This window comes from Nostoc sp. CCY 9925 (genome assembly GCF_963920935.1).
Lineage (GTDB): Bacteria > Cyanobacteriota > Cyanobacteriia > Cyanobacteriales > Nostocaceae > Nostoc.
The window spans coordinates 57,672-113,693 of sequence record NZ_CAWUDO010000013.1 but is presented as its reverse complement, the minus strand read 5'-3'; the positions used below and the strand labels follow the sequence as shown (position 1 = coordinate 113,693).

Here is a 56,022-nt window from a genome sequence, read left to right as displayed (position 1 = left end):
CTTGGGAAAAGTATAAAGCATCAGTTTGTAGCGGACTATGGCCCCAAATTCCTAAAGCGTGTCCGAGTTCGTGGCGAGCTGCTGCTTGGACATACTCACCTGTTTGACTGGGGCTTAGCAAGATGGTGAAGCGGTGGAATAAAACTTTGTTGCTACTGTATAACTCGTAAGTGGTTTGTGCCGATCGCGCACGAGGTATATTACTACCAGGGGAAATTTGTAGAGGTGGCGCTTTTCGCACAATCGTAATATCCGCAACCTCTGGCTGTTGGACTACTGTCAAAGGCAGATAAGCACTCCATTCCTGCACACCCTGTAAGACACTGTTGACCCATGTTTGAGCTTGTTTTTCGCTAACGGCTTTTGGTGTTTCTACGTAAACTTTAATAGGAAATTGTGACCAAACTAAATAACCAACTTGAGTTGTTGTGACCTGGGAAAAGTAGTCACCACTGTTGGTGTTATCTTGCCACTGTGCGAGTGTGAGCGGTAGAGTATGAGGTTTTGCGAGAACGGGAGATGAGGAGATACGGAGGTTGCCCCATACCTTATACCCCACAGTACTAAAAACAACTAGCAGTCCTGTGCCAATAATTAAGCAAAGAGCTGCTAATAATCGCTGTCTAATTAATTTTTTGGGGGTTTTAGGTATTGGGTATTGCGTTTTGTTTCTCATCTCCCCCTCACCGATCTTTATTTAGGCAACCAACCAGCACTTAAAACTACTGTTAAACCAAGAAAAATGACTGTCAACGCCCAAGTAACTCGGTTCAAGGTGTTTTCTGCACTTTTAGTGCTGCTAAATAGCTGAGCTTGTCCACCAATGGCTCCAATACCATCACCTTTGGGGCTATGCAACAAAACTAAGATAATTAGACCAACGGCGGAAAAGGCCCAAATGCCTTGCACGATATTAGTAACTGTCATGGTAGCAATCTCATTTATAACAAGTTTTAAAAAGAGAATTCAGAATTTAGAATTCGGAATTCAGAAGTTAGGAGTTTACTAAAAACTCCTAACTCTTGTAGAGAGGCGATTAATCGCGTCTGTACTCAGCACTCTTTTACAAGCCTGCCTGTACGGGGGTGCGAGTGCGTTGCAGGTCATACTCTGCTGTTTTCAGCAGCGATCGCCCTGTCATTTCTGGTGGTTGAGGCAGCTGTAGAATCTCTAGAATGGTGGGGGCGATGTCGGCTAACTTGCCATCGCTTCGCAGTTCAACATTTGTACCATATCCAGGGATTTTGACTTTTTCTCCTTCCACGAGAATGAAAGGGACTGGGTTAGTTGTGTGAGCTGTCCAGGGATTACCCTCTTCATCTAGCATATACTCAGCGTTGCCATGATCGGCAGTAATAATTGTTGTACCACCAGCTTTGCTAACGCTCTCTAATAAGCGTCCCAAACAGCGATCAACTGTTTCAATGGCTGTAATGGTCGCTTCGATCTGACCAGTATGCCCTACCATGTCTGGGTTGGCATAATTAATCACAACTAAAGAATATAAACCCTTTTTAATGGCAGCGATCGCTACGTCTGTAACTGCTGTTGCTGACATCGCTGGGGCGTGGTCGTAAGTCGCTACCATTGGGCTGCTGACTAATTCCCGATCTTCACCAGGAAAAGGTTCTTCCAGACCCCCATTAAAGAAATACGTGACGTGGGCGTATTTTTCGGTTTCGGCGGTGCGGAATTGCTTAAGATTGTGATTGGCTATTACTTGTCCGAGAATATTGTTGAGATTCTGCGGCTCAAAAGCCACAGCTACGGGTAAGTCCGAGTCGTATTGAGTAAACGTGACAAACTCGAGCGGTGTGATTTGCTGTCTTTCAAAACCGTTAAATTCAGGACTGACAAAAGCTTGAGTTAGTTGTCTGGAGCGATCGGGGCGGAAGTTGAAAAATATTACCCCATCCCCTGCTTCTACCGCACCAGGAGCAATTCTGATGGGGTTGACAAATTCATCTTTTATCCCTTCGGCGTAAGATGCTTGCAAGATTTCTACAGCCTTACGACTATCGCCCACCCCATCTTGTGTCATGACATCGTAGGCGCGTTTTACCCGATCCCAACGGCGATCGCGATCCATTGCGTAGTAGCGACCGCTGAGGGTGACTATACGCCCAATTCCTATGCGGTCTATGTAGTCTTGTAGCAGCGCGATCGCTTTTACAGCTTCGGCTGGGGCGGTGTCACGACCATCAGTAATTGCGTGGATACAAACTTCTGAAATTCGCTGCTCTTTAGCTAAGTCAAGTAGTCCAAATAGATGGGTGATGTGGGAATGTACCCCTCCCTCAGAACAAAGCCCTATTAGATGTAGCTTGCCATTCCGAGAGCGAACTTCCTGGCAAATTTTGACAAGTGCTGGGTTTGAGGTAATAGAACCATCTTCGACCGCATCGGAGATGCGTACCAGTTCTTGCGGTACCACTCGCCCAGCACCAATGTTCAAATGACCAACTTCTGAGTTGCCCATTTGACCATCTGGCAACCCTACGGCTTTTCCTGATGTGTGGATGAGGGTATGCGGGTAAGCTGCCCATAAACTGTCCACAATCGGAGTTTTAGCAGCAACAATAGCGTTTCCTCGCGTCTGCTCGCAGTAGCCCCATCCGTCTAAAATGACTAGCACCACAGGAGCAACAGGTGCTTTGGTCATAGTAAAATTGCCCTTTACTTTTTGTAATACCCGAATGATACCATTGCTAATCGCCGCCGCAAGTGAATTTCTGCTTATTAACTTCTTTTATGAACTACTTGCAGCTTTTTGAGACATTTATTAAATTTTAGTAATCTTTCTATGATGCTTTTGGCCTTGAATAATAAGTGATTATTTAGTAAACTGCCATGCATTTAAGTTGCATATCAACTCGTGAGGTTGTCCTTTGTTCTTTTCATTTGTTGGTGGTAACCCATGACTCAATGACTGATGACCAATGACAGTCTTGATGAAAAAATGCAATATCTAGGTTCGTTACCTGAGTAACATTTAAACGATCTTGCAGTTATTAACTGTATGGTACAGGCTCTAATTCAGTGAAAAGCAAACAGTTATCAGTAACACTAGTAATTAGTAACTGATAACTGGAGGGCAAAAATGCTATTAATCAAGGGAGAAAACTGACAAATGATAACTGTTGAACTTTACTAGACAATTGCCCAGTTTCTCATTTTCGCTTCGTAGTAGATTTAGCAGCTTTGGCAGCTTTTTTAGCAGCTTTTTCGGCTTCTATTGCAGCTAACCTTGCTTGTTCTTTTTCCTCAGCAATTTTTTGGAGATAGTAATGATAATCTCCTAAATAAACGCGGAATTCGCCATCTCGAATTTCGACAATTTTGTTAGCTACCTGAGAGATAAAGTAGCGATCGTGGGATACAACAATTGCCGTACCATCATAATTTTGGAGGGCTTCTTCCAGCATTTCTTTTGCTGGAATGTCTAGGTGATTTGTCGGCTCATCCAATATTAATAAGTTCGCGGGACGTAAAAGCATTTTTGCCAATGCTAAACGAGCTTTTTCTCCTCCACTTAATGCCCCAACTGCCTTAAATACTGTGTCACCAGTAAATAAAAAACGTCCTAAAAGTGTGCGAACTTCTTCATTTTTCCAATCAGGAACTTCATCATGGATTGTTTCCATGACAGTTCTTTTCAAGTCCAAAGCTTCAGCTTGATTTTGTTCAAAATAACCGGGAATAACATTATGATCGCCTAATTGGACAGTACCTTCTGTCGGTGGTTCCATACCCATAATTAGGCGCAGAAGTGTAGATTTTCCTGCACCGTTGGGACCGAGAAAAGCAATGCGATCGCCTCTTTCAATTAAGAGATTCGCTCCCAAAAATAAAATCTTATCATCATAAATATGAGTAAAATCTTTGATGTTCACGACTTCGCGTCCACTGCGGGGTGCAGGAGGAAAGCGGAAGTGCAGAGTTCTCACTCCAGCTACAGGCGCTTCGATACGCTCAATTTTGTCCAGTTGCTTTTCCCGGCTTTTTGCCTGGGTACTGCGGGTAGCACTGGCACGAAATCTATCAACAAAAACTTGTTGTTTTTCTAATTCTTTTTGCTGGCGTTCGTAAGCACTCAGTTGTGCTGATTGATTTTCGGCTTTCTGTTGTAAATATGCAGAATAATTGCCGAGGTAAGTACTAGAAACACCGCGTTCAGTTTCCACAACTTGGGTGCAGAGACGGTCAAGAAATTCCCGGTCATGGGAAACTATGACCATTGGAGTAATTAGTCCCTTGAGGTAATTTTCCAGCCACTCAATGGTTTCTAAATCCAGATGGTTAGTTGGTTCGTCCAGCAGTAATAAGTCGGGTTTTTGCAACAGGATTTTACCCAAACTCATCCGCATTTGCCAACCGCCGCTAAAAGCACTGACGAGGCGATCGCCATCTTCTACCCCAAACCCCATTTCTGGTAAGATTTTTCCAATGCGCGCGTCTAAGCCATAACCATCCAAGGCTTCAAATTGGCGTTGCAAACGATCCAATTTGTTGATTAGCCGATCCAGTTCCTCTGGATCGGCCGCTTCCATGTCACGTTGTACCTGCGCCAGAGATAACTGTACTTGGTTGGCTTCTTTAAAAACCGTCCAAAATTCTTCTCTAACGGTGCGAGTGGGATCTACTTCAAACTCTTGGTTGAGGTAAGCTATGTGTAAACTCGAAGGACGAATGATTTCACCAGCTGTGGGTTCAATTTCCCCAGTGATGATTTTGAGTTGGGTGGACTTTCCAGCACCGTTGACACCGACTAAGCCAATGCGATCGCCTGGTTTAACTTCCCAGTTGATATCTTTGAGAACTTCGCCTGTAGGATAAATTTTACTGATATGTTCGAGTCGCAGCATTAAGTTTCTCTCAGGTAGGGAGTGGGTGATTGAGGACGAAGTACTAATACCGCTTCCAATATTAACAAAAATTAACTATAAATTTCTTTTAGGAAAGTTCGGGAACTGCAAGTCAAATTTGGCTTGATTGGGGCATTAAGGGACTTCCAAAAAATAAATTATCCCAATTTCGCTCCTTCAACACGACTATTCCTCCCCCATGCTCCCTGCTCCTCTGCCTTAATGCAACGGAATATTTTTTTACTTGGAAGTCCGTAAAAGGATATTTGAAAAGTCCTCTTTTCAGTACTAACACGTTCTATATTCCCCTAAATCCCCCTTTTTAAGGAGGACTAGGGGGGAGCTAAAAGTGCCTAAAATGACAGCAAAAAACTTTTCAAACAACCTCTAACTAGCAACTTGGGTTATTACTTGCATCCTTGTTTCGATTACTTTGGGTCAAATTCAAACCATTCATCTGTAGGCTCAAATTCGTCGTTAACCTTGCCTATTTTTCTTTGATGTTTCATTTGATCCTCCTGTAGCTCAGTCCTTGGACCCTCCTCTATCGTTGGCGGCTCAAGCAAAACAAGCTTATGTATATGTGTGTCGATTTTCTCAAACAGTTTAGGTAGGTCAACATATATTGGGTATATACTCCTAGCGGTTTCCAAGAACAGGCGCTTGTTCTTCTGATCTGAGACAGTACGCCAGAGCGTAGAGGAAAGGAAGGGGTTAGTTAATGACTTAACATTTAATGGCGTTGACATATTACGAATTAAGGAAAAAGCTCTAGCGATCCCTTCTTCATCTGACCAAGGTTCGCAAAACCAAGGCAATGCCTGTGACAAATCTGTCTCTTCCTTCAAAATTGCTCTTGGGTTACTACTTATTGGTTCAAGATTATCGCTGAGAAATGAGGCGCGGATAAATCGAATATCAGCGCCATTCATTGGCGGAGTCATCTCCTTCACCTCTTTGACTTCTCCTTCTTCATTCTGAGTCTTTCTCTTTAAAGCATCCCAAGAAAATTCTTCTGTGCCCCAACCCTCTTTTCCTTGAAATTCTTTTAAAATTTCTAATTGACTGGCATACAGGGAATTAGTCAGAACTTTGTATTTTTTATCATGATAAATTTTTAGCTTGCTCTCACCATTGCCATTGTTAAGGTACTGTAAGATTGCTGAATCTCCGATCGCATCAGAAATGCTCAGATGTAACACTATATTTTTACCTTTAGGATCAAGTATCGGAGGATTACCCTGCATAAGAAAGGGTATTGTATCCGTAACAATAGTGAATTCCTCCTTTTCTAAGTCTTCTACAGCTTCTTTGACAGTTGCGTATTTGTCTAATATGTACTGCGCCCAACCTGAAACTGCTAAACGTGGTTTTTCATTTTTAGGGTCATCGTTGTCGCCGTAGTAAGCCTCTGGTAGAAAAAGCAAATTGGCAACTAAGCCTTCCTCGTTCATCCCATCAGTTGTAGCCTTGCCATAGTTACACACAACAACGCTGGCATACCGAGATTCCCATTCTAGTGGGTTGTCCTTACTGTTTTTGTTAGCACCTATCCGTTCCTTTCCTGAAGGTGATGCCCATAGACTTAAGGACATATTTGGATCAGACCAATCCATCGAACGCACGGTAATGAATGAATTCTCGTCAAAGGCATAGATTGCACGGGTACAACCGAGTAATAGTAGTGGTATTAATCCAACGTGCAAATCATTCATCAAATGACTCAATGCTTGATGAATATTAAAGGATTCTTGTGTGAAATCCCAGCCTAATAGCGCAGCGATGCCAACAAATAGAACTGGTGTAACCAATAATAAAGTTCTACAGTTAAATTTCATAGGTTTGTCTTTCTACTTTTGTGTCAATTATTTTCAGTGTGTTTGGTTTCAAAATCAGTCAATCCACTCCTATAATCAGGAGTAACCCCTCTTCAAATAAGGCACATAGAAGGGTTGACGCACAAAAACGACAAAAGAATACCTGCAAAGAAGGCATACCTTTTGTATTTTTATTTACTCAAAAATTAGTAATAACTACTAATTCAGTATTTATCATAAATTCCTGGGAGGGTCAACTTATTTACAATTTATTAACCTGCTAATATACGGTTTCCGTTTAAAGCCAATACACTGGTAGGGACACAACAAAACTACTCAGGCAGTTTTTTCAACTCTGATTCCACGCCTTTATTTTTAGTACTTACGCAAGCTACGAACTTCCTTTACCTTTGCGATCGCCAGACTGCTGCTGTTTTGGTGGTGAGTCGATCTCTGACTTGGTTCTGTTTATCAACACCCTTGCTTGTGCGATCGCTATGTCGTCGGTTGCAATTACTAATTTACCAGTTGCAATGCCAATTGGAAGCGATGCAGCCTCACCTAATTCATCAAGATAAATCCGTCTGACGCGCCCACTTGTGAAAAACTCATGGTAATGTTTGATATCTCCTGTATCTAGACTTTTGTTTGGGTATAAAATTACAGCACTCCAGTTATTTTCTGGTTTATTCTGACGCAGGTATAAACATATTTCTGCAAATAGATGTGAATAAATTTCTCCATCGGCTTGAAATTGCACTTAAACAAAATAAATTTGGTTATCCCTTCCTTGGGTAGGCAGAAATACACCATCGATTCTGAAGGCTGTTTGTTTGATTTCAACTAATGAAAATTGATAAAGGCTAGCTTCTTCTGGAGGATTACCAATAAGCTCAAAGAAGATATCAGGGAATTGTTGAAACAGGCGATAAAAGATGATGTCTGTTTTCACAATTTTATATCAATTGAAGATTTTGATTTGCTGTTTATGTGTTACTTTCTTTTTCAGAACCATAACGCACTTCCAGTAATCGCTCTTTTGCCATCCCTAATATTCGTGAAAGTGGTGCTAATAAACTATCATCAAATGCTTCTCCAGCATAAATATTATTCAGTTCAGTGGGGGATAGTTTAAAAGTATCGCAGAATTTAGTAAACTCTTGGTTACTTAGGTCAAGTTCCTTTTGGCGATCGCGCAATAAAAGAGCGATCGCTCTAGTTCCGTATTTGGGACGTTCACTACTTTTGATATATCTTTGAATTAAATAATTAACTTTATTCGTGTCGCCACCTGTTTTTTTGATTAAATCAGTACAAGCTTGTTTAAGTGCTTTTTTAAAAACTTCTTCATCGTTCAAAAAACTAATTATTTCACTGGCATATTCTTGTTTAAAAAATCCAACTAAATTGCCTTGATGGTAAATTGGTATATAAGCATTGTTCATTTCAACTTGCCAGTCTAAAGGCTCATTGCGTAGCGACATAGATACCCCTTGAAATCACTTAAGATTTCACCATTTTAAAACCATTTTTTACTACCTGCCAGTGGTTATATGTTGGTAAAATAAATATAGTAATCTGGTTTTATTTCTGTCTCTTGATGTTCTATTTACAAAAATTAACAAACTTATCTAGACTTTCAGGTATCGCTCCTACCATTTTCGATTGGCGATCGCCTGAAGTTTTTTTGACAATTTTTATGTTATGAATTAATCAAGAAAAATGGTAGTAACTATCCTTGCCAGTCTGACGAGTATCGCACAGAAAATTGTCTGCGATCGCAGCATCAAATAAATAAGGGCAAGACTCTGGAAAAGTTCGTAATGGTAAGTTAGTTTCTCGTAGCGCCAAATCGACTCCTGCTTCAAAGCCATCTAACAAGGCTTCTTCTATTCGAGACTTCAAGCTAGGGTTCTGTAGCAAATGCCTGTGGATGGCACAACGCTGTTCTCGAATTGTTAAAAACCAACTGCGAGAGCGTTCTTCGGCTTGATATTCCCACTTCAAGAGGTAACCGAGTAATACACTCAGACGGCTCCCGAGTTCCCGATACTCCTGTCTGCCCAAAGCTTGAATTTCCTCTTGCAGGTGTGGCCAGTCTAGTTCCGTAACTAGCTTCTGATCTAACGCTTTAGCCTGCTGCTGTGTCCAGCCATAGAAATCTTCGTCATACAAACAAGGTTTGTCCATATCCATATATGTGAATCTTGACAGCAAGAAACCACAAGCTAGTTTGATCGGATTTTGCCTTAAATCGTCGTTAAAAAACTCAATTACGAATTACGAATTACGAATTACGAATTACGAATTATTTTAATATTCAACTGGCCTTTGCTTCATCCCCAGACGCTTCCGCCACAGCAGCAAACCTATCCGCCGCAGCCTGAACAATTTGAGCCACTTGACTCAGAGGCATGTGCTGTATCTGTCTGAGAATCAAACTTAAATCTGAGGTTTCTTGTATTGGCTTGCCATCCAAGCAACTAAGTAACTCTTGGAGTGTGTAACCCGCTCTCGCTGCGATTTTTGCCAAATATTCTGTGTCTGGCACATTTACACCCTTTTCCCACAACTGAACAGCTGTAGCAGAAACTCCCAAAAGCTTGCCAAAAGCCCGCTGGCTCATGGAACCGCGAGCTAGTTTGATGATTTCAATCAGTTTTTCTCTGCTTTCGATGTTCACTGCTTGTGTAGCTAGTCAACTGCACTTATTAGTTTAGTGAGAAACTTTAAAACTTTAGTTTATTATTGACAACTTTAATTGTTAATGGTAATTTAAATAAACATTGTAATTAAGCAACGTTCATTTAAATCCTAGAGTATAGACGCTCCTAGGTTATTTGGCATTGTTGCCAATCACACAAAAGGTGCATCATGTTTTCCAAGCCACGCCAAATAAAAAAATATCGCCGCAAAGGTCGAAATTTCATATCCTCTAATAAAATTAGACCAGAACAGTGGCAAATTTCAAACCGTGAAGCAACAGAAGCTCTCAACACCAAAGGCTATAACATCAAGCAAATCAAGAAAATTCAATGTCTGAAGCATCAGGTGTGTATTTCTTACTGGGATGGGGCAGGTAACATCTGTAGTAGCTTTTTCAGCTACCGCATTTTTGGACGTTGGCAACAAGAAGTAGAAAATTTAATTTATACCAGCCAAACCTTGAAGGAGTGGGCAAGAGTAAATTACGTTATGAAACACGAACTTGCCTATTATAAATATCCCAGTCAAATGGAAGATGTACTCTGCGCTGCATTAGAAAACCGCTTGTATGTATTAAAACTAACGTTACAACAAGCGGTTTATCAAAATTTTTACTAATAAAAATTAATTAGCGCTAGCAGTTGCCAATTCAGCTAGACGTTCCTGTTGGTCTTGGGAGATACAAGATTGGATAATAGTCTCTAAATCGCCTTCCAAGACAGGATTAAGAGAATAGTTTTGACTTAATCGATGGTCGGTAACGCGGTTGTCTTTATAATTGTAGGTGCGAATTTTTTCCGATCGCGATCCCGTTCCAACTTGCGATCGCCGCATGGAAGTTACAGCTTCTTGTTGTTCGCGTAACTTCATTTCATACAACTTCGCCCGCAGAATTTGCATCGCCCGTTCTTTGTTTTGCAACTGGCTGCGTTCTTCTGTACAGAAAATCCGAATTCCCGTTGGTTTGTGCATCAAGTCAACGGCTGTTTCCACCTTGTTGACGTTTTGCCCACCAGCACCGCCAGAACGAGCCGTGGTCATTTCAATATCCTTCGGGTCAATGTGGATTTCCACATCATCCACCTCTGGCATAATCGCCACCGTAGCAGTGGAAGTATGAACCCGTCCGCCTGCTTCTGTCAGGGGCACCCGCTGTACGCGATGCACTCCAGCTTCAAACTTTAGCTGACTGTAAACGTCGTCACCTTTAATTTCCAGAATCACCTCTTTCCAGCCACCCATTTCTCCCAGAGATTCGCTCACTAGGGAAACTTTCCAACCTTGAGTCTGGGCGTAGCGAGTGTACATCCGCATCAAATCGCCAGCCCAAATACTGGCTTCATCGCCACCAGTGCCAGCGCGAATTTCCAACATGATATTCTTTTCATCATTAGGGTCGCGTGGTAACAGTAAGACTTTCAAGCGAGTCTCTAAGTATTCTATTTTTTCCTCAAGTTCATTTACTTCCAGTGCTGCCATTTCTTGCAACTCTGGGTCACTGGCAGATTCTTTGTAAACCTGACGCGCTCCTATCAAGTCTTCTTGGGCTATTTTCCAAGTTTCATAGGTATTAACTACCTCTTCCAAAGAAGAACGAGACTTAGCAATTTGTTGATATTCATCAGGATTGCTAGCGGTATCCGGGTCGCCAAGACGACGTGTTAATTCATTAAAGGTTTGTTCAACGGATTTTAGTTTGTCCAGTAAGTATGATTCAGCCATGACGAGTGCGATCGCTCCTTAAAAAAATAACAAATTGGCTCGAGCATATAAATGACAATCGACCCCGAAAAATGCAGGGTCGTCGTTAACAGCAGAGCCAACCCGCTACTTTTTCTTTTTGGTGCCAGAGCTTTGTTCGCTGGACATGCCGTATTTGCGGAGGAAACGTTCAACTCGACCCTCGGTGTCAATAATCTTCTGAGTGCCTGTGTAAAATGGGTGATTTCCAGACCAAACATCTACGTGCAATTCTGGCTTGGTAGAGCCAACGGTCATGACAACTTGGCCGTTACAGTAGACTTTAGCGTCTGGATACCACTTGGGGTGAATATCAGATTTAGCCATTGTTCCTTTTGTGGTGAATCTATAAGAATTATAACTTTTAGGATGGAATCGGAGCTAGGGGTTAGGGACTAAGGGCTGGGGACTAGGAAATAAATATTTAGGAATACTTTCTCACTACCCAATTCTCAGTACCCAATCCCCAGTACCCAGTACCCAATCGCTAACGCTTAGAGTACTGAGGCGCTTTCCGGGCTTTGTGTAAACCATATTTTTTCCGCTCTTTTGCCCGAGGATCGCGAGTGAGATAACCTTCGGTTTTTAAAGGTGGGCGGTTGTCTGGGTCTAATTGACATAAAGCACGAGCAACTCCCAAACGAACAGAATCAGCCTGTCCAGTCAAGCCGCCGCCTTCTGCTTTTACCAAAATGTCGTATTCATTTTCTAGTCCCAAAGTTTCCAAGGGTGCTTTGATGACTCCCAAGTAATTGGCATTGAATTGGAAATACAAGTTTCCATCTTTACCGTTGACAGTCAGTTGACCAGTACCTGGAACTAGACGTACTCTTGCTACTGCGGACTTCCGGCGACCAGTACCCCAGTACACAGCGCGGCCGCTATTGGTGTCTACTGCTACCATTAATTTTCTTCTCCAGGAATTGTATTAATTTTTAGTTCTTTGGGTTTTTGAGCTTCGTGGGGATGAGTTGGCCCAGCGTAAACTTTCAGCTTGGTGAATAACTGCTTACCCAGGCTATTTTTGGGTAGCATACCTTTGACAGCGTGTTCTAAAATGCGCTCAGGTAGGCGCTGCTGCAACTTAGCAAAGGTTTCCGTTTTCATCCCGCCGGGACGACCAGAATGGCGACGGTAGACTTTTTGAGTGCGCTTTTTGCCTGTGACTGCTACTTTCTCGGCATTGACAACGATCACGAAGTCACCTGTATCTAGGTGGGGTGTAAATTCGGGTTTGTTTTTGCCTCTGAGGATTTGAGCAATTTCACTGGCGAGGCGTCCGAGGCGTTTATCGGTAGCGTCTACTATGTACCACTCACGCTCAAGGGATGCCTGAGGAGGAAGGTATGTTTTAACTATTGTCATTTGTTATTTGTCCTTTGTCCTTTGTAATTTGCCATTTGTCCTTCGTCCTTTATCCCTTGTCTTTTGTTATTCACTAATGAGCAATACTTCTCTACGAGAGGCTGCGCCAACAGCTTCTCTACGAGACGCTACGCGTAGCTTGCTTCTCCGTAGGAGTACAGTCAGTACAAGTGACTAATGACTCTTGAGCAATGACCAACTTTGGCAGGGTATCGTACCAAATCTCTTTGGGAAAGGGAAAATCTGGATAACCAACTCGCAACAAACATAAACCTTGAGCTGGTGCGGCGTGTTTGACTTCTTGGCGGCGTTGATCTTTCCAGATTTCGGTGAAGTTGGAAAGTGTACGTTCTCCAGAACCTACTTGTACAAGCATTCCTACCAACAGACGTACCATGCCATACAAAAATCCATCTGCCTGTATTTCAATATGGATAAACGGCCCACTGCGACGACATTCTGCTGCTTGTACCTCTACCCAGGAATGCGATCGCTTTGAGCCTGCACGGTGAAAAGCAGCTAAGTGATGCTTTCCCAAGAGAGGTTTGAGGGCAGCTTGGATTAATGATTCATCCAGGGGTGCATAATAATAATGCCAACTGAAGGGTTTCACGAACAAGTTAAGTCGATCTTCAGTGTATATTGTGTAGCGATACCGCCGATAGGCTGCGCTAAAGCGGGCGTGCCAACGGCAGTCTACACCAGCTGAAGCCCTGATTAATATATCTGGTGGCAGATAGCTGTTGAGGATTGTTGCCCACTTGTGAGCCGGAATTAAACCTGTTGCTTCAAAATGGGCGACTTGAGCAGCAGCGTGGACTCCGGCATCAGTTCGTCCTGCGCCGTGTAATGTCACATGATGTCCAAGAATAGTAGCGATCGCTTTTTCTATCTCTTCTTGGACTGTACGCTGGTTCTTTTGCCGTTGCCAGCCATGAAAATGAGTGCCCAGGTATTGGATTACCAAGGCTACTCGATGAGTTTGTGTAGGCTGGTGGCTTTCTAACATACAGATTTTGTCCTTTGTCTTTTGCCTTTTGTCATTTGTCCCTTGTTTTTTGCTAATGACTAATGACTAATGACTAATGACCAATGACTTAAACCAACTCAAGTATTGCCATCTCAGCTTTATCCCCCCGACGCGGTATTGTATGCAGGATACGGGTATAACCGCCCTGACGATTACCATACCGAGTGGGAGCTTGTTCAAACAAAGCGTGAACTAGGGCTTTGTCGAAGATGTAGCCAAGGGCTTCCCGACGTGCTGTCAAGGAGCCGTTTTTGGCTAGGGTAATCATTTTATCTACTTCACTTCGCACAACTTTAGCGCGAACTAAAGTGGTGGTGATTTTACCATGACGGATCACTTCGGTGGTGAGTGATCGCAGTAAAGCACGGCGCTGGTCTGCTGGTTTACTAAGTTGTTTGACGCGACAACGGTGACGCATAATTAAGCACTTATGAAATACAAACGGTTTTCATATCATGTCCAACTAATCACTTATCAAAAAACTCTCCGCGTTTTTGCGTCTCCGCATCCGGGTGTGTATTAAATGATAAGTAATCAACCAGACTCGATATCTAGGGGTGTTTAGAGCCTCTTTCTTGGGGCAAGGTGATGCCCAAGCGACGCTGCAAAGCTTCTACGACCTCTTCTGCTGACTTTTGACCAAAGTTTTTAATTTCTAGGAGGTCTTCTTGGGTATAATCCAACAAGTCGGCTACAGAATTCACTTGTGCCCGTTTGAGACAGTTATATGCCCGTACAGAAAGTTGCAACTCTTCGATTGGAATCTGAGCAGTTGGGTCTTCTGAAATTTCCGAACCTGTATCTGTTGGTTCTAGGGAAATGTCTTTCAACGGGTTGAATAAATCTACCAAGATTCCAGCAGCAGAGGATAGTGCTTCTTGGGGAGAGATGCTGCCATTTGTCCAAACTTCCAACAAAAGTCGGTCTTTGGTAATTGAGCCATCCCCACGAGCTTCTTCGACACTATAGTTTACTTTTCGCACTGGCATGAACACCGAGTCGATTTGGAGAAAGTCCAACGATGTAGCTTCCTCACGTCCTCGCTCTACGGTGCGATAACCTTTACCTTTCTCAATCCGAAATTCCATTTCCAGCTTTCCACCCTCGGCAATGGTGGCTACATACTGGGTCGGATCGATGACTTCTACTTCACTAGGTAAATCAAAATGTGCCGCAGTAATTGTTGCTGGCCCGTTAATGAGTAATCTACCAATTTGAGGTTGCGAGGAATAGTTTTTCAGGATAACTTCCTTCATTCTCATGAGGATTTCCAGCACGTCTTCCCGCACGCCAGGGACTGTAGCAAACTCATGTGAAACGCCTGCAATCCGGACTGCTGTAACTGCCGTACCCTCTAAATTGGACAGTAAAACCCGCCGCAGTGCGTTGCCAACCGTTGTTCCTTGACCGCGCTCTAGAGGTTCCAAAACAAATTTACTGTAATGGTTGCGGCTTTCTTCAGTATTAGACTCTACACATTCAATTTGAAACTGCGCCACGGATTAGCCTCCCTTTTTTAAGGTGCTGCTAGCAGACAAATCTATTGCCTCCCGAATTGAGTGTCAATTTTCGATTTTTGATTTTTGATTTTTGATTGTGCTTTTTCGGTTCATTTCACCCCACTTATGGGCGGAATAAATCTCAAAGATCCTTGATGGGCTTAGCTACGCTATCATCAACTTAAAATCTACTAAGCCCATACCCTTATTCGGGATTAATCTCAAATCGCAAATTTCAAATCCAAAATTGATTGATGATATTTTGGGTTGACCGAAGTTTAACAGCTTTCCCTGTGGTGGAAAACCTGAGGGCTTCTGGTCGCCCAAGCTGTCCAAAGTTTCAGCCTTGATTTAATGCAGTTTCGACACTAGACGCCCAAGCGGTCATTGCAAGTGACTTGACTTGACTTTGGCTGCAACTTCTCGTCCTCACCGCCCAAGTCTTGATGATTAAACTCGACGGCGCTTGGGTGGACGGCAACCATTGTGAGGAATGGGGGTAATATCCCGAATCAGTGTAATTTCCAGCCCTGCGCCTTGAAGTGCGCGGATAGCTGTTTCTCTACCTGCTCCTGGACCACTGACCATTACTTCAATTTGGCGCATTCCTTGATCGATGGCTCGACGGGCTGCACTTTCGGCTGCGGTTTGCGCTGCAAAGGGAGTTCCCTTTTTTGCTCCCTTAAAGCCGCTAGAACCAGCACTAGCCCAGGAGATAACATCTCCATTTTGATCGGTAATGGTGACAATGCTATTGTTGAAAGTAGACTGGATGTAAGCCATCCCATTGGGGACGTTCCGCTTCTGCTTTTTGCTCCCAGATTTTTTAGTTGGTTGTCTCGCCATACTTGTTGTGTTGATTTAAGGTAAAACTTGCTCTGTTTGGCAAGCATTGTCAAATTATTTATTTCCCTGGTGCTTTCTTCTTACCAGCCACCGTCTGCCTTCTGCCTCGACGGGTTCTAGCGTTGGTGCGGGTTCTCTGGCCTCTGACTGGCAAGCCCATACGGTGACGACGCCCTCTATAAGTGCCAATGTCAACTAAGCGCTTGATGTTCATTGACTCCCAGCGCCGTAAGTCACCTTCAACTTCATAGTTGGTTTCTATTTCTGCTCGCAGTTTGGCTACATCGCCGTCACTCAACTCTTTAACGCGGGTGTCTGGGTTCACACCTGTTGTCGCTAGAATTTCTTGCGATCGCGATAAACCTATTCCGTAAATGTAAGTCAGACCAATCTCGACGCGCTTATCGCGTGGAAGGTCTACTCCGGCAATACGTGCCACAATGAACTCTCCCTATTGTTCTCGCAATTACTAGTAGTTAGAAAAACGTGATAAATCGCGTCTTTTCGTTTTAATACAGATTATGCGTCTTACAACACCACTGTCTTGATTCAGAGCCTTATCCTTGACGTTGCTTGTGTTTGGGGTTGACGCAAATCACCATAACGCGACCACGACGTTTGATCACATTACACTTTTCACAGATTTTCTTGACTGAGGCTCTAACTTTCATGCCTTTTTTACTTTTGACTCCAAATATTAAATTATAACATTTCTTGGGAAATTATTCAGCTAATTTGACTAGGAAACAGTCAAAAAGATGATTTTATGGTAAAATTCTCTACATAGATTTACTTCTTTCTCAGTCGGTAGGTAATTCTGCCTTTAGTCAAGTCGTAGGGAGTTAGCTCTACCTTGACGCGATCGCCAGGCAAAATCTTGATATAATTACGGCGAATCTTGCCAGAAATGTGTGCTAGCACGTTAAACCCATTGTCCAAGTCAACGCGAAACATCGCATTGGGCAAAGACTCTGTAACCGTGCCTTCCATTTCAATCAAATCTTGCTTAGACAATTTGTTTTTTCCTCAACTCAACAATCTCCTATTCGTTTGCAGCACTTCATCTGCAAGAGAACACACTTTGAGAAATATATCAACACTTTCTTAATATATTTTAGCTAAAATTGTTCAATTTCTTGATTCTATGGAGAGTGGGGAGTGGGGAGTGCTGAATTGTCGTACTCTCTACTCCCTCTGTTTTTCAAGCGATTATCTTTTGGAGTTCATCAGTGACTTCTTCTTGGGACTGATTGCCATTGACCGTTAGGAGTTTTTGGCGATCGCGGTAATAATCTATTAAAGGTGCAGTTTCAGCACGGTAAACTTCTAAACGACGACGAATCACTTCTTCGTTATCATCTTTTCGTCCTCGTGCAAGTAAACGCACTACTACTACCTCATCTGGGACTTCTAGGCTGACAACTCTTTCTCCAGACTGGTCTAGTTGTTCGAGTAATTCCTCAAGAAAAACTGCTTGCTTGACAGTCCGAGGAAAACCATCGAGAATCCAACCATGCTTGGCATCTAACTGACTCAGCCGTTCCTGTACCATTTCCTGTACTAGAATGTCTGGGACTAGTTCCCCTTTATCCATATAACTTTGAGCTTTAATGCCCAAACGGGTTTGCTTTTCCAATGCTTGGCGCAATATATCACCCGTAGAAACATGGGGAACATGCTGATGGTCAGCTAATGTCTTAGCTTGTGTTCCTTTACCAGCTCCAGGCGGTCCCAAGAAGATTAGTCGCGTCACTATTGTTTCACCATTCCTTCATAGCGCTGAGAGATAACGTAAGTTTGGATTTGTCTTGCCGTATCTATCGCCACACCAACTAAAATTAACAAAGAGGTAGCACCCAATCCCTTAAATGTGGGTACTCCTAAAGCACTTTCCACGCCGGTTGGGATAATAGCAACTAAGCCCAAAAAGATAGCACCCAAAAAAGTGAGTCGGTTCGACACCCGTTCGATATACTCGCTAGTTGCCTTGCCAGGGCGAATACCAGGAATACTAGAACCCATTTTCTTCAAGTTTTGCGCCACATCTACTGGGTTGAGAATCAACGAAGAATAGAAGTAGCTGAAGAAAACGATGGAAATCATGTAGACTAGGGCATAAAGCCAAGAACCAGAACCGCTGGGACTCAGATAAGTGTTAACTATATTGGCCAATTCTGCATTTTTAGTGAAATTGGCGATTAACAGTGGCAAACTGAGGATTGCAGCAGCAAAAATAATTGGCATCACACCGCCTTGATTGAGGCGCAAAGGTAGGAAACTACGCTGCTCTGCCAAAACTCGCCGACCTACTTGGCGACGAGCTGAAATAATTGGGATGCGACGCATTCCTTCCTGCACAACCACAATACCAACAATTGTTGCCAGGAAAACTAAGATTAGCACGATTACGCGGCCTACTGTTTCCCGACCGCCTACTTGCACCAAATCGATGGTATCGCCTAAAGCTTTAGGTAACGACGCGACAATGTTGACAAAAATCAACAATGATGCACCATTTCCGATTCCACGTTCTGTAATTAGTTCTGATGCCCACATGACGAACATGGAACCAGCAGTTAGGGCGATCGCAGTTTCAGCTACAAACAGTGGTCCTGGGTTTAAGGCAAACTGCTGCAAAAATAATGCCGAAAAAGCTGTACTTTGAATAATTGCCCACCCCAAGGATACATAGCGGGTAATTTGGGATATTTTTCGCCGACCCGCTTCCCCTTCATTTTTCTGTAAATTTTCTAAAGATGGAATCGCAGCGGTGAGCAATTGGATGATAATGGACGCATTAATGAAGGGCAAAATTCCTAAAGCAAAGACTCCCAAAGTCGAAAGTCCTCGCCCCGAAAATATATCCAACAAACCAAATATGGCATTATTTCCTGAGATAGCTGCGGCAAACCTATCTCTATCAATTCCTGGCACGGGCAAGAAGATGCCTAAGCGAACCAAAATTAAAATACCAACAGTGACAAGCAGCCTACCTCTCAGCCCGGCTGCTTGTGCCATCTGCATAAAAGTTTCTTGAGCCGTTGGGGATTTGTCTCGACTGATCATAGAGTGCTACCTTTATTGTGAACCAGGCGCTGGCTGCGAGTTGGCTTGCATCTAAGTGCCCTATTCCGGCTCACTCATAAGACTTCACAACTCCCACCAGCTGCCTCAATTTTGCTCCGAGCTGTACCTGTGAAAGCTGCCGCTTGTACCTTGAGCGGAACGCTCAATTCCCCGTTACCCAAAATTTTCAATGGGCCTTTAGCACCAGTAATAATACCTGCTGCTTCCAAGGAGGTCAAAGTTACTTCTGTATTAGCGGGAAGAGAGGCTAGCTTCTCTACATTAATCGTAGTGTAATTCTTCCGATTCACAATCGGAAAGCCCTTGAGTTTTGGTAAGCGGCGGTACAATGGCTGTTGACCACCTTCAAAACCTGGTCTAGTACCGCTACCAGAGCGAGATTTTTGGCCCCGCATACCTAGACCAGCACTGGCACCTTGACCGGCAGAAATACCCCTACCTACACGCTTCTTGCGTTTCTTTGAGCCTTTTTGCGGCTTAACATCGTTGAGTCTCATAAGCTAAAAATGTCATTTGTCCTTGGTATTATGTCATTTGTCTTTTGTCATTTGTCGTTGTTATTCACTAATGACCAATGACTAATGACTAATGACTAATTAGATGTAGAGATTTTCAATAGCAATACCGCGATCTTCGGCAACTTCAGAAAGAGTACGCAGTGTAGACAAAGCGTTGACTGCGGCTCTAGCATTGTTGAGTGGATTGTTGGAGCCAAGTTGTTTAGCTAGGACGTTGCGAACTCCTGCCAGTTCCAATACTGTACGCACGGCGCCACCAGCAATTACACCAGTACCAGGTGCGGCTGGACGCATAATCACTTTTGCACCACCACCAACACCATCAATGGGATGTGGGATGGAGTTGGATTTGGTGATTGGGATATCAATGAGGTGTTTTTTGCCGTCAGCTACACCTTTTTTGACTGCTCCAATTACATCTGAAGCTTTGCCTACTCCGACACCAACTTGACCACGTTCGTTACCAACGACGACGATCGCTCGGAAGCTAAGTTTTTTACCTCCTTTAACAACCTTACTCACGCGTCGGATCTGAATAACCCGCTCTTGCCAAGTGGTTTCTTCTTTTTTGGCACGCTTGGTTCTACTTTTACGCTCTGTTGCCATAATCAATGTTCTCTTAATGTCATTTGTCAGTTGTCATTTGTCTTTTGTCATTTGTCTTTTGTCGTTTGTCAGTTGTCCTTTGTCATTTGTCAGTTGTCCTTTGTCATTTGTCTTTTGCAAATGACTAATGACTAATGACGAATGACCAATGACTAATGACCAATAACTAATGACCAATGACTAATGACCAATGACTTTAGAAATCTAAACCAGCTTCGCGTGCTGCATCAGCTAGTGCTTTGACACGACCATGATATAGGTTCCCGCCACGATCGAAGACTACTTTGGTGATCCCTTTTTCTAGCGATCGCACTGCTATCAACTTACCAACTTGGACTGATGCGTCGCGGTTAGCGCCTGAAGCTAAACTCGATTTCAAATCTGGTTCTACAGTTGATGCTGCGACTATGGTGTGATGCTGTGTATCATCAATTACCTGGGCATAAATATGCTCATTAGAACGAAATATTGCTAAACGCGGGCGTTCTGGAGAGCCAATTACTTTGCCACGAACGCGTCGATGGCGACGCTGTTTTGATTCTCTACGAGTAAGTTTCATTTTTACTTCTTACCACTCTTACCAGTCTTACCAGCTTTACGTCTTACCACTTCACCGGCATAGCGAATACCTTTGCCCTTGTAAGGTTCTGGTGGACGAACGGCACGAATTTTAGCTGCTGTATTGCCGACAATTTCTTTGTCGTAGCCACTGACGATGACGTTAGTGGTACCTTCTACTGCAAACTGAATTCCTTCTGGTGGTTCAATTTGCACCTGATGGCTGTAACCCATGTTCAAAACTAGGTTACGTCCTTGAACTTGTGCGCGGTAACCAACACCTTGAATTTCCAAACGGCGTTGAAAACCTTGGGAGACTCCCTCAACCATGTTGGCAACTAAAGTACGGCTCAAGCCGTGCAATTGCCTCGAAGTACGAGTCTCGTCTCGACGAGTTACTTGTAATATTTCTCCCTCTTGGGAGACGATAACGTTAGCGGGTAAATTGCGAGAAAGTTCTCCTTTGGGCCCTTTCACCACAACCTTAGTACCATCGATCGCCACTTGTACTTTGGCGGGAATAGTAATTGGACGTTTACCAATACGAGACATGACTTTTTGTCCTTTGTTATCTGTTATTTGTCCTTTGTCCTACCCTTCGGGAAGCCGCCCTCTGGGCGTCTACGTCCTTTGTCCTTTGTTCTTTGTCTTTTGTCCTTTGCTAATGACTAATGACTAATAACTCAATGACTAATGACCAATGACTAATGACAAATGACTACCAAACGTAGCAAAGTACTTCGCCACCCAAATTCTGACGCCGCGCTTCGCGGTCAGTCATAATACCACTGGATGTGGAAATAATGGCGATGCCAATACCGCCTAGTACCCTTGGTAATTCTTTTCTATTGGAGTAAACACGCAAACCAGGCTTACTGACTCGCTTGAGGGCGGTGATCAGAGGCTGGCGATTTTTACCCTTGTATTTCAAGGAAATCACCAGATTGCGTTTTACTTCATCTCCTGCTTCTTCAAATTCACCAATAAAACCTTCCTCCCGCAGCACTTTGGCAATACTACGGGTCATTCTTGTAGCTGGCACTTGTGTAGTTTGATGCCGCGCCAGGTTGGCATTGCGGATGCGCGTCAGCATATCTGCAATTGTGTCGTTAGCCGCCATCGTTCCCTCTATAGATGAACTTATTGATCGCGAAAGGGCATTCCTAATTCTTTAAGTAAGGCGCGACCCTCTTCGTCGTTTTTCGCTGTGGTAATGATGGAAATATCTAAACCACGCACTTGATCGATACTGTCGTACTCAACTTCTGGAAAAATTAGCTGTTCTCTAACACCCAGAGTATAGTTTCCGCGTCCGTCAAAGCTTTTAGGGCTGACGCCACGAAAATCTCTAATTCTAGGTAGTGACAGGCTAACAAGTCGGTCGAGAAAGGCATACATTCTCTCGGCTCGAAGGGTTACCATAATACCCACAGGCATCCCTTGACGAATTTTAAAGCCAGCGATCGCTTTTTTCGCCCGCGTCACTACTGGTTTTTGACCAGTGATTAAGGCAATTTCGTTGATAGAAGCTTCGAGAGCCTTTGCATTTTGAGCTGCTTCGCCCAAACCTCGGTTAACAGTAATTTTTACCAACTTCGGTACTTGATGAATATTGGTAAATTGAAACTGCTGGGTCAGCTTAGGGACGATTGTCTCTTGATATAAAGTTTTGAGTCTTGTTGTCGGCATAGTTTTTTGTCCTGATATCCCTGGGCTTGGTCAGGGAACCTTTAATTTTGGATTTTAGATTTTGGATTTGGGATGAAATTTAAAATCTAAAATCTCAAGTTGGCTAATTCTTGTTATTTATCAAGAATCTCACCAGTTTTCTTGAGCTTTCTAACTTTTTTGCCTTCTGGCGTAAAAGTGTAACAAACACGACTGGCAACGTTTTGCTTGGTGGAATAAAGCATGACGTTGGAGCTATGAATGGGGAATTCTTGGGTGACAATCCGCCCTGATTCTCCTTCTTGCTGGGGTTTGACGTGCTTAGTTTTAATGTTGACACCTTTGACGACAACTTTACTCAGTTGGGGAAGTGCTTGAATAATTTCACCAACTTTTCCTTTGTCTTTACCAGCAATTACTTGTACGGTGTCGCCAGTTTTGATGTGCATTTTGTGGAATACTTTGGGCGTACCCTGTTTGGCTGCCATTACAGCACCTCCGGAGCCAGAGAAACAATTTTGGTAAAGTTTTTATCGCGGAGTTCCCGAGCAACTGGGCCAAAAACCCGTGTGCCTCTGGGATTACCGTCTTTGTTAATAATTACAGCCGCGTTATCGTCAAAGCGAATACTCATACCGCTATCACGATTTACGGCTTTACGAGTACGGACAATTACTGCTTCCACAACATCAGACTTTTTTACAGCCATATTGGGTGTAGCATCTTTAACAACAGCAATAATCTTATCGCCAATAAAACCATAACGGCGGTTACCTCCGCCCAATACGCGGATGCACATCAGTTTTCGGGCACCGCTATTATCTGCGACATTTAAGTAAGTCTGGGGTTGAATCACGATTTTCTTCCTTGTAATGTTGTTAGAAAACTAACAACTATGAAGTTTAAGTAGGTTTGACGTTCAGGATTTCTGTGATTTTCCAGCGTTTGGTTTTACTCAGGGGTCTAGTTTCCTGAATCCGGACGCGATCGCCCACTTTACACTGATTCTCTTCGTCGTGAACTTTATAGCGCTGGGTGTTGACTACAATCTTGCCGTACTTGGGATGAGGAGCGCGGTTTTCTACGGCGACTACTACCGTTTTTTGCATTTTGTCGCTCACTACCAAGCCAACTCGTTCTTTGACTGCCATAATCTCCTATTCTTCTGCTTGCGGCGTTTGATTTGCTGCCCGTTTGCGTTCTCCCTCGACCGTCAGCAATTGGGCTAGGCGGTGCTTAGCATGTCGGAACTGGTGGGGCTTATCTAGCTGTCTTGTAGCTTTTTGCAAGCGCAACTGAAATAGTTGTCTTTTAACAGCAAGAATTTCCTCAGAAAGTTTATCGTCACTTAATTCTCTTGCTTGTGAAATTTTGGGAAGAGGCATAACCTACTCCTGCTCCTGTGGTTGAGAGCGCACAATAAATTTGGTTTTTATTGGCAGCTTAAATGAAGCCAAGCGCATAGCTTCACGGGCGATTTCTTCTGAAACGCCAGCGATTTCAAACATAATTCGCCCTGGCTTGACTACAGCTACCCAAAACTCTGGCGAACCTTTACCAGAACCCATCCGGGTTTCCGCAGGACGCATGGTTACAGGTTTATCAGGGAAAATCCGAATCCAGATTTGTCCACCCCGGCGAATATAACGAGTCATTGCTCGACGAGAAGCTTCTATTTGCCGGGAGGTAATCCAAGCAGGTTCTTGAGCTTGGAGTGCGAAATCACCGAAGTTGAGGGTACTACCACGGCTGGCTAGTCCCTCCATCCGTCCGCGCTGTTGTTTGCGGAATTTAGTTCTTCTAGGACTTAACATGGTTTGTCACTTGTCATTTGTCATTTGTCAATTGGTCATTTGTCATCTGTCATTTACTAATGACTAATGACTAATGACTAATGACGATTTATCCTTCATTTGAGCGGTCTTCAAATTGTTGACGGCGGCGTTGTTGTTGTTGACGGCGACGGGGTTCCCGATCGCGATCGCCGCGATCGCGTTCCCGAGCTGCGGGTGGTGGTGCAGTTTCTTCTTGTCCAGGGATAATTTCTCCCTTAAACACCCATACTTTGATGCCCAAAATGCCGTAAATAGTTTTTGCCGTGCAATAAGAGTAGTCAATGTCAGCCCGTAAGGTATGTAGAGGAACTCTACCTTCACGAGTCCACTCTGTCCGGGCAATTTCTGCACCGTTGAGCCGGCCGCTGACTTGAATTTTAATGCCTTGGACACCAGCGCGTTGGGCACGCTGAATTGCTTGTCGCACTACCCGCCGAAAGGAAACACGACGCTCCAATTGTTGAGCAATGTATTCAGCAATCAGGTAGGCATCAGCATCAACTCGTTGCACTTCAACTACATTAATGCGAATCTGGCGATTACTACCCAATAGTCCTTGGAGTCCAGTACGCAAGGATTCTATGCCTTGTCCACCGCGGCCTACTACTACTCCTGGTCTAGCTGTACGTACTTCTAGGTCAATTTGGTCGGCCTTGCGCTCAATCCGGACTTCGGAAATTCCGGCGTTGTTTTGAGCGAGTCTACCGAGCTTTTGTTCTATGTATGTACGGAGTTTGTGGTCTTCTTGTAAAAGTTCTGGATAGCGTTCCGGAACTGCAAACCAACGGGATTGATGTTCTTGTGTAATACCCAGGCGAAAACCGACTGGATGAATTTTCTGTCCCACGAATGCTTCCTCTAAAATTTCTGACTTTAGCTTATTTTTCTGGGGCGGGTCCAACAGCGACAGTAATATGACATGTCGGCTTCCGAATTTGGTAAGCTCGACCTTGTGCCCTTGGTTGGAATCGTTTCAGGACAGGTCCTTGATCCGCATAAGCCTGAGTAATTATTAGTTGAGTCCGATCTAAACCAGCGTTATGTTCGGCGTTCGCAGCAGCGCTTCTGAGAACCTTCAATATGGGTTCAGTGGCGCGATAGGGCATGAATTCCAGGATGATTAGCGCTTCTCGATATGATCGCCCCCGGATTTGATCGAGTACACGACGCACTTTCAAGGGAGAAATGCGTATAAAACGGGCGATCGCTTTCACTTCAGTAGTATCAGTAGCCATAATTTTCTCCATTTTTGTCATTTGTCTTTTGTCATTTGTCATTTGTCCTTTGTCCTTTATCGAGAACTAATGACCAATGACTAATGACCAATGACTAATGACTACCTACCTGATTTTTTGTCACTTTTGCCATGACCCCTGTAGGTGCGTGTTGGGGCAAATTCGCCCAACTTATGTCCTACCATTTGTTCGTTTACAAATACTGGAACGTGTTGGCGTCCGTTATGAACAGCTATGGTATGACCAACCATTAGAGGCAAAATTGTCGAAGCTCGTGACCAAGTTTTAATAACTTCTTTTCTGTTATTGTCGTTGAGCTTTTCAATTTTTTTAAGGAGATGATCCGCAACGAAAGGACCTTTTTTTAAAGAACGACCCATAGTTCAATTTTGGATTTTGGATTTTGGAATTAGAATTTAGGAGTTAGGAGTTAGGAGTGAGATTTTACTCTCAACTCATAACTCTTAACTTCTAACTCTTTAAGATTCACGACCACCGCGACCGCGTTTAGAAGACTTACGGCGACGACGCACAATATATTTGCTGCTGAGTTTCTTAGGATTGCGTGTCTTGGCACCCAAAGTCGGTTTACCCCAAGGTGTTACAGGCCCAGATCTACCGATAGGCGCCCTACCTTCACCACCACCATGTGGGTGATCCACTGGGTTCATGACGCTACCTCTGACTTTAGGACGACGACCTTTCCAGCGATTTCGTCCTGCTTTACCTGCACTCAGGTTTCTTGCATCGGTGTTGCCTACTTGCCCAATGGTGGCGTAGCACTCGCGCCGAATCAACCGAACTTCTCCTGAAGGCAACTTGAGAGTTACATAATTACCTTCTTTTGCTACCACTTGAGCGCTAGCACCAGCCGCACGCACAATTTGACCACCTTTGCCAGGAGTCAGTTCTACGTTGTGAACACTAGTACCCAAGGGAATATTCGATAGCGGTAGGGCATTACCATCTTCAAAGGGAGCTTCAGTCCCAGCAATAACTGTTGTGCCAACTTTCAAGCCGTTTGGTTGGATAATATAGCGTTTTTCGCCATCTTCGTAATGCAACAGAGCAATTCTGGCGTTGCGGTTAGGATCGTATTCGATCGCTACGACTTGAGCAGGAATATTACGTTTATCCCTTTTAAAATCGATGATGCGGTAAAGCCGTTTGTGTCCACCACCCCGACGACGACTGGTAATCCGGCCTTGATTATTCCGACCTTTGGGACGGTGTACGGATTTAGTTAGAGATTTCTCTGGCTCAGTTTTGGTGATTTCTGAAAAGTCAGAAATCGTAACTTGGCGAGTGCTGGGGGTATAAGGGCGATAAGAACGAGTACCCATAATCTATTTTGGATTTTGAGATTTTGCGGAAAGTCTGAGCGGCGGTTTGCGCCGAGCTGAACTTTCCAAGACGGATTTTGGATTTACTGAATTTTGAATTTTGGATTTAATTGAGTATTTAACTAATTACGACCATAAATGGTGCTTTTTCAGTAAAATCCTCAATCTAAAATCTAAAATCTAAAATTCCTAGACATCTGGGAATAAAACTTGTCTAATCTTCTCTACATCCCCAGGTGCGACGGTAACAATAGCTCGCTTATATAGGGGCTTATAACCGACAAATTTCCCAACACGCCGTTTTTTACGTGGTGGTACTGCGGTATTGACTTTTACTACCTTGACTTGAAATAAGTCTTCGATCGCGGCCTTGATTTCTGGCTTAGACGCTTTTGGAATTACTTCAAAGGTGTATTTATTCTGCTCCATTAGGATCGTCGCTTTCTCGGTAACAATTGGGCGACGCACTAAGTCAGCAAGATCGCGGGGGTCAAAGCTAGGCACTGTAGACCTCCTGAATTTTTTCTAGGGCTGATGTTGTAAGCACAATCTTGTCAGCGTGCAGTAAGTCGTAAACATTTAACTGGTCGGCTGCAATTACTTTTAAGTTTTCGATGTTGCGAGCTGACAAATGAACGTTTTCCGGAAACTCAGACAATATTAATAATGTCTTATTTTCTGGTGCTGCTCCCCAACGAGCCAATGCTGCTACTAAATCTTTGGTTTTTGGACGTGATAGCTGTTCGCTAAATTCTTCGACCACAATCAAATCGTCAATCCGACCGACGAATGCTGTCCGCAGTGCTAAACGCCGCTCTTTGCGGTTCATACTCAGGTTAAAATCTCTGGGCTTGGGCCCAAAGATCACACCACCACCACGCCATAGTGGTGAACGAATCGAGCCGGCACGAGCGCGACCAGTACCTTTTTGTCGCCAAGGTTTGCGTCCGCCACCTCTAACTTCTGAACGAGTTTTTGTACTGGCAGTTCCTTGACGAGCGTTGTTCAATTGCCGTACTAAAGCGCGGTGTACAACATGAGACGCCGTTTCTTCTTTGGCAACTCGCAACTCAAAGCTGGTCTGGCCGACTTGTTCTCCTTGCCAATTTTTAACTACACTTTCAACCATTTTTAGTCCTTAGTCATTAGTCATTAGTCATTAGTCATTAGTCATTAGTCATTAGTCCAAATGTTGACCGTTGACTATTGCCTAGTGACTACTTACCAACTTTCTTTGCAGGTACAACACTTACTAGAGCGCCTGGTTTACCAGGAATGGCTCCTTTAATTAGCAATAAGTTGCGTTCTGAGTCTACTCGCACTACAGTCAGCTTGCGAATTGTGACGCGGCTACCGCCTAAACGTCCTGCCATCCGCTTACCTGGATAGACACGCCCGGGTGTAGTACCAGCACCAATGGAACCAGGCGCTCTATGGTTTTTAGAACCATGTGACATCGGCCCCCGACCAAAGTTGTTGCGCTTCTGGTTACCCGCAAAGCCGCGACCGATACTTGTACCGATTACATCTACAATTTGACCCGTACTAAAAATATCTGCTTTAATCTGTTGACCTAAAGCATAATCACCAGAGCTATCGGTGTGATACTCATTTAAATGACGCAATGCTGGAGCAGATGATTTAGCTAAATGACCCAACAATGGTCTGTTGAGTGCCTTTGGTTTAACTTCACCATAACCAACTTGAATGGCGGCGTAACCATCGGTTTGTCTTGTTTTAACTTGTGTAACAGTGCATGGCCCTGCTTGGATAACGGTAACAGGAATGGCTACTCCTGCCTCGTCAAATATTTGGGTCATGCCCAGCTTGGTGCCGAGAATACCTACAGACACAGTAACTGGTTCTCCTTTCTACTTGCTGACCTTGGAATCCGACTCTAGAGGACACGCTTTGTACGCGTCAGTTTAGGCTACAGCCTGGGAAATTTGGAATGGTTTTAACCCCTCCAAATACTTTGGGACACAACAAACCGTGTCCGTACTGCTTGGCGAATCTGTTTAGCTTCACTCACTAGACCGCCAGAACAGCCACAAGTCTCTTCCCCTTGGGAAGGAGTAACTTCTGGAATCAATGCAATGCGCTACAGCTTAAAGCTGTGTGCAGCAATGCTTTTGTCCAAGCAATTGCTGTGGCACTTTTTGCAGGCAGCGTTGCCGCTGGGTTTTCGATTTGTATCTGCCCAAAGGACGGCTTCCTGAGGTTGGCGACTGCCTTGTTGCAGCTGGACTTAGGTGGCTTTTACCACCCAGTATCCACTACTGAGAAGCGATGCTAGCTCAGTTTTTAGTTTCCTAAACACCTTAAACAATCAGTTTAAGATTTTGCCTTTTTTGAGAGGCACAGGAGTCAATTTAGTCTGAAGCTGAGGATTGGCTTTGCTTCTTCCTTAACAAGCTCCAATGTTAACCCAAAAGCTTTCTTAGTTTACCAGCCTATGAACAATCTAAGTTAAGTTATCATCTTTGATTTGACTTATCAGCCTTTGATGGTAAAACTTTTTCAGAATGACATTGGTAGGCAAGCTAATTTGCACGTTTGGTCACAATCTAATAATATAAATCATTTATTTATGATTGTCCAGTAATTTTTTTGGGAGTGGGGAGATGCGGTTCGGCTTCTCTGCGAGACGCACTCGCGTTCGCTCAGCGACCGGGAGAGTGGGGAGAGATTAGAAAAAAGCATCCTTTGAGGCTTTGACTTGACACCAATGCCATCCTTCTCACCCCTCCCACACCTCCCAATTCCCAAAAAAATGCTCTATCTATCGTTTGACGGTAAATAATAGAGATATCTAAGGTGGGATAAGACGAAAATCTATGGCACTAATTACCACTGGCAACGCTTTAATCCGGGATCTGGAAAAATTTGGCGCTCTTGGATTGTATGTACCTCTGGAAGGAGGTTATGAAGGTCGGTATCAGCGCCGACTTCGTGCGGCTGGCTATACTACGCTGCACATTACTGCTAGGGGACTGGGCGACGTAGCCGCCTATCTCACAAGAGTTCATGGAGTTAGGCCTCCTCATCTGGGCAAAAAAAGTACCGGTAGCGGTGCAGCGGTAGGTTTTGTATACTATGCGCCACCACTTCTGAGTACTCATTTAGAACAGCTACCACCAAAGTCAAAAGGGCTAGTCTTGTGGATTATTGAAGGAAATATTCTTTCCGATCAGGAAATTGAATATTTAGCGAATTTGCCTAAGCTAGAACCACGAGTGAAAGTAGTCATCGAGAGGGGTGGCGATCGCGCTTTCCGTTGGACTTCTCTAGAAAAGACTCTGTTAGCTAGTTAATCCTTTGTCATTAGTCATTTATCCATTGTCATTTGTCTTTTCCTAATGACCAATGACCAATGACTAATGACTAAATTCAATTAACATTTCGATAGTACTAATCCGAAAACCGCAAGATGCAAACAACCGCCGGGAAGTTTCGTTTGCATTTGCTATATCTAACCTAATTTGCTTAACACCCATTTGAGAAAAGCGTTCAACAGTCTGCATTACCATTTGTCGCGCAATTCCGTTTTTGCGATATTCTGGCTCAACCCAAATATCATGAATAAAAGTAAATTCTTGTAAACGATAAATTGGGATTTCTTGCTCAATTGTCGCCACTAAAAACCCTACTAGTTGTCCTTGGTTTTCAGATACCAAAAATACACTGCGTACGCTGGAAGCGTCGGCAAAGCCATCGCTATTTGCCAACCGCGTTAACCATTTTTCATAGCGCTGTTCTGGATGGGCTAGAAAACCATACTTGGCGGAATCCCAAGACTCGTGCAAAGCACAAATTTTGGCAACCATTGGTAAAACTGCGGGTACGTCAGTTGGGGAAGCAGGGCGAATCAGCATAATACTATTTTGGATTTTAGATTTGAGATTGGAAATCCTCTTGGTGTATCTACATTTTCTCAATCTATCTAAAGTTTCTAATCCTGTTGGTGAGCAAATTTATAACCACCCCAGAGAGAAAGAGCGATCGCCACTACTAACAAAATCGGTATGCTGTACCAAGGAAACTGGGACAAGGGCAAATGAGCAGCTGCACGTAGTCCGATGCTGGCATAGGTTAGTGGCAACAGGTAAACTATAACTTTCAGGGCTGCTGGTAATGTCCCAGGGTCAAAGAAGGTCGCTCCTAAAAAAGACATAGGGATAATTATAAAGTTGTTGTAGAGTCCAACTGATTCGAGCGATCGCACACTCAACCCCACAATCACCCCTAACCCGGCAAATACAGCACAATTCAGTACAACTAGAAGTAGAAATAGCGGATTAAGAAAATTCCAGTTTCCGGTCAACAGTAGTGCTACTAAAATCACCGAACCGGATGTCATCAACCCCCGCAGTACTCCGGCCAACATTTTGCCAATGTGCAACGCTAATGGTTGTATGGGAGTTAACAACAATTCCTCGAAAGTTTTGCTAAATAATCTGTCTCCACAAATGGAAAATGTCGTTCCACCAAAGCTAATGGTCATTGACGACAGCGCCACCATCCCTGGTAATATAAATTCTAAATAGTTGTCATAGTTACCACTAATTGCTGAGCCTGGTTTGATGGAACTACCCAAACCTAAGCCAAAAGCTAAAATATATATCAGTGGAGATATTAACCCTGATGCAGCAACTTGCACAACTCTTGCACGTAAATCTAGCCAATCTCCCCAAAAAATAGTTAGACTATCAGCTAGGAGAATTTGAAATTGTGAAGTTTTGAAGCTCTTGACCGATAGTAGTGCTCTTTGAAATTTCACTTGCTTTAAGTTAGGTATTGAAATTGTATTCAAGGTTAATTTACATTGTTTGATACATCAAATACTAGGGGTAAAAAAAATCTGTGTGAGCAAAAGTTTCCAATGAAAATCGCTAATAAAAATTTATTAATCAAAAAATAGATAAAATGACTAGATAGTTAATGCAAATGGAAAGCATCAGCAACTAACGTTAAAATTATATTCAGACAGTTAAATAATTTACTATTTTTGTCATTCAAGAAGAGAATTGCCAGAAACTCCCACACAATTACACTTAAAACTAGGCATACTGAAAGAGGTAGAAAAATTTAGACTACCCCTGCTCAATTGGCGTGAAGGTGATTAAGCAACAATGAGACGTAAATCGACTGGTAGATCGGCTACTACTTCTAAACCCTCTAATTTCCAATCCCCGATGTTTAACCTCTTCACTATTGCAATTATGGGGGGGGTGTTAATTTTGGGAATTGGGATTGGCATTGCTTTTAGTTCTACAACCACGTTGGCGCCATCAAATGTGGCTTCCCGTGAATTCATTGACACCAAAGCACCGAACCCTGAGATCTGTGTGCAGTATGGAGCCAGTGCTATGGTGATGGACGCTAGACTGTTCGTGACTCTCAATCCCTTCAATGTCTATGTTTCTCAGCCAAGTATGCGTCCCGGATGCGTGATCCGACAAAATAACTGGGCACTTTTAGAACAGCGTCGGCTGGTAACATCCGATCAGGTAAGAGATTGCAAGAATCGCTTAAACACCTTTGGCTTTACAGGTAATTTGGACAGCGATAACCCTGATATTAGATGCATATATCAGAATGAAGCTGCTCAAAACTTCTTTACAGCTCAACCAGGAGCAGTTGGAACACCCCAGGAAACGGATAGATTTTAGATTGGGAATGGGGCATTAGCAAGAGGCACAGAGAGGCGAAAGCCTGCTGCAACTTTTCCTGTGCACTTGAAGCTCCCCATCTTTCCTACTCCCCATTCCCTACTTACTTTTAGGAAGGGGTTGACCAAACTCAATAATTTGAGGGTTGGAAACATTGGGAGCTGTTGGCACTGGAAATTCAGACATACCGAAAGTAGGAATGCTGTTCAATTTACCGGGTTGATTTGGGAAAGAAGGAGGGGGAAGAATAAAACTGGGTTGTTGAGGGGGTGCATTGGGTGTTAGAGGAGGTACAGTTACAAAAGGTTGACTTGAGTTAGTAGTTGTTGTTGAGGGCAGCTGAGTCGATAGAGGCTCAATTGTAAGTAAGGGCGCTTGTGAGTTAGGAGTAAGTACGGGTAGGTTAGTAGGCGGTTGTAAGTTAGTAGTAGTTACGAGTGGCTTAGTAGGCGGTTTTTGAGGTGATTTTTTGGGTGAAGATGCTGAATTTGCTGGTTTTACGGCAGTACTTTTACCAGAAATCACAGGACGTAATACCCAGCGAGTGGGGTTTTTTCGAGAAACTGGTTGCAGTTTTACCTGGTTGGGATTTAAAACAGTTCCTGGTGCTAAATCTAGAACAATGCGTGTGGCGTTTTCATTGAGCTGAGAAACACGAATACTTTTGATGACTCCAGAATAATTTTGCTGGGTGGTAACAGAACCTAACTTAGTATTGGGTAAATCCACAACCAAGCGAGGTGGTTGGGCAAGGTAGAAATAACGAGGAGTTGTGGCTGTTGAGAGAATGATTTCGAGTTGCTGTGTTTTTGGGGAAAAACGCCAATTATCTAGTTTTGCCACTGGTGTAACAGCAATGCTGGAAGTTTCAAGGGCGATCGTTGCATAAAAACCGAATACACTGAAGCTAAGTAGCTGTTTGTTCCAGTGACAATACCAGGTCTTTAATCTCTGAGCCATTTTTAATTATGCCTTTGATATTGAGTTCTGAGGAATTTCTAGTATAAGCTAAGAATTAAATTATACTTTTAACTTTTTATTACTCAGATCCCACTATAAAGATATACACTTACTTATGTTCTAAGTACCTATAATGAACTGCGTAGACCATAACGTATGAAAAAGTGAATAGAGAGTGGGGAGTGTGGACAGACCGAGGAGTGAGGGAAATTATAAAAAAGCTTCTCACCCTTCCCACACCTCCCATTGCCCCATCCCTTTTAATGGGTGTTGGACTTCTGAGATTTTTCCTGAACTTTTTCTGGCACAGCAGTAAATTTTAGAGTTTGTGGAATGCCATTGAGAGTTAATTGCCCTGGTATATTACCTCTCTCGACTAGTTGCATTTGAATTGTGACTGAGTTGAGAGGATCTTTCTGGGAGTGAGGGATATTGCAAAGGCTCGATCTGTTTATTTTCCCAGATAAATTTAACTGTTGATTTTTCAAGATGCCCATGAGAGAATGCTCTTCGTCAAGATCGGCGTTAGCGTTTGTTGGTAATACAGAAGCATTTAAGTAAATACCTGACTGCTCAATGTTTAATCTCAGGGTGTCTGATTTTTCACAGTTAGGCAAATTTTCAGCTAGTGTTAGACGATAGCGATCGCTAACTAAAGGAGGAGCTTTGAGATTGTTTTCTCCATAAACAGTTACGGTTTTAAACAGCACTAGCACTGAACTGATAGCTACTCCGTAAAAAGCTAAGGATTTGAAGTTGAAATGATTCATAATCTCAATTCCTGAGTTGTTGGCTCTTGGGTACTAACTTCAGGAAGCACGGAAGCCAGATGAGCAGTGACTTGACTGTAGCGACGGGTAATCAGCAGGGAAGAACGGCATTGGATAGCTAATTGGTCTGTATATCTTCCTAAGGTTTGACGCTCAATACCCCAAGTGCGACTGGTGCCAGCAATTGTCAGATCTACATTTTTCGAGGCTTCGACTACGGCTTGGATGGGATCTGGAGCTTGGACAACTTTGATTTCTATACGATCGCGTACACTACCTGGTAATTGCTCCATCATCGTATCCAGTTCGTAACTCAATTCATCCTTGAGGCGATTTTCTGGTAAAACGTGTAAAACCTGCAACATACAAGTTTCACGATTGATTAGCAATCTCAAAGCAAGTATTAATGCTAAATCATCGTGGATATTTGCAGAATAAGGCACTAACAAGCTTTCTAATCGGTCGCTTCCCCGATCTACAAATACTGCTACATCCACTGGTGCAGTGCTGAGAATTTGACCGACTCTTCCCCCCAAGCGGTTACTACTAAAAGCTGGGCGATGCCATCCCACGAGAATTAAATCAACTTGGTCTAGGGCGGCAATCTGGGCTGTTTCCCGTGCAACATTGCTGGATGTACGGACGATGGGATGCACGTAAGAGCGTGTTTCTGGAGGTTCGAGAGTATTAATTAATTCTTCTAACTGCTGGCGGCGCTGGCCGATTAATCGGTCTGCTTCAACTGGGGTACTCTCAAAGGCATAGTCTTCTTCAAATTCAATTAAGCTGAGGGGATGGACAACAGCCGATTGTCGATAGTTAAGAGCGATTGCTACTGCTAACTGTACTAAACCTTTTTGGGAATTCGGATTAGCCACTGGTACTAAAATCCGGTAGGGACGAGTGTAAGTTCCTTGTTGAGCAGTTGTATCTTCTGTATCTAAATGTATTTCGCCTTCTGCTTGTGACTCCGTTTCTACGACATCTAATCTGATTAGCTTTTTCGGATATGTCCATTCCAACAGTGGCGAGGTCATAAATGTAGTTACCAGCGCCATAATTACCAGCATGGTAAATACTAAGGGGGAAATTACTCCTAACTCCAAACCAATATTTAGCACTATCAACTCGGTCAAGCCGCGAGTATTCATTAACCAACCGAGTGCCGAGGCTTCCCGTTTATTAATCCCACTCACACGAGCAGCTATATAAGTACCAAAATATTTACCTGCGATCGCAACTGCTAAAACCAATGCACACAATAGCCATAATTCTGGACGATTCAGCAAGCCAATCTGTGTCCGCAAACCACTGTAGGCAAAAAATATTGGCAGCAAGAATATCAGGACAAAATCTTCGGTTTTTACTGCCAATTCGCGCACTAAATCTTCATTTTTGGGCATTGCTGCTCCCAGTAAAAATGCCCCAAAAATTAAGTGAATGCCAATCAGTTCAGTGATTAATGCAGATGCAACCACTCCCATATAAATCCCAGCTAAGACTAATTGGCTGAGGCGTCCCGCACGTCGGTAATGTTTGGCAAGACCTTCTAGAAACCAACGTCCCAGCGTTAGCATGAAGCCGATGTAGACTATACTCTCAATAATTGTAGGTACTGCACCAGCAAAATCGCCAGTTCGAGCTACAGCGATCGCTACTGCTAATAAACACCAAGCTGTGACATCATCCACCGCTGCACAAGTTAAGGCTAATGTTCCTAAGCGGGTTCCTTGTAAATTATTCTCAGTAATGATTCGTGCCAACACTGGAAAAGCAGTAATCGACATCGCCGCGCCCAAAAATAAGGCGAAGGCAGTAAACGAAACACTAGCGTTAGAAACTAGAGGATAAAGCACCACCGCTAGTAACGTTCCCAAGGAAAAAGGCACCAAAATACTGACATGAGAAGTTAAAACTGCCACTTCTAGCTGACCACTGAGGTATTTTGGATTTAGTTCTAGTCCAATCAGAAACATGAAAAATATTAGTCCCACCTGAGACAAAACATTTAGAAAAGGAATAGTTTCTGGTGGAAATAAGGTAACTGCTACATGGGGAGCTACTAAACCAAATAAAGATGGCCCAAGCATAATCCCAGCGACAATTTCACCAATTACCAGCGGTTGCTTAATAGAACGAAATCCTAGCCCTACTAGCCGTGAAAGTCCAATAACAATCAGTACCTCAACCAGAACGAGAACAACTATGTGCATGGTTTCCTCAAAAGTAACTATCTGGTTTTCCTAAGATAATTGTTTAAAATACTGGAAAATGTCAACCCCTCCTCTTGGCGAGAGACTACACAAACTGGAAATTCAAACTTCAAAATTCAGGCATTAACAACTGTATAAATCAATTTCTAAGCTTGTACGTTTAATTAGGAATTATGAATTATCAGGTCAAATTTGGAAGAGATCCTGAAGATTAATTTGTACTTATTGGTGATGTCAGTTGCTGTTAGTGGGAGATGAGGTACACAAGGGCAGAGGGGCAAAGAAGATAATAATAACTCTTCACCGGAAGCGGAGTATCTTTGCCTCCGCTCAATAGCCAACAGCCAAGGCTGAGCGGAGTCGAAGCCTTGACCCTGAGCGAACGCTCCGAATTCAAAATTCAAAATGACGCTCGCGGACACGGCTTAGCTGCGCTAACAAAATTCAAAATTAATGATCCCCATAAATAAATTTAGGGGCTTGTATCCGGGAGCATCTCACTTTTGTAAAAACACGTTTGCTCTGGCGAATGGAATTCGCGGCTATACAGACAAAAGCTACCGATCCTGGGTTTCAAATTCTTAGAGTCCGCGTAGGCGGACTTTGTTTGTGTAGCTGCGATTTCTAATCGCCTGGTATATTTGCTTTGTATTTTCGGTAAATGTCAAAACTCAGTACTTTGCTACAGTTCCTATCAGTAATTCATTGTTAATTTCCTATATAGATTTGTTTAAACAGTAAATTTTTCATAGCTTGTACCGTGCAATAAAAAGGCAACCAAGGGTGATGCCATGAGTGTAGTAACTACAGCCATAATAACCATAATAGTGAATAAAGTAGGGGTAATTATACCTTGCTCAAGACCAATATTGAGGATAATTAACTCCATTAAACCGCGAGCATTCATCAGAGCGCCGATAGTTGCTGATTCGCGCCAATTTTCTCCTGCTAATTTTGCTGCTAACATACAAGCAATACCTTTACCGAGAATTGCGATCGCCAAAATTAAGAGGGTAATTCCCCATAATGCAGGTGTATTTACTAGTCCGATTTGAGTGTTTAATCCAGAAAAGACAAAAAATATCGGCAGCAAAAAAGAAGTTGTGAAAAACTCTGTATATTGGCGAATTTGTTGGGCGAATTCTCCGCGTGGTGTTATTGCTCCCAAAATAAATGCACCGAATATTGCATAGATACCTGTGATATCAGTAAACCATGCACAAAACATCAAAACTATCAATAATAAAGTCAATGTTTGTCTATTCACACCCGCATCACGTTTTGTCATGCGTGTGAAGGCTTTAAGTAGACGTTGCCCGATAAAAATAGCAAATAGCACGTAGCAAATGCCACCACCAATTGCTAAGATGGCGATGTTGATGGAATTTTTCACACTAGCAAGCACGATCGCTAGCAAACACCAAGCAACTCCATCATCTACCGATGCTGCGCCTAAAGCCAAAGTCCCGAAGCGAGTTTGTGCAAGTCCGCGTTCGTAAAGAATCCGAGCTAACATCGGAAAAGCGGTGATTGTCATCGACGCACCTAGATATAAAGCGGCTGACCAAGGCACTACTTTTGGTTGAAAGAAATTGCCATTGTGGTATAACCAAAAAGAAGCGATCGCTCCTAAGATAAAAGGAGTAATAATCCCAGCCGCAGATAACAAACCCGCGCTTTTGATATGGTGTTTTAAGAGTTTTGTGTTGAACTCTAAACCAATCAAAAACATATAAATTGCTAATCCAATTTGACTGATGGCATATAAAATCGACATTGATGGATTGGGTATCTTATCTCCTAAAGCAGTGATAATCGGCAACTTAGGAAATAGCCATTGCTGGAAATCTGGTGCAATCAAACCCAGAAGTGATGGCCCTAGCATGACACCTGCAATCATTTCGCAAACAACATCAGTTTGACCGAGATAGCGGCGTCCTAAAATTGTAACTATGCGACAAGTGACTAAAATTACTGTCAGTTGCAGAAATAGCTGAATAACCAGATCAAAATTTGACATTGTATTTTATTGCGCAGAAATTAAATCTGAGTAAAGTAAATAATAATACAAATATATTTTTTTAGCACAGTAATGCCCACACATGTCTAATTGAATATAAAGGTAGGGGCGCACAGCTGTGCGCCCCTAGATTCATCTGTATTCTAGTGTGTTGAAAATTACTCTCACTAATTGATTCTGAATTCTCTTTTAACAATTACGAATTACAACCACTCTCCACCCCGAAAACGCCAACGGAGAAATATAATTCGCATCAGGCTTTGGGAAGTAATAAAAACTGCTAACCAGACGACGCTATAGTGTAATAAAAAATCTGTTGGTGACAGTTCTTCCTTTGGTAAAGGTATTGGTAAAAACCCAAAAAGTTTGATTCCACAGAACACAAACAGTAATTCCCAAATACCAGCTAAAAGTTGATAAGCTGCTGGCCAATCTCTGTCCCAGCGGAATTTTTGGAGATAGTTATAAAGTACATCCCAACCTAAACCAAAGACGGCGACATAACCAAGTATCCAAAAATAAACTGAGTTAGCACCAGAACCAATCAAACCCATTGCAAAGGGTAAAGATACGAGTACGCCTACAGTTACAAGTAATAGTAATCGAGTTTGCCAGCGGCCAAATAAAGTTGGTGTCATAGGAGTAGTTTTAGATTTTAGATTTTAGATTCAATCCAAAATCAAAGTTGCGCTGTAAGCACACCTTTGGTGCAGCCTAAAATCTAAAATTGTTATAGTTTCAGGTGGTAACTAAATCTAGAGAATGGTAATTTACTATAGCATCCCAATTGATTACGTCTTCTAACAAGGCTTGATAACCTAGTGTATTGGGATGAAGTCCATCATCGCTCAAGCGTTTGAGTCGCCAAGCTTCACCGCGTTCCATCCATATATCAAAAATATCTAAATAGGGAATTTGCCGTTTATCACAAGCAAGACGAGTTGCTTGTTTGTAGCGGTACTGATCGTCATGATTATAGTAAAAGCAATCTAAAAATGGCATCTTAGCTTCATCTACTGGCACCATGCCCACAAATAATACAGGACAGAGTTGTTGTGCCAAATCTAGCAGAGAAGCGATTTCCTTTTCAAATACGCTAAAATCTGTGTAACTCCGCCCATCGGGACGCGCCAAACGCGCTGAGTCGTTGACGCCTACTGATAAAATAATCAAATCAGGAACACGATTTCGCAACTCACCGCGATGGCGAAATTCAACTTCTAGCCTTTGGGCTACTTGTTGCGTGCGATCGCCTCTTACGCCTAAATTATAAAGAACATGACCCGCACTATCCGGCAACATCCACCATCGCCGTAGTTGCTCAATCCATCCCCCTTTTTCCGGGTCGCCAAATCCATATATTAAGCTGTCTCCCAGTGCGACAATCTTCTTTGGCTGAAAGTGTTTTGGTGGTACAGACAGCTGCATTGAGGAAGATGCTGAAAATGTGTGCATTTAAGAACTATATTTTATATCTATTCAAGATTCTATACATTTCTATACCATACATGGCTATCTTGAAAGATCCAAGCATCTATGTCGTTTCTAGCTGTTGATGTGGTTGCAAGATTAATATTGCCGCAGTTGAGAGCCTTTGAGGGTGAAAGTTAAGGTTCTGAGACTGACGGTTGCGCCTTTGATGCTGAAAGTTGCGGCTTTGAGGCTGACGATTGCGCCTTTAAGGCTCAAGTTTGGAGTTAGTTACTCAAGATAGCGTAGCGATCGCTCCATATTTCAGGTTATTTTAGGGATAATCGCTCTATCTTCTCTAAATTTACTCATCTGATTTTTCTATAATCTCTAATAATTGCTCTTTGATTTGCTTGGCGAGTTGAACGCTTGTGATAGTAGCCAGTGCGCCGCCTCCGGCTGTGAGACTGACCTCAGAAACTTTGTTTAAATAATGGTAGATTTTTTGCGTCTTGAAAGGATGAAAGGGAGATGAGAGAGAAGTAATTTTATCTGCCAAAGATTTCATTGACGGTAATCTTGACATCAGGGAAAGCTTGAATTAATAAAGTTTGACCCTTAGTAAACTTTTGAATATGCTGATATCCTGCGGCTGTTGGTTGTTGATAAACTTCGACAATTTGCTCGTTAATATCTACCAACCAAACTTCTATAATATTAGCTTCTGCATATAAAGGGATTTTCTCTTCCCGGTCATACACAACAGTCGAATCAGACACTTCAATTAATAAAAAAATATCCTGGGGTTCGGGGTGTGCTGTGGCGTAGAAATCACTACGGGGTTTGAGTAATGCGACATCTGGCTGGGGTTCTTAATTATTGTTCAACGCAATTGGATTTTGAGAAGCAAGTATAATGCGTTTCCCCAAGAGTTGAATCAACAGGTTAACAAGTCGATTTACACAAGCAGCGTGTTTTGTCCCAATTGGCGACATCTCAATGATTTCTCCCCGAATCAATTCCACTCGCTCATCGTCTTTGAGAATTCCCGACTCAACCATTTTGTGATATTGCTCAACTGTGAATTTCCGTCTTAGTAATTGCACAGACATCGCTACCTCAACTACTACTTATTTAATTATTTTTCAAAAAAAGAGTAGGGAATAAATATTATGCAATTCTTTGTTGAATCAGAATAAGATAAAGAGCGATCGCTTTAACTCTAACTTCTAAATTTCTCCCCTACTCTTGTACAGACGCGATTCATCGCGTCTGTACTTTCAACCTAGCACTGTTGAAATAGCTCTGCAAAACTTTTCGAGGCTGCTTCTGGCTTCGCAACAATCTCGACAACTTTATTCCGTGCAGCTGGTTGTAACAATGCCTCGACGCTAACTTGGGCGACTTTTTGCCGAGGAATGCTACCGTCAAACAGTGTATCAGCACCCTGCATCACAATGGAGTCAGTATTATCTTCATTCTTTAAGCCACCAGGCCGCACAATCGTATAAGTAAGACCACTTTTCTGGATGTATTCTTCAGCTTGCTTTTTCCAGACCAAAATTAGCCAAAACAAGTTCAGTGGATGGAATAACTTAGATGTACACAAAGAAGAAACTAAGACAAAATGCTCAATTCCTTTGGTCTTAGCAGCATGGACTAGATTTTTCGTACCTTCAAAATCCACTTTATAGGGGCCGGTGGGGTCAAAGCTAGGTTTTGCACCAGTAGCAACCAACACAACTGTGCTATCTCCCAAGGCAGCAGTTAGAGTTTCTGGTTGTAACACGTCGCCTACCACTAATTCGGCTTCAGGAGAGAGAATACCCCTAGCTTTTTCTATATCGCGCACCAGAGCTATGACTGGGATATTCCGCGCTACCAATTCTTGCACGATTCGGCGACCTGTTTCACCTGTTGCCCCTGCTACAAATGCTTTCATGAGAAATGCTATCCTGGGAAACTATTGTGTGCTTGTTCAGTTCTTTATTTTAGTGATTCTATGGAGTCGATGGCAGATTTTTGAGGTTTCTGTCAAAATAGGATACTTGTGCGAAACGACCCAAGTCAGCAGGGAATTATTAATATAGACGAACGCCAAAGTATACAGTAATGCATTTATGCTTTTAAGAAACGGCGAATACCAATCCTTGGAAATAACAGAAACAGTTTTACCAGTAGCATCCAGCCAAGAAGAAGCAAACGAGACATTAACAGAAACACATTTAGCGACACTAACAAAATTTTATGGTCGTTATCAAGACTGTATGGAAATGTTTGCTCCAGAGGTAAAGGTTGCTGAGTACCTCAATTCTCACAGTTCATGGTTTTCGCGCTGCGCTGAACCGATGAAGGTGCAAAGGTTGGGAGAAAATGGCTATGCTCTAGTAATTGGTCGTTTTGGTTCTTTTGGCTATGAAGTAGAACCAAAAATTGGTTTGGAATTATTACCTCCAGACGAGGGTATTTACCGCATCCGCACAATTCCCATTCCCGATTACCATCCACCTGGTTATGACGTAGATTACCGAGCATCCCTCAAGTTAACAGAAAACGTGGCAAATGGTGTTTCTACTGACATTGGGGAGGTGACCAGAGTTGAATGGGAGTTGGATTTAGTCGTTTATATACACTTTCCCAAGTTTATTCAGCGATTACCCAAGTCTTTAGTTCAATCTACAGGCGATCGCTTACTTAATCAAATCGTCCGCCAAGTCTCCCGCCGCTTAACTCGCAAAGTCCAAGAAGATTTTCATCACTCTTTGCAAATACCCTTTCCTGTCAATTCCAAGAAAAAGCGGTGAGTCAACCGATTTTGGATTTGTTTCGACCACAAGGTGTGAAGCATAAACCAAAAAAATCTCAAGTTGCTAGTCAACAGTTGTTTGTCCCTTGTCATAAACTAATGACAAAGGACAAATGACTAATTAACTATGCTTGAGTCAGAATTTTTTGGACAATTTGTACCCCACTAACAGCCTGCCAAACAAAAAGCCCTAAAAGCGTGAAATTCAACAAAATGTGAGTTGCACGCGCCCAATTTGCTCCTTTTTGCATGTAGGGAGACAAAGCCGCCGAAAATGCAATCAAACCCGTCATTCCCAATCCTGCTAGCAGGTGAGGCCCTACAAATAACTTGCCATTATTGATGTAAGTGACAGCCATCCCTCCAATTGCACCTGCCACCATCAAAGCTAGGAGTATAGACCCGATTTGATAATGTCTGACGTTATATCTACCTTTAATCAGTTCTTTCTTTTCTTCACCCTGAGCATTTCTGGTACGCTGTACTTGCAACCCCAAATAGGCGGCATAAATCGAGACTACTAATAGCGCCCACATCATCAGCGGATGAAAGAAGTTCAGCCAATATTTCACCGACGGAGAAAGTTCCAGACTCATCGTGTCCTCGCCCAATTATTAAATCTTCATAAAAATTAGCATAACTCTATTTTCTGTGCTTAAAGTTTCAGAAATTAAAGAAGAAGTCAGAATTGAGAATGGGCTACGCCCCGCCGCGCTAACAGAATTCAGAATGCAATTAGATTGGAGGGTTCAGCAGAAAGTCGAGGCACTCGTTTGGGCTTGTTTTGACTTAAGCTGAATTTTGAGGGTAGACGAATAACTTCCCTGTGTGGGATCTCATCGATGATTGAAAACAACGATACTTTGCTGCTGAAGGCTGCTAAAAGTGGGGATATCAAGGGGCTGTGCGGGCTACTAGCTGCTGGTGTGAAGGTGGATACGTGCGATCACCAAGGCACCACAGCTTTAATGTTTGCTGCCAATTTAGGCTACACCGAAATTGTGCGATCGCTGCTGGATGCTGGGGCAAATATCAATTTAAAAAGAAAACTCTATGGTTTGACGCCTTTGATGTTAGCAGCTAGCGCCAAACAGCTTGACATTGTGCAGCTTTTAATATCTAGAGGTGCTGATGTCAACGCCACTAATGAAGATGGCAGCACAGCTTTAATGGCAGTAGTAGTTAAAGGTCATGTGGAAATAGTACGAGTTCTATTGGCTGCTGGTGGTTTAGTGGACATCGCTGATAAAGATGATGATACGGCTTTGAAGCTAGCAGTTAAGCACGCACACGTAGAAGTTATAAAAGCAATCCTCGAAGCTAGTGTAGATGTCAATGTCCCAGATGAGGAGGGTGAGACACCGTTAATGTTAGCGGCAGATTTGGGACATCTGGAGGTTGTTCAAGCACTGCTGGCGGCGGGGGCTGATGTGAACGCGAAAAACGCTGGTGGTGGAACTGCGTTATCGGCGGCCGCGGCGGCAGGACACAGTGCGCTCGCATCTGCTTTACTCGATCGGGGGGCCCAGATTAATCTCCAAGACCAGGATGGTGAAACTGCCTTACATCTTGCCGTTGTGGAAGGCTATGTTGATGTGGTGCAAGTGTTACTTAACAAAGGTGCGGATGTACAAATTAAAAACCATCTTGGTGACACGCCATTGTTGGTAGCAGCATTGCAGGGACACAACCAAATTGTGGAAGTACTGCTGCGTTGTGGAGGAGATATTTGTGGAAAAAACCTCGGTGAAGTACCTTTGACGCTGGCTGCATCACATGGGCACACCCAAACAGTGAAAGTATTGCTCAATTATGGTGCTGATACCAATGTTCGAGCAGATGATGGTAAAAGTGCTTTGATTAAGGCAACTGAACGCCAGCACACAAAGGTGGTAGAAATCCTCTTAGCAAAGGGGGCAGATATCAACTTTCAAGACTCAGCAAGGGCAACAGCATTGATGTGGGCTGCTTCAGCCGGTTATGGAGAGATTGTGCAGTTATTAATCCAAGCTGGGGCTGATGTGAATTTGAAAAACCGAGGCGGTTACACTGCTTTGATGATTGCAGAATTTAATGGTTATCAGGATATTGTACGGAGTTTGCAAAACGCTGGAGCGCAGGAATAAGGGCGGAGGGAGTGTAGGGAGAGAAGGGGGAAAGATTTCTTTCCATCCTCCCACACCTCCCAATGCCCTATCCCCTGAATTCTGACGCCTTTATTCTCTTTTTATAAAATATTGTTACAAGCATATTGACAATCAATTAAATCAAAGTTATTTACTTAAATACCAATCAAGGTTTACTAAAACCAAAGTTGAGCAATTACATCGATCGGGTTTAGCTAAAGCCTGAAATGCTTACTGATGAATAGCGGGTCTCATGCTTGTTATGAAGTAAGAAATAAATCTCTAGATTCCTCTAGAATTTAGATAGCATAAACAAAAGAAAGCAAAAATCCGTCGCAGCTGTTGTGAGCTTGCTGCAACGGATGAAAGAAAAATTAAAACGCCGAGATGGAGCAGGGAAAATGCTTGCGCCACAAGGATAGAAAGCGGGCAAAAATGAAGAAGGAAACTTACCTTAATTACTTTGTAGCTTTTACCTTGTACCTTTTACCAGTCTCCCCCTCGGCGTTTCCTACTGTGCTAGATGTGCAAAATATATAGTTTTTATTTGAAGATAAAAGTATTCTAAACATCATTTTTAATGTATAATATTAGACGCTAAGCATAAACTAGTAATCAAAAAAGCCTGATTTGCGAGTATTTGGGCGATCGCTACGGAAAGTCCCAGAGAATATAAATAAAATATTAAATTTAGTAGAATCACTGTAGTCAATTTCCAATTGTCAGTAATTTGATGAGTATCGAAATTTAAACCGAATTATTGACTAGCTTGAAATATAGACAGTAGGGACTGGATACTGAAACTTTTTGTTGCAGTAGGCTGTGCCAATTGAGGAAACCTCTTTCCAAGACGCTTGGCGAACGCCAGAGAGTTTCCGCAAAATCTCAAATCCAAAAATGTATATCTATTAGTTTTGGATTATCTCGATCTAATAGCAGCATAATTAGTTTTATAAATAGGAAGTGTTTCTTTAGCTTGCGTAGAAACAGAACTATTTTCTGGAATAGCTTCTAATAGCTTAATAGCTTGCTTCCATTTATCTTTTGCTTGCTGGCGAGTTATTGTTGAATGAGGTGAATTGTGTACAAAAAACGTAGCTTCTATTGCCAATTTTTGCGCTAATTCTAAGTTGGTAGTTGCTTTTTTTTCAGTTAAAACTATTTTACTAATAGCGTTATAGTTAATCCGATAACGAGTTAATTTATTCTTTGCTTGGTCAGAGACTGATGTTTGAGTAGGAATGCTATTTAACAAATTTATTGCTTGATACCATTTAGTTTCTGCTTGTTGCCATGTTTGTAGAGAATGTGGCGGCTTTTGGACTAAAGAAGCAGCTTCCATACCGAGTTTTTGAGCAGATTTAAAGTTAGCGATCGCTCTTTCTTCTTGAGTTAAAATTCGACTTTTTAATTGTGGATTCCGGTCTTGTATTTGCCAACTAGCAAAACCTAACATTAATAAGCTTGAGACTATAAAAAAAGCTGAGCCTATTATTTTATTTGTCGGCAATTTTATGCCATCATCTAATTGATTTTTAATAACTAATTTTTTCGTACTTTGGTGTTCAATCTTTTTTAGAGCTTGTTCTGCCTGTTCTCTTAAAGTGTCACCTTGAATAATTAAAGTAGCAATTTGTTCTTGAAAAATATCACAATCATTCAATATATTGGTTAACTCTTGAATTTTACCATCACTTGATATAATTAATTCGTGGTCATCATCCAACCACTCTAAGGTAAATCCAGATTTACCGCAAAAAGCAGAGACTCCTAATAAAATAGTTAGTAAGCTATGACTAGTTTTGATAGTATTAAAAATATAGTTTAACTTTTGTTGTAGCTGTAATAATTCTTTTTGAGAATTGCTGATTTTTTGAAATTGATACTCCAAATTTTTAGAGTTGGTGAAGACTAAACTACTTTTTAAGTTTTCAGTAATTGCTTTAAATTTAGCAGGTAAACTGATATGTGAACTATCAGAATTGAGTTGATTTACTAATTGAAGATCGCTGAGAATATCCGCAGCTAAAGCCTGCAAAAAATAGCCCCATTCAATCCAGGTTTCAATTTTTTTTTGTAAATCAGTTAATGAAAGTTTAGTTTCCGAATTCCCAAATTTTGCTGCTAGGACTGGATCTACTAATCCAATATGAGGTATAAACAAACTGGCTACTGTATTACTTCGAGGAAGTGTGGCGATCGCCGAATTATTAAGATTGTCAAATTTTAATTCTTGAACAATTATTTTTTGAATATTCCTGAGTTCTTCCTGAGCATTATTAATCAGTATAATTTGTTGCATGATTTCATGAGAATCGCTAATAGTTAGCTTCAAACTCTGAATCAATTTTGGCAATTCACTAACAAGTAATTCGAGGTTAGCCATAAATACCCCTTAGGGATTTGTCGAAAATATATGCGAAACAATTAAAATGGCTGAAGTAAGAACATAACCACGTCTATTGCCTCTGAGCATCCTAAATGAATGACAAATTTCAGGAACTATAGAATACATAGTTCCCCGAAATCCTACTAAAGTAACAATTTCAGTTTAAAAATCCCAAAGAAAGGTGAAATTACCTATTTACTAATGTATGAATGAAGTTGATTTAGCATTTACCTCAGCACTAGAGTTAGCCCAATTAATCCGTCGTCGGGAAGTATCACCGCTAGAGTTAGTAGAAATATATTTAGAACGGATTCGGCAGTTAAATCCCCAATTAGGAAGTTATTTTACAGTCACCACAGAAACAGCGATCGCAGATGCTAAAGCGAAAACAGAGTTATTAACAACTACCTCAGAACTACCGCCATTTTTTGGTGTGCCGATTTCCATTAAAGATCTGAATGCTGTAGCTGGTGCTACTTGTACCTATGGAAATCCGGCACTAATCAACAATATCGCTAACTATGATGATGCAGTTGTGACACGGATTAGGCAAGCTGGTTTTACTATTCTCGGTAAAACAGCCACTTCCGAATTAGGTTCATTACCTTATAGCGAACCTACGGGTTTTCCCCCAGCAAGAAATCCCTGGAATTTAGAATACACCCCTGGCGGTTCTAGTGGTGGTGCGGCGGCGGCGCTAGCAGCAGGATTGTGTGCCATCGCCCAAGGTTCTGATGGTGGTGGTTCGATTCGGGGGCCTGCGGCTTGTTGTGGTTTGGTGGGACTCAAGCCATCACGGGGTAGGGTGAGTAAAGCACCCGTGGGCGAACGCCTCGCTGGAATTGCCACCAACGGCCCAATAGCGCGGACTGTGGCTGATGCTGCTGCGCTTTTGGATGTCATATCTGGCTATGTCACAGGCGATCCTTACTGGTTACCAGATCCGGAAACATCATTTTTCGCTGCCAGCGAAACAAAACCTGGCGCTTTGCGAATAGCCTTTGACACTAGCATTTTTCCTCTGGGAGAAGCAGATGCCAACTGCCAGCAAGGTGTCCGAGAAACAGTCGAGTTGTTAGAACAACTTGGTCATCAAGTTGAACAGAAATCTCCAGATTTCAGCGGTTTAGTTGAACCATTTCAAATCGTCTGGCAAGCAGGGGTAGCGGCATCAGGACTTCCTGTTGAAGTCTTGCAGCCGTTGAATCGCTGGCTATTTGCCCGCACAGGTTCCGTAGCTGAGTACCTGCAAGCAGTTGCCCAAATGCAGGTAGTGGCACGGCAAATTGTAGCGTTTTTTGATACCGTGGATGTGCTGCTATTGCCAGTTTATTTACATTCACCCATTCGTGTTGGGGAATGGGCTAATCTGAGTCCAGAAGAGACATTCCAAAATATTGTTCAATGGGTTGCACCTTGTCCGCCTGCGAATGCAACTGGACAACCAGCGATCGCCATTCCTGTAGGATTTGATAATAAGGGTTTACCTATTAGTGTGCAGCTAATTGGCAAGCCGGCGGCTGAAGCCACACTCATCAGCCTAGCAGCACAAATAGAAGCGGCTAAACCTTGGATTGGGCATCGTCCAGCTTTTGCAATATCAGCCTAATGATGCAGGCATCTGTGGAACAACTTTCACAAATTACTGTGTTTGCAGGTTTAGAAACAGCAGACACAGTAACTTTGCAACCTTACACTCAGGTGCAATGCTATCGCAAAGGAGAGATTGTTTTGCATGAAGGCGATCGCTTGCCAGCAAAACTGTATGCTGTTGTCAGTGGATTAATTCAAGTTAGCAAAACAGCAACAACGGGGAAAGAAACTATTTTCCGCGTCTTAGCTGCTGGAGAAATTTTTGCGGCTCCTGCTTTGTTAGGAAATGGTATTTCTCCTGCAACTGTAACTGCTGAATCTGATTGTGAAATTCTGACTGTGGAGCGAGATGCTTTATTAAAAGCTATTCAAGAAAATCCTGAAATTGCATTACGAATGCTGATGGTTTTTAATAGTAGAATTCAGCAATTACATCAAACAGTCCACGGATTAGTTTCTGAAAGAGCTATTGTTCGGATTACGAGATTAATTCAGTATTTTGCTGGTGAATCCGGAACTGATTTAACTCCACAGGGAGAGTGTTTAAAGACCAGATTATCTTATTACCGCATGGCTCGGAGTAGCGGTATTACCTACGAAGAATGTGTGCGTTTAATTAAAAGCCTCAAGTCAGTAATTGCTTATAGTCGGGGTGGTAAAATTACAATAATTGATGCCAATAAATTAGATGCGATCGCTTCTGGTTTAGATAGTAATCATGTTTAATTATTGAAAATATTTTTAAATCTAAGCTGGCGATGTTTTCCACTCATTTTCAATAATAGAGTAAATAAAATTGTCATACCATTTACCTTTAATTAACTCTTTTTCTCGCAGATGCCCTTCACGATGCATACCAATTTTTTCTAAAACTCTAAAAGAGGCGATATTTTCTGCAACACACCATGACCAGATACGATGCATTTTTAATTCTTCAAAGCCGAACTTGAGAATTGCCTGTGCTGCTTCTGTTGCATAACCTTGTCCCCAATACTGAGGATTTAGTTCATAGCCGATGTTTGCTTCTCGCAATTCAGGATCGTTGACACGAATACCACAATTGCCAATCAGTCGATTTTCTGTTTTAAGAACAACAGCTAACTGAAAGTTTGTGCGTGGTTGTTCTAATTGCTGATTAATAAACATCTGGACAAACTCACGAACATCCTTGTGGTTACGATGCGTCCAGTGCGAGTAAAGCAAGTATAAAGGTTCGGATTGATATGTAAAAACTGCCTGCGAATCTATCTCTAAAAACTCACGCATTAGCAAGCGGCTTGTTTCCAATTTCATTTATTTGTATTATGTGCTTATTGCAGAGTATTTGGGAATTTTAACAAGGTACGGTAATATGTTGACAATCATATTATTAATTAGTTGGTCTTAATCCCAGTATTGAATCCCCAGTTTAACTTCTACATTTTGCACCCTGAGGAGTAGCGTCAGGATAATAGGTAATGATTGCTTTTTCTTCTCTGACAAAAACAGTAGGAAAGGATTTGCCTGTTTCGCGATCGCTTACATTATAAATACACGCACCTTCGTTGTTTCCTTGAAGTTTGAATATTTTAGTGGTATCTAAAAGTATTTCTTCAGCATTGCTTAGATAGCCATAGCCTTTGATGACATCTCTGATTGTACGATTTTTCTGCTTAATTACTACACCCATTGTATAAATTACCCCAGGAACAACTTCTTCTCGTCCTTGATTATAGGGTAGCCGTCCCCCTATACCCTGATTTTGTAGCTGTAAATACCTGCCGTAAAAATGTAAGCCACCAATATCATTAGCGTTATATATTTCACCACAAAATATATGTTCAAATCCCCGACGCTTGAACCAAATATTAGTTAAATCTTCCAGAAATTGTGCTTTATTTTTACGTCCGGGACTCAGTTCACCGCCGCTAGCTTGCTGAACTTTTTCTAACACATCTGGGTATGAAGATAACAATTCTTTAAAACTATTATTACTCACTCTCGTACCAATAGATCCACAAATTTTTAATACGGCTCGATCGAAAGAATTTAGCTGCGGTGGCGGTGGTGTGATATCTACTTGTTGTCCTGCGGGAAAACCAACAGTAACCGGATTATTTACATTATCAAAAAATGCCAGAAGTTTGGTATTGTCCTGTGATTGTGCGTCTACTGAAGTTTGCAAGTACAACGGCGAAAACAGTAGCAAAATAGCAAATACCATCTGCTTCAACCTATTGGTTACAGAAGTTGGCTGCATAAATTTTAGTTTAATTACTTGAATGAGAGTGCCATGCCAAGTTTAATTCTATGGATAGTCTACTTGATAAAAAACCCAGTTTTTTTAATAAACCGGGTTGATATAGTATTTACCGAGTGTGTTGATTTTATAAATTGCACTCACAAGAAGCAATGAAAATTTCTTTTCCCTACTCCCCACTCCCCATTCCCTACTCTCTATTTTCTAAGTTGCCCGATCGATTTTTCGCACTTCTTCATCAGATAGTTTCACATTGATAGCTTGTGCTGAGTCTTGAATGCTGGAAATTTTGCTAGCCCCAGGAATTGGCAAAATAGCAGGCGACTTAGAACGCAACCACGCTAGAACGATATTGTACACTGACACGCCTTTTTCTTTAGCCAACTGAGCGATCGCTGGGATATCTTCTAAGTTTTGATGACGACGCCTACCACCAAAGGGACTCCACGGTAAAAAGGTCAATCCTTGCTGTTCGCAATACTCCAGCACACCATCAATTTCTGGCTGTCGTTCCCAAGGGCTGTATTGATTCTGCACTGAGACAATATCCACCAGATCCTGCGCCTGCTTAATTTGTTCAACGGAAAAGTTAGAAACTCCCACAAACCGAATTAAACCTGCTTCTACAGCTTCTTTAACTGGTGCAAGTGATTCTTCAATGGTGTAATTATTATCCGGGGAATGGTATTGCCAAACATCAATGGGTTTAGCGCCACCCAAAGCCTCAAAGCTGACTTTAATTGTTTGGCGCAAGTGTTCTGGGTTACCGTTGCGTGTCCAATTACCATCGGGACGCATCAAGCCGCCCTTAGTTGCGACAATCACTTGGCTGATATCGCCTTTATAACTAGTAAGTGCTTTGTGAATTAACTGCTCGTTGTGATGTTTATCTGACTCATCTTTGCAATAAGAGTCGGCAGTATCAATAAACGTAATACCTAGATCTAAAGCACGATGAATCACTTGGATTGATTCCGATTCTGGAGGGCGATTATAGATTGACATCGGCATACCACCCAAACCGATCGCACTCACAAAGATACCAGTTTTTCCTAGCTGTTTGGTTTCCATGCTTTTAGTCATAGTTTTCTGACCTAATTATGAAGCACTGAGTTAAAAATTTTTTAGCTATCCCCGCAGCTTCCCTACCCTCAAGTCTTCCGCCTGATTAATACAACCCCCTCAATTACAAATACCCATTTTGTCAGTTTGTCTATTTAAGCTATGTTTGGTAAATAAAATAAGTAGCCAATTAATTATGTAGGCTACTTATTCCACACTTGACATAAAGCATTGTGAGTGCCAAACGTCTGCCAGAAACCATTGCCCATGTCAAAATTACCCGCCAATCCTGGCAACACGGCTTCCTTGAAGGTGAAGTGAGTGCAGGTGAGTTTGAGTGGCATTTCCAGTGGCATTTTCGTAGGGGAGAACTTGCCGTCAAGCCCTCCCAAGGTCGCGCTTTAATCAAAGAACCCCTCGGTCGATTTTTGGAGAAACAAGATTATCAACTAGAGCCTGGAGGAGACTATGCTTTTACTATTCGGGCGGAACTCTAAGAGTTAGGAGTTTGGAGTTGTGAAGATATTAATTGCTAACTCTTCACTCCTCACTCCTCACTGCTGATTCAGTGAGGCGATTTAAGTATCTTTCGATTAACAGGATGGCAACAATGTCATCTATTGGCCTTGGAGGCTGTCGCATGCCCTGTGGTAATAGTTTTATTAGCCCTTTGGGTGGATACATTTGCCAATAGCGATCGCGTGCTTCTAAGGTTGTGTAACGCTCATCTACTAAAATGATATTCAAGGGTTCTGGTAATTCTTGATATAGTTGTTGCTTCCACTGCTTGGCTGTTGTTTGGTTGCCCATCACCATCAAGGAGATGGGAAATTTTTGACGCAGTGTCTCAATGGTAGCGATCGCCTCTTTTGCCAGCACGACTTGATGATAATATAGCTGCCGATCCAGTCCCATTATTGCTAAACCACACTTATCTCGACCTGGATCAAAACCCAAGATCACTGGCTGTGTCGGTAAAAATTCACGGAAAGTCACGTCGCTTCGCTCCGAATTCAAAATTCAAAATTCAAAATTAATGACCCCATAAATACTGTCTTGGAAAGTTATGATGCCTATGGTAAGCTGCCCTTTTGGCGTCTACGGCGTAAGCCGCCACTGGTGACTTTCCGCTGAATCTCCCACTAATTGTATTCTGAATTCTGAATTCTGAATTCTGACCGGAGCCGGAGACGCTCCGCTTCTGACTTGTTTTTTAAGTACTAAAAATAATTTGTCCGTTGACTACTGCTACTAATTTGACTCTCAACGGCCCCGCTGTATAAGTGTCTTCTGCGGCGATCGCTTTAATTTCCAATGCTTGATTATACTGCCTTAATTGGGCGACAAAACGCAGAAAAGTGCCATCTACTTGTACATTTTCGACAATTCCGGCGTTACGGGCACGAAATTGGGAAGCAGAAATCAGTATTTCCAATCGCTGCTGTAATTGATAGGATGTCATGTTTTTAGGGTCAGCAGTAGTTGTGGCTAACTGAGCGCCTCCAGAGAAAACCAGTTCATTCCTGGCTATGTCGGCAAAGAATTCTATTTGCTTTTCTCCTCTAACGTAATTACCTGCCGAGAAAATTCGCACCACGTATTCTCGACCATCCTCAATTTGCTTGCTCAATTGCTCAACTCTTTCCTGAGTTACGCGCACAAGCTCTACATTTGCAGAATTTCCACCAGGCTCACTTAATTCGAGGTTGGCGTTGCGATTAGCTTGTTGTAAAAGTTGTACCACCGCCTGACGAGCCGCAGCAGCTTGGGTAACACGAATTACAGCAGCAGCCAGAACTTGACCGCGAACTAAGGCTAGCTTACCCAAACGCAGGTCTTGGTAGGATTGATAATATTTTTCCAGCCTTGCAACTTCTTGTTCTAGTTGCTGTTGTTGTGCTTCCAATTCTTTGAGGCGAGATTCCCGCTTGGCAATCACTTGTTCTCTAGCTGTAATTTCTAAATTACGCTTTTGAATCAATTGATCGAGTTGGGCAATTTTGCGATCACGTGCTTCTATCACTTCTTGGCGGTTGGCAAGTTCGCGATCCCGTTTTTCGATAGCTGTTTTGGCTTCGTCAATCGCTTTTTTCGCTTCAGCATACAGTCGTTGACGTTCTGTCTTTAGTAGTTCAACTGCTGCCTGTAGTTCCTGTCGCTGATTGTAAACGCTTTGCAGTTCAGCTATGGCTTTTTGGTACTGACTGACAACTATATTTAGTTGCCCCTGAGTGCGCTGGAGTTGAGTTTGAGTTTGGGCTTGCTGCTCAATGGTGCGGTTAAGCTGGGCTTGAGTTTCCCTTTGCTTAGCATTGACCGCCTGCAAGGATTGATTAATTGCTTGCAAGTCTTGTTGTGCCTTTGCTTGGGCGATTCTTGCTTGATTTAGCTGACTCTCTACCTGACTTTTCTGGGTTTCTGCGGTTTTTAACTGTTCCCGCTTTTGCCTGAGGTCTGTTTGAATATCTTCTAACTCAAAGACTCCTTGCCGCAATTTATCATCAGCAGCGAATAAAATCCCTAAGGTTGATGCTGAAATCAAACCGCCAGTAAAAATTGTTACTAATACTGCGGTATTTTTTGGGCGAAGGTTAAAGAGTGAGAGGCGGGCTTTGCCAACTCGTGTGCCGATGCGATCGCCCACGGTTGCAATTACGCCTCCCAGAATTAAAATTGCTGCGATGAGGATGTATCCGGTGGTCATGTTTAGCTACCGAAATCCTTCCAGATACAGCCTACTACTTTTAAGCATTTTCTGTGGAGAAGTGGAGGTTGGCAATAGCTGAAATTACTCAATTTTAGATTTTCCTTTAGCTATTTAGTGCGATCTTGAAAAACACAACACGTGCCGACTCCGCTAACTCCAATTGTTTTTATGTGAACTGCCGACTTAAGGTAACGGGTTTATGCACAGTAATCTTCTTCTTGTGGATAGAAATCATCTTTTTCTCACGCAAATCCCCTAGTAGCCTTGTAACTGTAACACGAGTCGAACCAATTGCCTCAGCGATCGCTTGATGAGACAACTTCAAATCAATTGTGATCCCATCTGCACAGGGAACTCCAAAATCACGACAAAGAATTAATAAAAAACTCACCAACCTGGAACCCATATCTCGGTGAGCAAGAGTTTCAATCATCATCTCTGTCTGTAAAATTCGCGAAGACAGACCTCGCAGCATTAACATTGATAATTCTGGATTTTCCTTGAGTGCTTGCTCAACTTGTTCAATTGGTGCCGACAGTAATTCCACAGGGGTAAATGCAACTGCATGGTAAAACCTATCCGATTTATTTCCTGTCAGCAATGACAATACACCAAAAACACTATTTTCTCGCAATAGTGCTACCGTTATTTCCTCTCCTGCCTCGTACACCCTGGAAAGTTTCACAGCACCCTTTAAAAGAAAATAAACTCGTTCGGCAGGATCGCCAGGAAAAAAGATCGTTTTATTGCGTTCAAACGTTTCCACAACTGGCGGAAACGCCCCGGTCGCCATCTGACGAAAAACATTTGCTAGGGCTTTATCTTGTGTCACGATCATCTCCCTTCCCCTACCCAATGCCGGAAAAACAAAAACTAATTACCTAAGAATACACCTGAAAATTCAATAAAGCACCGTCAACCTTTCTGTACTTTCCTATACTCCAACTAATTGCTTCCTAACTCTTTGTTTATAATGATACATAATTGTCGATCTATTCAGCTATAAATTGTTGATAAACGGTTCCAAGTAGCTGTATTAAAAAGCTTTTTTGAAGAACAAATAAAGACAACTTGAGAATATCTTTAGAAAGAATCAAGAATTTTCTGACAGCAAAGACCCTTACCAATATTCATTTTTGCAAATCCTGTGTAAAACGAAGACAAACTAGCCTCAGATTCTAGTATGCTCCTAATCATCGATCGCATTAACAATTCCTATGCTGAATCTGACTGGAAAAAATGCTTTGGTTACAGGTATTGCCAATAACCGCTCCATTGCCTGGGGCATCGCCCAACAGTTGCACAAAGCAGGAGCAAATCTGGGAATTACCTATCTG

The 56,022-nt window shown here is 42.6% G+C and carries 66 protein-coding genes and 2 pseudogenes (2 of these 68 running past the window's edge); 9 read left to right on the top strand and 59 right to left on the bottom strand.

The window, feature by feature from the left end; all coding sequences use genetic code 11:
* From ACM0OY_RS09955 to ACM0OY_RS09915, 9 genes and pseudogenes are all read right to left on the bottom strand, one after another.
* A protein-coding gene (locus tag ACM0OY_RS09955) for a peptidase (RefSeq protein WP_414568689.1) crosses the window boundary here: on the bottom strand, positions 1-676 show its 5' portion. It extends 110 nt beyond the left edge of the window; 676 of the gene's 786 nt are visible here — the first part of the coding sequence; the start codon lies at positions 674-676; its stop codon lies off the left edge, out of view.
* A 17-nt stretch (positions 677-693) separates the two neighbouring features.
* Positions 694-927, bottom strand: coding sequence for a preprotein translocase subunit SecG (gene secG / locus ACM0OY_RS09950; RefSeq protein ID WP_096536948.1), 234 nt, complete (start codon positions 925-927; stop codon positions 694-696).
* A 136-nt stretch (positions 928-1,063) separates the two neighbouring features.
* Positions 1,064-2,662, bottom strand: a complete 1,599-nt coding sequence (gpmI, locus tag ACM0OY_RS09945; protein ID WP_414568688.1) for a 2,3-bisphosphoglycerate-independent phosphoglycerate mutase — start codon at positions 2,660-2,662, stop codon at positions 1,064-1,066.
* A 508-nt stretch (positions 2,663-3,170) separates the two neighbouring features.
* The gene (locus ACM0OY_RS09940) at positions 3,171-4,865 is read right to left on the bottom strand and encodes an ABC-F family ATP-binding cassette domain-containing protein (RefSeq protein WP_414568687.1); all 1,695 of its coding nucleotides are present in this window, start codon (positions 4,863-4,865) and stop codon (positions 3,171-3,173) included.
* A gap of 428 nt (positions 4,866-5,293) precedes the next feature.
* The gene (locus ACM0OY_RS09935; protein ID WP_414568686.1) at positions 5,294-6,676 is read right to left on the bottom strand and encodes a linear amide C-N hydrolase; all 1,383 of its coding nucleotides are present in this window, start codon (positions 6,674-6,676) and stop codon (positions 5,294-5,296) included.
* 430 nt (positions 6,677-7,106) lie between these two features.
* Positions 7,107-7,634: pseudogene (locus ACM0OY_RS09930) on the bottom strand (Rpn family recombination-promoting nuclease/putative transposase); the annotation flags it as partial.
* Positions 7,635-7,668: 34 nt separating this feature from the next.
* Entirely contained in the window at positions 7,669-8,166 is a 498-nt protein-coding gene (locus ACM0OY_RS09925) for a hypothetical protein (protein WP_414568685.1), read from the bottom strand.
* A gap of 229 nt (positions 8,167-8,395) precedes the next feature.
* Positions 8,396-8,878 (bottom strand): DUF29 domain-containing protein, encoded by a 483-nt coding sequence (locus ACM0OY_RS09920; protein WP_414568684.1) that lies wholly within the window; start codon positions 8,876-8,878, stop codon positions 8,396-8,398.
* 124 nt (positions 8,879-9,002) lie between these two features.
* Positions 9,003-9,365: a helix-turn-helix domain-containing protein gene (locus ACM0OY_RS09915; RefSeq protein WP_190954657.1), complete on the bottom strand. Its 363-nt coding sequence runs from the start codon at positions 9,363-9,365 to the stop codon at positions 9,003-9,005.
* Between the two features lie 191 nt (positions 9,366-9,556).
* On the opposite strand from ACM0OY_RS09915, the gene ACM0OY_RS09910 reads away from it, so the two are divergent.
* Positions 9,557-10,006 (top strand): hypothetical protein, encoded by a 450-nt coding sequence (locus tag ACM0OY_RS09910; RefSeq protein WP_414568683.1) that lies wholly within the window; start codon positions 9,557-9,559, stop codon positions 10,004-10,006.
* 6 nt (positions 10,007-10,012) lie between these two features.
* On the opposite strand, the gene prfA is transcribed toward ACM0OY_RS09910, so the two are convergent.
* The 31 genes from prfA to rplC all read right to left on the bottom strand — a co-directional run bounded on the left by prfA (position 10,013) and on the right by rplC (position 28,571).
* Positions 10,013-11,110, bottom strand: coding sequence for a peptide chain release factor 1 (prfA, locus tag ACM0OY_RS09905; RefSeq protein WP_414568682.1), 1,098 nt, complete (start codon positions 11,108-11,110; stop codon positions 10,013-10,015).
* Positions 11,111-11,215: 105 nt separating this feature from the next.
* Positions 11,216-11,455: a 50S ribosomal protein L31 gene (rpmE, locus tag ACM0OY_RS09900; RefSeq protein WP_096536955.1), complete on the bottom strand. Its 240-nt coding sequence runs from the start codon at positions 11,453-11,455 to the stop codon at positions 11,216-11,218.
* Between the two features lie 160 nt (positions 11,456-11,615).
* Positions 11,616-12,032 (bottom strand): 30S ribosomal protein S9, encoded by a 417-nt coding sequence (gene rpsI / locus ACM0OY_RS09895; protein ID WP_073641967.1) that lies wholly within the window; start codon positions 12,030-12,032, stop codon positions 11,616-11,618.
* Positions 12,032-12,487, bottom strand: a complete 456-nt coding sequence (rplM, locus tag ACM0OY_RS09890; RefSeq protein WP_414568707.1) for a 50S ribosomal protein L13 — start codon at positions 12,485-12,487, stop codon at positions 12,032-12,034. Before rplM ends, rpsI begins: the two co-directional genes overlap by 1 nt.
* Positions 12,488-12,611: 124 nt before the next feature.
* Positions 12,612-13,502, bottom strand: coding sequence for a tRNA pseudouridine(38-40) synthase TruA (gene truA, locus ACM0OY_RS09885; RefSeq protein WP_414568681.1), 891 nt, complete (start codon positions 13,500-13,502; stop codon positions 12,612-12,614).
* 88 nt (positions 13,503-13,590) lie between these two features.
* Entirely contained in the window at positions 13,591-13,941 is a 351-nt protein-coding gene (gene rplQ, locus ACM0OY_RS09880; RefSeq protein WP_414568680.1) for a 50S ribosomal protein L17, read from the bottom strand.
* Between the two features lie 133 nt (positions 13,942-14,074).
* A complete protein-coding gene (locus ACM0OY_RS09875) occupies positions 14,075-15,022 on the bottom strand; it encodes a DNA-directed RNA polymerase subunit alpha (RefSeq protein WP_414568679.1) in 948 nt (315 codons plus the stop codon).
* A 450-nt stretch (positions 15,023-15,472) separates the two neighbouring features.
* Positions 15,473-15,868, bottom strand: a complete 396-nt coding sequence (rpsK, locus tag ACM0OY_RS09870; RefSeq protein ID WP_010998331.1) for a 30S ribosomal protein S11 — start codon at positions 15,866-15,868, stop codon at positions 15,473-15,475.
* A gap of 58 nt (positions 15,869-15,926) precedes the next feature.
* Entirely contained in the window at positions 15,927-16,307 is a 381-nt protein-coding gene (rpsM, locus tag ACM0OY_RS09865) for a 30S ribosomal protein S13 (protein ID WP_096536961.1), read from the bottom strand.
* Positions 16,308-16,425: 118 nt separating this feature from the next.
* Complete coding sequence (gene rpmJ, locus ACM0OY_RS09860) at positions 16,426-16,539, bottom strand: 50S ribosomal protein L36 (protein ID WP_015129703.1); 114 nt, start codon at positions 16,537-16,539, stop codon at positions 16,426-16,428.
* A gap of 118 nt (positions 16,540-16,657) precedes the next feature.
* The gene (gene infA, locus ACM0OY_RS09855) at positions 16,658-16,882 is read right to left on the bottom strand and encodes a translation initiation factor IF-1 (protein WP_006276978.1); all 225 of its coding nucleotides are present in this window, start codon (positions 16,880-16,882) and stop codon (positions 16,658-16,660) included.
* Between the two features lie 187 nt (positions 16,883-17,069).
* Entirely contained in the window at positions 17,070-17,621 is a 552-nt protein-coding gene (locus ACM0OY_RS09850; RefSeq protein WP_414568678.1) for an adenylate kinase, read from the bottom strand.
* Complete coding sequence (gene secY, locus ACM0OY_RS09845; protein WP_414568677.1) at positions 17,621-18,934, bottom strand: preprotein translocase subunit SecY; 1,314 nt, start codon at positions 18,932-18,934, stop codon at positions 17,621-17,623. Before secY ends, ACM0OY_RS09850 begins: the two co-directional genes overlap by 1 nt.
* Positions 18,935-19,008: 74 nt before the next feature.
* Positions 19,009-19,452, bottom strand: coding sequence for a 50S ribosomal protein L15 (gene rplO / locus ACM0OY_RS09840; RefSeq protein ID WP_414568676.1), 444 nt, complete (start codon positions 19,450-19,452; stop codon positions 19,009-19,011).
* A 99-nt stretch (positions 19,453-19,551) separates the two neighbouring features.
* Complete coding sequence (rpsE, locus tag ACM0OY_RS09835) at positions 19,552-20,079, bottom strand: 30S ribosomal protein S5 (RefSeq protein ID WP_414568675.1); 528 nt, start codon at positions 20,077-20,079, stop codon at positions 19,552-19,554.
* Between the two features lie 196 nt (positions 20,080-20,275).
* Positions 20,276-20,638: a 50S ribosomal protein L18 gene (rplR, locus tag ACM0OY_RS09830; protein WP_073641958.1), complete on the bottom strand. Its 363-nt coding sequence runs from the start codon at positions 20,636-20,638 to the stop codon at positions 20,276-20,278.
* Between the two features lie 2 nt (positions 20,639-20,640).
* A complete protein-coding gene (rplF, locus tag ACM0OY_RS09825) occupies positions 20,641-21,189 on the bottom strand; it encodes a 50S ribosomal protein L6 (protein WP_414568674.1) in 549 nt (182 codons plus the stop codon).
* A gap of 166 nt (positions 21,190-21,355) precedes the next feature.
* Positions 21,356-21,757 carry a 30S ribosomal protein S8 gene (gene rpsH, locus ACM0OY_RS09820; protein ID WP_073641956.1) on the bottom strand — a complete coding sequence of 134 codons (402 nt, stop codon included), beginning with the start codon at positions 21,755-21,757 and terminating at the stop codon, positions 21,356-21,358.
* A gap of 20 nt (positions 21,758-21,777) precedes the next feature.
* Positions 21,778-22,326 carry a 50S ribosomal protein L5 gene (gene rplE / locus ACM0OY_RS09815; RefSeq protein ID WP_414568673.1) on the bottom strand — a complete coding sequence of 183 codons (549 nt, stop codon included), beginning with the start codon at positions 22,324-22,326 and terminating at the stop codon, positions 21,778-21,780.
* Positions 22,327-22,439: 113 nt separating this feature from the next.
* Positions 22,440-22,793, bottom strand: a complete 354-nt coding sequence (rplX, locus tag ACM0OY_RS09810) for a 50S ribosomal protein L24 (protein WP_414568672.1) — start codon at positions 22,791-22,793, stop codon at positions 22,440-22,442.
* Positions 22,793-23,161 (bottom strand): 50S ribosomal protein L14, encoded by a 369-nt coding sequence (rplN, locus tag ACM0OY_RS09805; RefSeq protein WP_073641953.1) that lies wholly within the window; start codon positions 23,159-23,161, stop codon positions 22,793-22,795. Before rplN ends, rplX begins: the two co-directional genes overlap by 1 nt.
* A gap of 46 nt (positions 23,162-23,207) precedes the next feature.
* The gene (gene rpsQ, locus ACM0OY_RS09800) at positions 23,208-23,456 is read right to left on the bottom strand and encodes a 30S ribosomal protein S17 (RefSeq protein ID WP_096536971.1); all 249 of its coding nucleotides are present in this window, start codon (positions 23,454-23,456) and stop codon (positions 23,208-23,210) included.
* 6 nt (positions 23,457-23,462) lie between these two features.
* Positions 23,463-23,690 carry a 50S ribosomal protein L29 gene (rpmC, locus tag ACM0OY_RS09795; protein ID WP_414568671.1) on the bottom strand — a complete coding sequence of 76 codons (228 nt, stop codon included), beginning with the start codon at positions 23,688-23,690 and terminating at the stop codon, positions 23,463-23,465.
* A 3-nt stretch (positions 23,691-23,693) separates the two neighbouring features.
* Positions 23,694-24,119 (bottom strand): 50S ribosomal protein L16, encoded by a 426-nt coding sequence (rplP, locus tag ACM0OY_RS09790; protein ID WP_073641950.1) that lies wholly within the window; start codon positions 24,117-24,119, stop codon positions 23,694-23,696.
* An 88-nt stretch (positions 24,120-24,207) separates the two neighbouring features.
* Positions 24,208-24,987, bottom strand: a complete 780-nt coding sequence (gene rpsC, locus ACM0OY_RS09785; protein WP_414568670.1) for a 30S ribosomal protein S3 — start codon at positions 24,985-24,987, stop codon at positions 24,208-24,210.
* A gap of 31 nt (positions 24,988-25,018) precedes the next feature.
* Positions 25,019-25,375, bottom strand: coding sequence for a 50S ribosomal protein L22 (gene rplV, locus ACM0OY_RS09780; RefSeq protein WP_414568706.1), 357 nt, complete (start codon positions 25,373-25,375; stop codon positions 25,019-25,021).
* Positions 25,376-25,476: 101 nt separating this feature from the next.
* Complete coding sequence (gene rpsS, locus ACM0OY_RS09775; protein ID WP_073641947.1) at positions 25,477-25,755, bottom strand: 30S ribosomal protein S19; 279 nt, start codon at positions 25,753-25,755, stop codon at positions 25,477-25,479.
* A gap of 99 nt (positions 25,756-25,854) precedes the next feature.
* Positions 25,855-26,718, bottom strand: coding sequence for a 50S ribosomal protein L2 (gene rplB / locus ACM0OY_RS09770; protein WP_414568669.1), 864 nt, complete (start codon positions 26,716-26,718; stop codon positions 25,855-25,857).
* Positions 26,719-26,907: 189 nt separating this feature from the next.
* The gene (locus ACM0OY_RS09765; protein ID WP_414568668.1) at positions 26,908-27,222 is read right to left on the bottom strand and encodes a 50S ribosomal protein L23; all 315 of its coding nucleotides are present in this window, start codon (positions 27,220-27,222) and stop codon (positions 26,908-26,910) included.
* Entirely contained in the window at positions 27,215-27,847 is a 633-nt protein-coding gene (rplD, locus tag ACM0OY_RS09760) for a 50S ribosomal protein L4 (RefSeq protein WP_414568667.1), read from the bottom strand. The genes ACM0OY_RS09765 and rplD overlap by 8 nt, the downstream gene beginning before the upstream one ends.
* 88 nt (positions 27,848-27,935) lie before the next feature.
* Positions 27,936-28,571 carry a 50S ribosomal protein L3 gene (rplC, locus tag ACM0OY_RS09755; protein ID WP_414568666.1) on the bottom strand — a complete coding sequence of 212 codons (636 nt, stop codon included), beginning with the start codon at positions 28,569-28,571 and terminating at the stop codon, positions 27,936-27,938.
* 984 nt (positions 28,572-29,555) lie between these two features.
* Here rplC and ACM0OY_RS09750 point away from each other — a divergent pair.
* Complete coding sequence (locus ACM0OY_RS09750; protein ID WP_414568665.1) at positions 29,556-30,032, top strand: NAD(P)H-quinone oxidoreductase subunit N; 477 nt, start codon at positions 29,556-29,558, stop codon at positions 30,030-30,032.
* 63 nt (positions 30,033-30,095) lie between these two features.
* Here the strand turns inward: ACM0OY_RS09750 and ACM0OY_RS09745 are convergent, their stop codons facing one another.
* Together ACM0OY_RS09745 and ACM0OY_RS09740 are read right to left on the bottom strand one after the other, a co-directional pair.
* On the bottom strand, positions 30,096-30,593 hold the full coding sequence (locus ACM0OY_RS09745; RefSeq protein ID WP_414568664.1) for an N-acetyltransferase family protein: 498 nt from the start codon (positions 30,591-30,593) through the stop codon (positions 30,096-30,098).
* 77 nt (positions 30,594-30,670) lie between these two features.
* On the bottom strand, positions 30,671-31,498 hold the full coding sequence (locus tag ACM0OY_RS09740) for an ABC transporter permease (protein ID WP_414568663.1): 828 nt from the start codon (positions 31,496-31,498) through the stop codon (positions 30,671-30,673).
* 352 nt (positions 31,499-31,850) lie between these two features.
* On the opposite strand from ACM0OY_RS09740, the gene ACM0OY_RS09735 reads away from it, so the two are divergent.
* The gene (locus ACM0OY_RS09735; protein ID WP_414568662.1) at positions 31,851-32,390 is read left to right on the top strand and encodes a DUF3172 domain-containing protein; all 540 of its coding nucleotides are present in this window, start codon (positions 31,851-31,853) and stop codon (positions 32,388-32,390) included.
* A 99-nt stretch (positions 32,391-32,489) separates the two neighbouring features.
* On the opposite strand, the gene ACM0OY_RS09730 is transcribed toward ACM0OY_RS09735, so the two are convergent.
* The 9 genes and pseudogenes from ACM0OY_RS09730 to ACM0OY_RS09690 all read right to left on the bottom strand — a co-directional run bounded on the left by ACM0OY_RS09730 (position 32,490) and on the right by ACM0OY_RS09690 (position 41,705).
* On the bottom strand, positions 32,490-33,350 hold the full coding sequence (locus ACM0OY_RS09730) for an AMIN domain-containing protein (protein ID WP_414568661.1): 861 nt from the start codon (positions 33,348-33,350) through the stop codon (positions 32,490-32,492).
* 260 nt (positions 33,351-33,610) lie between these two features.
* On the bottom strand, positions 33,611-34,120 hold the full coding sequence (locus ACM0OY_RS09725; RefSeq protein ID WP_414568660.1) for a hypothetical protein: 510 nt from the start codon (positions 34,118-34,120) through the stop codon (positions 33,611-33,613).
* Entirely contained in the window at positions 34,117-36,333 is a 2,217-nt protein-coding gene (locus ACM0OY_RS09720; protein WP_414568659.1) for a cation:proton antiporter, read from the bottom strand. Before ACM0OY_RS09720 ends, ACM0OY_RS09725 begins: the two co-directional genes overlap by 4 nt.
* A gap of 730 nt (positions 36,334-37,063) precedes the next feature.
* Positions 37,064-38,353, bottom strand: coding sequence for a cation:proton antiporter (locus tag ACM0OY_RS09715; RefSeq protein WP_414568658.1), 1,290 nt, complete (start codon positions 38,351-38,353; stop codon positions 37,064-37,066).
* A 203-nt stretch (positions 38,354-38,556) separates the two neighbouring features.
* Entirely contained in the window at positions 38,557-38,991 is a 435-nt protein-coding gene (locus ACM0OY_RS09710) for a hypothetical protein (RefSeq protein WP_414568657.1), read from the bottom strand.
* Positions 38,992-39,091: 100 nt separating this feature from the next.
* Positions 39,092-39,808 (bottom strand): GDSL-type esterase/lipase family protein, encoded by a 717-nt coding sequence (locus tag ACM0OY_RS09705; protein WP_414568656.1) that lies wholly within the window; start codon positions 39,806-39,808, stop codon positions 39,092-39,094.
* A 319-nt stretch (positions 39,809-40,127) separates the two neighbouring features.
* A complete protein-coding gene (locus ACM0OY_RS09700; RefSeq protein WP_414568655.1) occupies positions 40,128-40,331 on the bottom strand; it encodes a hypothetical protein in 204 nt (67 codons plus the stop codon).
* Positions 40,312-40,875, bottom strand: a pseudogene (locus tag ACM0OY_RS09695) (Uma2 family endonuclease). The gene ACM0OY_RS09700 and the pseudogene ACM0OY_RS09695 overlap by 20 nt, the downstream one beginning before the upstream one ends.
* A gap of 173 nt (positions 40,876-41,048) precedes the next feature.
* A complete protein-coding gene (locus ACM0OY_RS09690; RefSeq protein WP_414568654.1) occupies positions 41,049-41,705 on the bottom strand; it encodes an NAD(P)H-binding protein in 657 nt (218 codons plus the stop codon).
* 178 nt (positions 41,706-41,883) lie between these two features.
* Here ACM0OY_RS09690 and ACM0OY_RS09685 point away from each other — a divergent pair, with 178 nt between their 5' ends.
* Entirely contained in the window at positions 41,884-42,567 is a 684-nt protein-coding gene (locus tag ACM0OY_RS09685) for a DUF1997 domain-containing protein (RefSeq protein ID WP_414568653.1), read from the top strand.
* A 127-nt stretch (positions 42,568-42,694) separates the two neighbouring features.
* Here the strand turns inward: ACM0OY_RS09685 and ACM0OY_RS09680 are convergent, their stop codons facing one another.
* A complete protein-coding gene (locus ACM0OY_RS09680; RefSeq protein WP_096536995.1) occupies positions 42,695-43,165 on the bottom strand; it encodes a DUF4079 domain-containing protein in 471 nt (156 codons plus the stop codon).
* A gap of 246 nt (positions 43,166-43,411) precedes the next feature.
* Here ACM0OY_RS09680 and ACM0OY_RS09675 point away from each other — a divergent pair, with 246 nt between their 5' ends.
* Positions 43,412-44,695, top strand: coding sequence for an ankyrin repeat domain-containing protein (locus ACM0OY_RS09675; RefSeq protein ID WP_414568652.1), 1,284 nt, complete (start codon positions 43,412-43,414; stop codon positions 44,693-44,695).
* A 919-nt stretch (positions 44,696-45,614) separates the two neighbouring features.
* On the opposite strand, the gene ACM0OY_RS09670 is transcribed toward ACM0OY_RS09675, so the two are convergent.
* Positions 45,615-47,081 carry a hypothetical protein gene (locus ACM0OY_RS09670; protein WP_414568651.1) on the bottom strand — a complete coding sequence of 489 codons (1,467 nt, stop codon included), beginning with the start codon at positions 47,079-47,081 and terminating at the stop codon, positions 45,615-45,617.
* A 208-nt stretch (positions 47,082-47,289) separates the two neighbouring features.
* Here ACM0OY_RS09670 and ACM0OY_RS09665 point away from each other — a divergent pair, with 208 nt between their 5' ends.
* Positions 47,290-48,693, top strand: a complete 1,404-nt coding sequence (locus ACM0OY_RS09665) for an amidase (RefSeq protein WP_414568650.1) — start codon at positions 47,290-47,292, stop codon at positions 48,691-48,693.
* Between the two features lie 2 nt (positions 48,694-48,695).
* Entirely contained in the window at positions 48,696-49,403 is a 708-nt protein-coding gene (locus ACM0OY_RS09660; protein ID WP_414568705.1) for a Crp/Fnr family transcriptional regulator, read from the top strand.
* A 21-nt stretch (positions 49,404-49,424) separates the two neighbouring features.
* Here the strand turns inward: ACM0OY_RS09660 and ACM0OY_RS09655 are convergent, their stop codons facing one another.
* The 3 genes from ACM0OY_RS09655 to ACM0OY_RS09645 form a co-directional block, all read right to left on the bottom strand.
* Positions 49,425-49,970, bottom strand: a complete 546-nt coding sequence (locus ACM0OY_RS09655; RefSeq protein WP_414568649.1) for a GNAT family N-acetyltransferase — start codon at positions 49,968-49,970, stop codon at positions 49,425-49,427.
* Positions 49,971-50,085: 115 nt separating this feature from the next.
* Positions 50,086-50,916, bottom strand: coding sequence for an EndoU domain-containing protein (locus tag ACM0OY_RS09650; RefSeq protein WP_414568648.1), 831 nt, complete (start codon positions 50,914-50,916; stop codon positions 50,086-50,088).
* A 204-nt stretch (positions 50,917-51,120) separates the two neighbouring features.
* Positions 51,121-51,987, bottom strand: a complete 867-nt coding sequence (locus tag ACM0OY_RS09645) for an aldo/keto reductase (protein WP_414568704.1) — start codon at positions 51,985-51,987, stop codon at positions 51,121-51,123.
* Positions 51,988-52,211: 224 nt separating this feature from the next.
* Between ACM0OY_RS09645 and ACM0OY_RS09640 the strand changes: the two genes are divergently transcribed.
* Entirely contained in the window at positions 52,212-52,475 is a 264-nt protein-coding gene (locus tag ACM0OY_RS09640; RefSeq protein WP_073643105.1) for a DUF3146 family protein, read from the top strand.
* Positions 52,476-52,518: 43 nt separating this feature from the next.
* On the opposite strand, the gene ACM0OY_RS09635 is transcribed toward ACM0OY_RS09640, so the two are convergent.
* The 3 genes from ACM0OY_RS09635 to ntcA form a co-directional block, all read right to left on the bottom strand.
* Positions 52,519-52,974, bottom strand: coding sequence for a resolvase (locus tag ACM0OY_RS09635; protein ID WP_414568647.1), 456 nt, complete (start codon positions 52,972-52,974; stop codon positions 52,519-52,521).
* Between the two features lie 217 nt (positions 52,975-53,191).
* The gene (locus ACM0OY_RS09630; protein WP_414568646.1) at positions 53,192-54,682 is read right to left on the bottom strand and encodes a DUF3084 domain-containing protein; all 1,491 of its coding nucleotides are present in this window, start codon (positions 54,680-54,682) and stop codon (positions 53,192-53,194) included.
* Between the two features lie 169 nt (positions 54,683-54,851).
* A complete protein-coding gene (ntcA, locus tag ACM0OY_RS09625; protein ID WP_010998529.1) occupies positions 54,852-55,523 on the bottom strand; it encodes a global nitrogen regulator NtcA in 672 nt (223 codons plus the stop codon).
* Positions 55,524-55,902: 379 nt separating this feature from the next.
* On the opposite strand from ntcA, the gene fabI reads away from it, so the two are divergent.
* A protein-coding gene (fabI, locus tag ACM0OY_RS09620) for an enoyl-ACP reductase FabI (protein ID WP_414568645.1) crosses the window boundary here: on the top strand, positions 55,903-56,022 show its beginning. Its footprint extends 657 nt past the window's final position; the window shows 120 of its 777 coding nt (coding positions 1-120); the start codon lies at positions 55,903-55,905; its stop codon lies beyond the right edge, outside the window.

Coding starts and splice junctions, on each gene's coding strand:
- secG (WP_096536948.1), bottom strand. CDS start 927: ATGACAGTTACTAATATCGTGCAAGGCATTTGGGCCTTTTCCGCCGTT.
- gpmI (WP_414568688.1), bottom strand. CDS start 2,662: ATGACCAAAGCACCTGTTGCTCCTGTGGTGCTAGTCATTTTAGACGGA.
- ACM0OY_RS09940 (WP_414568687.1), bottom strand. CDS start 4,865: ATGCTGCGACTCGAACATATCAGTAAAATTTATCCTACAGGCGAAGTT.
- ACM0OY_RS09925 (WP_414568685.1), bottom strand. CDS start 8,166: ATGTCGCTACGCAATGAGCCTTTAGACTGGCAAGTTGAAATGAACAAT.
- ACM0OY_RS09920 (WP_414568684.1), bottom strand. CDS start 8,878: ATGGATATGGACAAACCTTGTTTGTATGACGAAGATTTCTATGGCTGG.
- ACM0OY_RS09910 (WP_414568683.1), top strand. CDS start 9,557: ATGTTTTCCAAGCCACGCCAAATAAAAAAATATCGCCGCAAAGGTCGA.
- prfA (WP_414568682.1), bottom strand. CDS start 11,110: ATGGCTGAATCATACTTACTGGACAAACTAAAATCCGTTGAACAAACC.
- rpmE (WP_096536955.1), bottom strand. CDS start 11,455: ATGGCTAAATCTGATATTCACCCCAAGTGGTATCCAGACGCTAAAGTC.
- rpsI (WP_073641967.1), bottom strand. CDS start 12,032: ATGGTAGCAGTAGACACCAATAGCGGCCGCGCTGTGTACTGGGGTACT.
- truA (WP_414568681.1), bottom strand. CDS start 13,502: ATGTTAGAAAGCCACCAGCCTACACAAACTCATCGAGTAGCCTTGGTA.
- rplQ (WP_414568680.1), bottom strand. CDS start 13,941: ATGCGTCACCGTTGTCGCGTCAAACAACTTAGTAAACCAGCAGACCAG.
- rpsK (WP_010998331.1), bottom strand. CDS start 15,868: ATGGCGAGACAACCAACTAAAAAATCTGGGAGCAAAAAGCAGAAGCGG.
- rpmJ (WP_015129703.1), bottom strand. CDS start 16,539: ATGAAAGTTAGAGCCTCAGTCAAGAAAATCTGTGAAAAGTGTAATGTG.
- secY (WP_414568677.1), bottom strand. CDS start 18,934: ATGATCAGTCGAGACAAATCCCCAACGGCTCAAGAAACTTTTATGCAG.
- rplO (WP_414568676.1), bottom strand. CDS start 19,452: ATGAGACTCAACGATGTTAAGCCGCAAAAAGGCTCAAAGAAACGCAAG.
- rpsE (WP_414568675.1), bottom strand. CDS start 20,079: ATGGCAACAGAGCGTAAAAGTAGAACCAAGCGTGCCAAAAAAGAAGAA.
- rplR (WP_073641958.1), bottom strand. CDS start 20,638: ATGAAACTTACTCGTAGAGAATCAAAACAGCGTCGCCATCGACGCGTT.
- rplF (WP_414568674.1), bottom strand. CDS start 21,189: ATGTCTCGTATTGGTAAACGTCCAATTACTATTCCCGCCAAAGTACAA.
- rpsH (WP_073641956.1), bottom strand. CDS start 21,757: ATGGCGGCTAACGACACAATTGCAGATATGCTGACGCGCATCCGCAAT.
- rplE (WP_414568673.1), bottom strand. CDS start 22,326: ATGCCGACAACAAGACTCAAAACTTTATATCAAGAGACAATCGTCCCT.
- rplX (WP_414568672.1), bottom strand. CDS start 22,793: ATGGCAGCCAAACAGGGTACGCCCAAAGTATTCCACAAAATGCACATC.
- rpsQ (WP_096536971.1), bottom strand. CDS start 23,456: ATGGCAGTCAAAGAACGAGTTGGCTTGGTAGTGAGCGACAAAATGCAA.
- rpmC (WP_414568671.1), bottom strand. CDS start 23,690: ATGCCTCTTCCCAAAATTTCACAAGCAAGAGAATTAAGTGACGATAAA.
- rplP (WP_073641950.1), bottom strand. CDS start 24,119: ATGTTAAGTCCTAGAAGAACTAAATTCCGCAAACAACAGCGCGGACGG.
- rplV (WP_414568706.1), bottom strand. CDS start 25,375: ATGGCTACTGATACTACTGAAGTGAAAGCGATCGCCCGTTTTATACGC.
- rpsS (WP_073641947.1), bottom strand. CDS start 25,755: ATGGGTCGTTCTTTAAAAAAAGGTCCTTTCGTTGCGGATCATCTCCTT.
- rplB (WP_414568669.1), bottom strand. CDS start 26,718: ATGGGTACTCGTTCTTATCGCCCTTATACCCCCAGCACTCGCCAAGTT.
- rplD (WP_414568667.1), bottom strand. CDS start 27,847: ATGGTTGAAAGTGTAGTTAAAAATTGGCAAGGAGAACAAGTCGGCCAG.
- ACM0OY_RS09750 (WP_414568665.1), top strand. CDS start 29,556: ATGGCACTAATTACCACTGGCAACGCTTTAATCCGGGATCTGGAAAAA.
- ACM0OY_RS09745 (WP_414568664.1), bottom strand. CDS start 30,593: ATGCTGATTCGCCCTGCTTCCCCAACTGACGTACCCGCAGTTTTACCA.
- ACM0OY_RS09735 (WP_414568662.1), top strand. CDS start 31,851: ATGAGACGTAAATCGACTGGTAGATCGGCTACTACTTCTAAACCCTCT.
- ACM0OY_RS09730 (WP_414568661.1), bottom strand. CDS start 33,350: ATGGCTCAGAGATTAAAGACCTGGTATTGTCACTGGAACAAACAGCTA.
- ACM0OY_RS09725 (WP_414568660.1), bottom strand. CDS start 34,120: ATGAATCATTTCAACTTCAAATCCTTAGCTTTTTACGGAGTAGCTATC.
- ACM0OY_RS09720 (WP_414568659.1), bottom strand. CDS start 36,333: ATGCACATAGTTGTTCTCGTTCTGGTTGAGGTACTGATTGTTATTGGA.
- ACM0OY_RS09715 (WP_414568658.1), bottom strand. CDS start 38,353: ATGTCAAATTTTGATCTGGTTATTCAGCTATTTCTGCAACTGACAGTA.
- ACM0OY_RS09710 (WP_414568657.1), bottom strand. CDS start 38,991: ATGACACCAACTTTATTTGGCCGCTGGCAAACTCGATTACTATTACTT.
- ACM0OY_RS09705 (WP_414568656.1), bottom strand. CDS start 39,808: ATGCACACATTTTCAGCATCTTCCTCAATGCAGCTGTCTGTACCACCA.
- ACM0OY_RS09700 (WP_414568655.1), bottom strand. CDS start 40,331: ATGAAATCTTTGGCAGATAAAATTACTTCTCTCTCATCTCCCTTTCAT.
- ACM0OY_RS09690 (WP_414568654.1), bottom strand. CDS start 41,705: ATGAAAGCATTTGTAGCAGGGGCAACAGGTGAAACAGGTCGCCGAATC.
- ACM0OY_RS09685 (WP_414568653.1), top strand. CDS start 41,884: ATGCTTTTAAGAAACGGCGAATACCAATCCTTGGAAATAACAGAAACA.
- ACM0OY_RS09680 (WP_096536995.1), bottom strand. CDS start 43,165: ATGAGTCTGGAACTTTCTCCGTCGGTGAAATATTGGCTGAACTTCTTT.
- ACM0OY_RS09675 (WP_414568652.1), top strand. CDS start 43,412: ATGATTGAAAACAACGATACTTTGCTGCTGAAGGCTGCTAAAAGTGGG.
- ACM0OY_RS09670 (WP_414568651.1), bottom strand. CDS start 47,081: ATGGCTAACCTCGAATTACTTGTTAGTGAATTGCCAAAATTGATTCAG.
- ACM0OY_RS09665 (WP_414568650.1), top strand. CDS start 47,290: ATGAATGAAGTTGATTTAGCATTTACCTCAGCACTAGAGTTAGCCCAA.
- ACM0OY_RS09660 (WP_414568705.1), top strand. CDS start 48,696: ATGCAGGCATCTGTGGAACAACTTTCACAAATTACTGTGTTTGCAGGT.
- ACM0OY_RS09655 (WP_414568649.1), bottom strand. CDS start 49,970: ATGAAATTGGAAACAAGCCGCTTGCTAATGCGTGAGTTTTTAGAGATA.
- ACM0OY_RS09650 (WP_414568648.1), bottom strand. CDS start 50,916: ATGCAGCCAACTTCTGTAACCAATAGGTTGAAGCAGATGGTATTTGCT.
- ACM0OY_RS09645 (WP_414568704.1), bottom strand. CDS start 51,987: ATGGAAACCAAACAGCTAGGAAAAACTGGTATCTTTGTGAGTGCGATC.
- ACM0OY_RS09630 (WP_414568646.1), bottom strand. CDS start 54,682: ATGACCACCGGATACATCCTCATCGCAGCAATTTTAATTCTGGGAGGC.
- ntcA (WP_010998529.1), bottom strand. CDS start 55,523: ATGATCGTGACACAAGATAAAGCCCTAGCAAATGTTTTTCGTCAGATG.